Genomic DNA, 40,486 nt, shown 5'->3' on the forward strand with positions numbered 1-40,486 from the left:
CTACGCAATGTACTCAACGGCTTAGCGGGTGCGCGCCACTTGACCTTTCAGATTGCGGCAGGGAACCTGGCGGCCAGCAACAAGCAAGCCAGCCACGACGAGCTCGGAGAGCTGCTCTACTCACTGGATACCATGCGCTTTAGTTTGGCCAGTATCGTCACTGATCTGGATAGCCGAGTGTCGATCGTGACCCCGGCCGTTAGGCAGATTGCTGCTGAAAACGAAGAGCTTTCATCACGTACCGAGCAGCAAGCATCATCGCTTCAGCAAACCGCTGCCAGCATGGAAGAGATGACCTCTACCGTGCAGCAGAATACTGAAAACGCGCGCCAGGCAACTGAGCTTGCCATGCAAAATGCCGACAGTACACGCGATACCGGCAAACAGATGGAAGCCCTGGTTGAGCGTATGCAGCGCATTGCTCAAAGCGCAGAAAAAATGACCGAAATGATCAGCGTGATTGATGGCATTGCGTTTCAGACCAACATACTGGCGCTCAATGCCTCCGTCGAGGCTGCCCGCGCGGGCGATCATGGCCGTGGCTTTGCCGTTGTCGCCAGCGAAGTGCGTAATCTAGCGGGGCGGAGCGCGACGGCCTCCCAGGAAATTCGCAAAATGATCGACAGTACTACTCAAGAGGTCAGCGGCGGGCGGAGTGCTGTAGAGCAGGCAGAGCGCGCCATTGAAAATGTGATGCAGCAGGTAAACCGTGTCAGCGTGTTAATGGAATCCATTAGTGCAGCCTCTAATGAGCAGAGCAGCGGTATCGGACAAATTAATTCAGCCGTCGCTGAAATGGACCATGTGACACAGCAAAATGCATCAAAAGTGCAGTCAATCGCGGCGTCAGCTGACAATTTGGCGCTAGAGGCCTTTGAGCTGGCCAACGTGGTCGATGCGTTCCGCTTAAAAGGCTTTCAAGAAGAGAGTGCCAAGGCTGCCCGCGATAAGCTTTCGTTTACGCATAAGGCTCAGCAGAAAACAACCAGGCAACTGCCTGCCGCCAGTAATGCCGCACTTGGTAAACTCGTCGCCCAGCCTCAGCACGACCAGTGGGAAGAGTTTTAAGCGTCTAACGCCTCAACACTCCCATACGTGATAGATGCCACCCTCCAGGGTGGCATTTTAGAAACGCGTCAGCGGATTAATCTCGTCGGGCACTACGTCTGGCGCTGTGGGCAGCGCTCATGCCACAATCATGGGCGCTGGATTCACCTGCCCACCGCCGAGTTGGCAGCGGGCCAAAAAAAAGATGTAGAGGACACTATGCCTGAGTATCGCTCCCGTACGACCACTGCTGGCCGCAATATGGCTGGCGCCCGCGCTTTATGGCGTGCCACGGGTATGAAAGATGACGATTTTCACAAACCTATTATCGCGGTCGCCAACTCGTTTACCCAATTTGTCCCCGGTCACGTCCACCTGAAAGATATGGGCCAACTGGTTGCGCGTGAAATTGAGAAAGCCGGTGGCGTAGCCAAGGAGTTCAACACTATTGCCGTCGATGACGGCATCGCGATGGGCCACGACGGCATGCTGTACTCGCTGCCCAGCCGCGACATTATCGCCGACAGCGTTGAGTACATGTGTAACGCGCACTGTGCCGATGCGTTGGTCTGTATCTCCAACTGCGACAAGATCACCCCTGGCATGTTGATGGCTGCCATGCGCCTGAATATTCCGGTCGTCTTTGTCTCAGGCGGGCCCATGGAAGCCGGCAAAACCAAGCTGTTAAATCATGGCCTGGATTTGGTAGACGCCATGGTAATGGCGGCTGACGACAGCGTGGATGATGAAACGCTGGCCGAAGTTGAGCGTAGCGCTTGCCCCACTTGCGGCAGCTGCTCAGGCATGTTTACCGCCAACTCAATGAACTGCCTGACCGAAGCGCTCGGCCTGGCGCTGCCGGGTAACGGCACTGTGCTGGCAACGCACTCGGACCGTCGTCGTCTGTTTGAAAACGCCGGCCACAAGATTGTTGAGCTGGCCAAGCGTTACTACGAAGGTGACGAGGCGCACCTGCTGCCTCGCGCGATTGGCTCGAAAGCCGCTTTTCGTAACGCGATGACCCTCGATATCGCCATGGGCGGATCCACCAATACCATTTTGCACCTGCTGGCGGCCGCGCAAGAAGCGGAAGTCGACTTCACCATGTCGGATATCGATCAGCTTTCCCGCGAAGTGCCGCAGCTGTGTAAAGTGGCGCCCAATACCCAAAAGTACCACATTGAAGATGTGCATCGGGCGGGCGGCATCATGGCGATCCTGGGTGAGCTTGATCGCGCGGGCGTGCTGGATACCTCGGTGCCCACGGTTTACGGTGATAGTCTCAAGACCGCGCTGGACGAGTGGGACATCATGCGCTCACCCAGCCCGGAAGTGGTTGAGTTCTTTAAAGCAGGCCCTGGTGGCGTGCCCACCCAGACGGCCTTCTCGCAAAGCACGCGCTGGCCAAGCCTGGACGGTGACCGAGCGACTGGTTGTATTCGTAACCTGGAGCACGCGTTCTCAACCCAGGGCGGCCTGGCCGTGCTTTACGGCAACATCGCGCTGGACGGCTGTGTGGTTAAAACTGCCGGTGTTGATGATTCGATTCTACTGTTTGAAGGCACGGCTCACGTCGTGGAGTCCCAAGACCAGGCGGTCGCCAACGTACTGGATGGCAAGGTAAAAGAGGGTGATGTCGTGGTGATTCGCTACGAAGGCCCTAAAGGCGGTCCCGGCATGCAGGAAATGCTGTATCCAACCTCATACCTTAAATCCAAAGGGCTGGGCAAAGCCTGCGCGCTACTGACCGATGGTCGCTTCTCGGGGGGGACCTCGGGTTTGTCCATTGGCCACGTATCGCCGGAAGCGGCAGCGGGGGGCGCAATCGGCCTGGTGGAGCAGGGCGATACCATCATCATTGATATCCCCAACCGCACGATTAACGTCAAGCTTTCCGATGCTGAGCTTACCGCTCGTCGCGAAGCGATGGATGCCAAAGGAAAAGAGGCCTGGAAACCGGTCGAGCAGCGCCCCCGCAAAGTGACGCCTGCGCTAAAGGCCTATGCACTGTTAGCGACGTCCGCTGACAAAGGAGCGGTGCGCGATCTTTCCAAGCTCGATTAAACGTTCGCAAGGAGCATTATGAAAGCAACGATCAATGTGGGCCTGGTAGGTTATGGGTTCGCGAGTAAAACGTTTCATGTACCGCTCATTCAGGCCACGGAAGGCCTGGATTTGGTCGCGGTGTCCTCAAGCGACGCCGCTAAGGTGCAGGCGGATTTGCCTGATGTAGAGGTCGAGAACGAGGCACGGGCATTATGCCAGCGTTACGATATTGACCTTATTGTGATTCCTACCCCCAACGATACCCACTTTCAGCTTGCCAAAATGGCACTTTCTGCGGGCAAGCACGTGGTGGTGGATAAACCGTTTACCGTGACGCTGTCAGAAGCCAAGCAGTTAAAATCGCTGGCCGTGGTGAAAGAGCGTTTGATCTCGGTGTTTCATAATCGCCGTTGGGATAGCGATTTTTTAACGGTTAAGGCTTTGCTTGAGACAGGCACGCTAGGACGTGTGACCGGTTTCGAATCGCGCTTTGATAGGTTCAAACCAGAAGTACGCGACCGCTGGCGCGAGAAAGCCACGGCGGGTGGCGGTCTCTGGTTTGACCTGGGGCCACATCTGCTGGATCAGGCATGTGAGTTGTTTGGGATGCCCAACGCCATTTTGCTGGAGCTGGGCACACGCCGCGATGGCGCGCAAGCCGATGACGATTTTCTCGCGCTGCTGGCCTACGATGACCGGCGTGTTCAGTTAAGCGCCAGTGCGCTAGTGGCCGAAGCGACACCGCGTTTTCGGATACATGGCACGCAAGGCAGCTATATAAAATACGGTCTGGACCCTCAAGAAGATCGCCTGAAGGCAGGGGAAGTGCCTGCCGTTAATTGGGGAGAAGATACCCCAGGCACGTTGACGCTGCGCGAAGGGCAGGGTGAAAAGGCATCACTGACAAGCCATGAGCATCCTACTCAGCCGGGTAACTACCTGGCCTATTACCAGGGAATCGTCGAGGCTCTCCAAGGCCGTGCTGCGCTACCGGTAGATATCGAAGCCGCGTTACGCTCGATGACGCTTTTGGAAGCGGGGCAGGATAGCTACCGCCAACGCCGCTGGATAGCGCTTAAACCCCACTTTTAACCCAACACGAAAGTCGGCACCCGCTTCACGCGGGTGCCTTATTTGCTCGTTCCTCGCAAAACGTTACCACGCGCTACGATTCTTGCTGGATCCGAAAATAGCGCAAATTCGTAGCGCGTGGTAAGCGCCAGCGCACCCGCGGAAGCAGTGCGAAGCGCTGCCAGGTGGTGCGTTACAAAGCATGGATACAGGCACGGCGACAACGCCAAGGCGGCTTGCGCCGCCACTCGCGGGTGCCTTATTTGCTCGTTCCTCGCAAAACGTTACCACGCGCTACGATTCTCGTTGGATCCGAAAATAGCGCAAATTCGTAGCGCGTGGTAAGCGCAGCGCACCCGCGGGAGCAACGCGAAGCGTTGCCGGGGTTGGGTGGCGGGGTGCAATAGCATAGGCATAAGCACGGTGGCACAGCCAAGGCGGCTTGCGCCGCCACCCGCGGGTGCCTTATTTGCTCGTTCCTCGCAAAACGTTACCACGCGCTACGATTCTCGCAAGGTCCGAAAATAGCGCAAATTCGTAGCGCGTGGTAAGCGCAGCGCACCCGCGGGAGCAGCGCGCAGCGCTGCCAGGTGATGAGGTACAAAAGCATAAGCACGGAGGCACAGCCAAGGCGGCTTGCGCCGCCACTCGCGGGTGCCTTATTTACTCGTTCCTCGCAAAACGTTACCACGCGCTACGATTCTTGCTGGATCCGAAAATAGCGCAAATTTGTAGCGCGTGGTAAGCGCAGCGCACCCGCGGGAGCAACGCGAAGCGTTGCCGGGGTTGGGTGGCGGGGCGCAATAGCATAGACATAAGCACGGTGGCACAGCCAAGGCGGCTTGCGCCGCCACCCGCGGGTGCCTTATTTGTTCGTTCCTCGCAAAACGTTATCACGCGCTACGGTTTTTGCTGGATTCGAAAATCGGGGCCCGCGCTGAAAGGCGGGGCCGACATTACCTCACAGCAAATCAGCAGCGTCTTGGCGCTTCTCGTCACGTAATTTATCGCGGGCGATATACAGGGCTGCTATGGCACGGGCTTCATGAAAATCGTCGCGTAGCAAAAGGGCCGGCAGCTCTTCGATGGGGTGGGTCTCGACAATAAGCGGCTCTGGCTCATCGCCCGGCAGCCGTTTGGCATACAGGTCAGTCGCGATTAATACCTGCATGCGATGGCGCATATAGTTGGGGGCCAGTGAAAGCTCAACTAAAGGCTCGATGCAGTGAGCACCAAAGCCGCACTCTTCCATCAATTCACGGTTAGCCGCGGTAATAACATCCTCGCCCGAGTCCACCAATCCTTTGGGAAGCGTTAATACGTAATCTTCAAAACCTGCCGCGTACTCGCGTATCAGCAACACATGGTCAGGGTCAGGCATGGCCACAATCATTACCGCACCACGGTCGGCGCCGGTTAAACGCTCAAACTGGCGCTCCTCGCCGTTCGAGAAGCGTAAATCCAGTGACTCAATATGAAACAAGCGGCTTTTGGCTACGCTCTCACGGGCCAGTATCTGCGGCTTGCGCAGGTAGCCGGCGGGAGAATCAGATGCTGACATAAGGGCCTCCATGGCTGCTAAATAAGGGTTAGGCTACAATAGCACGCTTACTCTTTTAGACTGGAGCGGCAATGATTGATTGGCGCGAAATTGATACCGTGCTGCTGGATATGGACGGTACGCTGCTGGACCTACACTTTGACAGCCACTTCTGGTTGGAGCATCTCCCGCGCCGTTATAGAGAGCTTCATCAGCTTGATGAAGCATCTCAAAATGCACTCCAGCAGCGCATTATGGGCGAACAGGGCACGCTAAACTGGTACAGCCTGGCGTACTGGAGCCGAGAACTGAATGTCGACGTCGTTGCGCTCAAACGGGAAGTGCAGCATTTAATTGGTCTACGTAGCGATGCACTCGACTTTTTAACGTGGCTAAAGCAGTCCCATCCCCGAGTGATATTGGCCACCAACGCTGATAGAGCCAGCCTATCGCTTAAATTGCCGTTAACAGGGTTGGAAAACTACTTGGATGCCATCATCTCCTCTGAAGATGTAGGGGCAGCGAAAGAGGAGCAGGCATTTTGGTTTGCACTGCAAGACATCGAACCTTTTGACCCGGCCCGTACCCTGTTTATAGACGATAACTCCCGCGTGCTGGAAAGCGCCCGCGAATTTGGTATCCGGCATTTGTTGGGTATTAAACAGCCAGACAGCCAGCGCCCTGAAAAAGAGCTGCAGGAATTTATCGCTTTGGATCGATTTGCCCAACTGCTGCCAGAAAACCTACCAGGGCAGCAAGGAGAGCGTTAATGAGCGACGCCGTTCGCTTGGATAAGTGGTTATGGGCAGCGCGGTTTTTTAAAACCCGCGCGCTCGCTAAAAAAGCCATTGAAGGTGGCAAGGTGCATTACGACGGTGCGCGTGCCAAAACCAGTAAAAATGTCGAGTTGGGAGCGCTTATTCGCGTGCCTCAGGGGTGGGACATTTACGAGGTCGAGGTAACAGAGCTTTCTGACCAGCGTCGTGGTGCGCCTGAAGCACGAAAACTCTATGCAGAGACCGCCGAGAGTACCGAGCGGCGCGCCCGTGAGACCGAAGCCCGCAGGCTTACTAATCAAGCCATGCAGCACCCCCTCAAACGGCCTGATAAAAAGCAGCGCCGCGATATACAGCGCTTTCAGCGTCAGCCCGGCGAGTAGCCGACGTTTCCTGCCTTGGGCTGTCTTCACGGCCAAGGCAGGCTAGCCCGCCAAGCGCCCATTTTAAGTACCCTTTTACTGCAGGACCTTGTTATGTCTGATCAAATTCAGCGGTTTATGTTTGACCAAACCAACGTACGTGGCGAAATCGTAACGCTAGCCACTGCCTACCACGAAGTGCTCACGCGCCACGCGTATCCGCCCGCCGTTAATGAGCTGTTGGGTGAGCTGTTGGCCGCTGTCGCGCTACTAACCGATACCATTAAGTTGGACGGCACCTTAAGCATTGAAGTGCGTGGCCAGGGCGTGCTGTCGCTATTAATGGCGGAGTCCAACCCAGGCGGTGAGCTACGTGCGATTGCTCGTGTGGCGGAGGATAGCCACTTGCCCAGCGAGCGGGCAGACTTTCGTGAATTGGTCGGAGAAGGGCAAATTGTCATTACGCTCGACCCGCGTGAAGGCAACCGCTACCAGGGCATTGTCGCGTTGGATCACGAAACGCTCAGTGGCTGTCTGGAAGCCTATTTTGGAAAATCCGAACAGCTGCCTACTCGCTTGTGGTTAGCGGCAGACGGCGAGCGTGCCGGTGGCTTGCTGCTGCAGCGCCTGCCTGATGCCTCGCAAAATCAGGATGTCGATGCGTGGGAGCGCAGCGTCGCGTTGGCCGATACGATCAAACCTGAGGAGCTTTTGGGGTTAGAGCAGCGCGAAGTGCTTTATCGCCTTTATCATGAAGAGACGGTTCGGGTCTTTGATCCTAAAGCCCTGCGTTTTGGCTGTACCTGTTCGCGGGAGCGAATGGCGGGAGGATTGATCACGTTAGGGGCTGCTGAACTGCGCGATATTGTGCGTGAAAAAGGCGCTATTGATACGCAATGCCACTTCTGTCACACGAAATATCACTACACTGCGGCTGATGTTGAGACATTATTGGAGAACCCGGATGCGCCATCACCGGTTATTCACTGATTATGTAGTCGTTTATCAAGGTGCTGATTAACAGGTTTCTCTCGTAAGGGGCAGCAGTTACAGCGCTTGTAGCGATTCCAGCCTAAAAACATTTGAAAACTTACTGCGCTGCAACAAGGAGTGTTGTGTATTTGTAGTAGTTTAACTACAAAATGTTTGGTCAAAGCCCCCGTTTCCCGGGGGCTTTCTTTTTGTAATAATGCGCCTGACTTCAGCACCCCCAGCACAATGTATGTTGTTGGGGCGACCTTTTTTGGCGGCGTTAACAGCGCCCGGTAACGAGAAAATGGCCGCAAGGCCCAGGAATCAAAATGACCACGACTCAAGCCGCTCCCCAAGTCCATGTGAATCTTAGCAGCGCCGAATTAATCGAGCGCGCCGTGGCCCGTGGTGAAGGCCGCTTGTCGGCGGATGGCGCCTTGGCCGTCAATACTGGCGTACGGACGGGGCGTTCGCCAGCTGACCGCTTCATTGTCGATGAGCCGTCGACGCGTGACAGTATTGATTGGGGCAGCGTCAACCGCCCGTTTGATGCCGTTAAATTCGATGCCCTATGGGCGCGGGTTGAAGAGTATCTAAGCCGTCGTGAGTATTTTGTATCTGAGCTGCATGTGGGTAGTGATTCCACCCACTATCTGCCGGTTCGCGCAACCACTGAAACGGCTTGGCAGAATCTTTTCGGTCGCACCATGTTTGTACGTCCGAGCGCTTACAACCCAGCGGGTAAAGATGAGTGGGTCATTCTCAACGCGGCAAATTTTGAGTGCGAGCCGGACCGTGATGGCACCAACTCTGACGGCTGCGTCATTATCAATTTCGCCGAGAAAAAAGTGCTGATCGCCGGTATGCGCTACGCAGGCGAAATGAAAAAAGCCATGTTCTCGGTACAGAACTTCCTGCTGCCAGCGTCGGACGTGCTGCCTATGCACTGCTCGGCCAACGTGGGTGAAGATGGCGAAACCTGCCTGTTCTTCGGTCTTTCCGGTACGGGTAAAACCACGCTTTCCGCTGATCCGGCACGTTACCTGATTGGTGATGACGAGCACGCCTGGGGCGACGGTATCGTCTTCAACATGGAAGGTGGTTGCTACGCCAAATGTATCGACCTTTCCGAGAAAAACGAGCCGGTTATTTGGAACGCGATTAAGTTCGGCACCGTGCTTGAAAACGTGGTGCTTAATGACCGTCATGAGCCGGACTACGCCGATGACAGCCTAACCCAGAACTCGCGTGCCGCGTATCCGCTTGAGCATATTGAAAAGCGCGTGCCGGAAAACCTGGCGGGCGAGCCCAATGCCATCGTCTTTTTGACCTGCGATATGTCAGGCGTATTGCCGCCGGTGTCGGTGCTTTCAAAAGAGGCCGCGGCGTACCACTTCCTTTCCGGTTACACCGCTAAGGTTGGCTCTACCGAAATGGGCTCTTCAGAAGGCTTGGCCGCTACGTTCTCTACCTGCTTTGGTGCCCCGTTCTTCCCGCGCCCGGCGCGTGAGTACGCGGATCTTCTGATCAAACGTGTTGATAAGAAAGACGCTCAGGTTTACCTGGTCAATACCGGCTGGACGGGCGGCGCGTTTGGGGAAGGCGGTTCACGCTTCTCTATCCCGACGACGCGTGCCATCATCAGTGCGATTCAGTCAGGTGTGTTGCGCGATGTAGAAACGCGCCATATCGAAGGCTTGAACCTTGACGTGCCGGTCGCCGTGCCCGGCGTTGATTCCAGCCTGCTTGACCCACGCGATACTTGGCAAGACCGTGCTGCCTACGACCAGCACCTGCAAGAGCTGGCGACTAAGTTCGTGGATAACTTCAAGAAGTTTGAAGGGGTGAGCGAAGCGATCCTCAAGGCAGGCCCGCAGTTGGGTTGATATTGAGTAGTGGCGAGCAAAGCACGCCAAGCCAGAAGGCCGCCCACGGGTGGCCTTCTGCTATTTGCATGGTTGAAGGTTCAGTTGAGGCCTGCGCGTCGCGTGCAGATAAAGCGGTAGTAGGCTGATTGTGATACCTTGTCAGCACTAAAAAATGCTGCATGAGTTAGTTGCAATTTATGGATGTCAATCAGCGAATTATTTCCCGCTTAGCCGACGAGCTAGGCGTGCGTACCCAGCAAGTAGCGGCTACGGTAGAGCTGTTGGATGGCGGTGCCACCGTGCCGTTTATTGCCCGTTACCGTAAAGAAATTACCGGGGCATTAGATGATACCCAACTGCGTCAGTTGGATGAGCGGTTGCGCTATCTGCGCGAGCTTGAAGAGCGCCGTGCCGCTGTCCTGGAAGCCATTGATGAGCAGGGCAAGTTGGATGCATCGCTCAAGGCGAGCATAGACGCGGCAGAAACCAAGCAACGCCTTGAAGATCTCTATTTACCCTTTAAGAAAAAACGCCGCACAAAGGCACAAATCGCGCGTGAAGCGGGGCTTGAGCCGTTGGCGGATGCGCTGCTGGCGAATCCCGCGCTTGACCCTGAAGCGGAAGCAGCCGGCTACCTGCGACCGGCAGAGGGTGATATTCCCGCCGTTGAAGATGCCAAAGCGGCGCTGGACGGCGCTAAACAAATCCTGATGGAGCGCTTTGCCGAAGACCCCGAGCTAATCGGTCGGTTGCGCGAGCGCCTCTGGCAAGAGGGTGAGCTGAGTGCCCGTGTGCTGGAGGGCAAGCAGCAAGAAGGCGCTAAGTTTGCGGATTACTTTGAGCACGATGAAAAGCTTGCCAAAGTGCCTTCACACCGTGCGCTTGCCATGTTCCGTGGCCGCAATGAAGGCGTGCTGAGCCTCGCTATTCGCTTGCCTGGTGAAGATGATGCGCCTATTCATCCCGCCCAGGTGGCCATTGCCAAACAGGTGGGCATTAGCGATGAGGGCCGCGCTGCTGATAAATGGTTGGGCGAGGTGGTCCGTTGGACATGGCGAGTGAAACTCTACACAGCGCTGGAAACCGAGCTGCTGGGGCGTTTGCGCGAGCAGGCTGAGCAAACTGCCATCGAAGTATTTGCCGCCAATCTGAAAGACCTGCTGTTGGCCGCACCCGCTGGGCAAAAAATCACCCTGGCGCTTGATCCAGGTTTGCGTACCGGTTGCAAGGTGGCGGTCATTGACGCAACCGGGCAGTTTATCGACCAGGCGACTATTTACCCGCATGCGCCACAAAACCGCTGGGATGAGTCGCTCAACGTGCTGGCTAAGCTCGTTAAGCAGCATGGCGTTCAACTGGTTGCTGTTGGGAACGGCACCGCCAGCCGTGAAACCGACAAGCTGGCAGGGGAGCTACTGAAAGCACTGGCGCCTGAGTATCGGGTCAGCAAAGTGATGGTATCGGAAGCCGGGGCGTCTGTTTACTCCGCTTCGGAATATGCTTCTCGTGAGCTGCCGGATCTTGATGTAACAATACGCGGCGCGGTGTCGATTGCTCGCCGTTTGCAAGACCCGCTGGCTGAGCTGGTTAAAATTGAGCCCAAGTCGATTGGCGTAGGCCAGTATCAGCATGACGTTTCTCAGGTACAGCTATCGCGTAGCCTAGAGGCTGTCATTGAAGATTGTGTTAATGCCGTGGGGGTTGACCTTAACACGGCGTCAAGCGCGTTGCTCTCACGAGTGGCAGGCCTAAGTGCTGCGATAGCTGAGAATATCGTGGCCCAGCGTAACAGCCTTGGTGCGTTTAAAAGCCGTAAAGCACTGCTGGACGTTAGCCGCCTGGGCCCCAAAACCTTTGAGCAGTGCGCAGGTTTTTTGCGCATCAGCAATGCGGATAACCCGTTGGATGCAAGTGCCGTTCACCCGGAAGCCTATACCCTGGTCGAGCGCATCGCTAAACAGAGTGGCCGTGATGTTAAAGGCTTGATTGGCGATAGCGCTGCGCTGAAAGCGTTAAAGCCCGCTGATTTTGCCGATGAGCGCTTTGGTGTGCCCACGGTCAGCGACATTCTGAGCGAGCTTGATAAGCCGGGTCGTGACCCACGGCCTGAATTTAAAGCTGCAGAATTCCGCGAGGGCGTGGAAACGCTCAAGGATTTGAAGCTGGGTATGGTACTGGAGGGCACCGTGACGAACGTAACGCCCTTTGGTGCGTTTGTAGATATTGGCGTCCATCAGGATGGTCTGGTACATATCTCTGCACTGTCTGATCGCTTTATTGACGACCCACGTAGCGTAGTTAAAGCGGGTGATATTGTGTCGGTGAAAGTGATGAGCGTGGATATTGCACGTAAGCGGGTGGGGCTTTCCATGCGCCTGAATGATGAGCCGGAACGCGAGCAAGAGCGCGCGTCATCAGCCGTTAATAAAGGGTCGCAAAAGCCACCACGTAGCCAACGACCTGCCAGTAAGAGCACGGAAACTTCGGCGCCAATGGGGGCGCTGGGGGCGGCATTGCTGAAAGCCAAGCAGGGCAAGTAGACGCATACGTTGAACGCTTATGTAACTTGAAGGCTTGCGTGGCTTGAAAATACGTGTCTTGAAAATACATGTCTTGAAAATACGTGGCTTGAAAATATAAGGGCTGCCGCCATATCCTGCCTTTTATGATTGATGGATATGCTGGCGATGCCACCTGATTTCACCAGGGCTCGCCCAAAACGAGCCTTACTGACAAGGAGTGTTCACCTTGCCTGAACCACTCACTGTGCCATCTTCGCTGACCTCCCAGGTTGAGCGACTGTTGCCCAGCGCGCGCTTGGGCCGCATGGGACGCTTACGCCGCGGGCTGGAAAAAGAAGGACTGCGGGTTGATGCAAACGGCCATATTGCGCAAACCCCGCACCCAAGTGCTTTGGGTTCCAAGCTAACGCACCCGCATATCACCACTGATTATTCAGAAGCGTTGATTGAATACATTACCCCGGTGTATTCGCAGCCGCGTGAAGCCTTGGCCTTTTTATCGGATCTGCACACCTTTACCTATCAGCACCTTGACCAGGAGTGGGTCTGGCCGGGGAGTATGCCGTCACGGCTTTCAGGTAATGCCAGCGTGCCCATTGCGGATTACGGCTCTTCCAACGTCGGCACCATGAAGCACGTCTACCGTAAAGGGCTGGACGTACGTTATGGGCGGATCATGCAGGCAATTGCTGGCGTACACTACAACGTCTCGTTACCTGATGATATGTGGCACGCGCTGCGCGAGCTGGAAGGTGCGAATAATATCCCGTTTAACGACTATCGTTCGACGCGCTATTTTGGCCTTATCCGTAATTTTCGACGTCATAGCTGGCTGCTGCTTTATCTGTTTGGCGCTTCGCCTGCGGTAGATAAAAGCTTTTTGCCTAACGGCAACGTGCCTGAAAAGTTGAAGCCACTCAACGACGATACGTTTTATGCACCGTTCGCTACAACGCTGCGTATGTCGGATCTAGGCTATCAAAATAAGGTCCAGGCTCAGCTTAAAATCTGCTTTAACTCGCTATCCAACTATGTGAACACGTTGCGCCATGCGATCTCAACGCCATGGCCGGATTATGAAAAACTCGGCGTTAATGTAGAGGGTAACTGGCAGCAGTTGAATGCCAATATTCTCCAGATAGAGAACGAGTACTACAGCGATATTCGTCCCAAGCGCGTCGCCAAGCATAACGAAACGCCTAGCCAGGCGCTTGAAGCGCGCGGTGTTGAGTATATTGAAGTGCGCTGTTTGGACCTGAACCCCTTTGACCCGCTGGGTGTCACCGAGACACAGATGCGCTTTGTCGACACCTTCCTGATGTGGTGTTTACTCAGCGATAGCCCGTGGATTTCTGATGATGAGTGCGACCGCCTGGACGACAACCGTCGTTGGGTGGTGGAGCGCGGCCGTGACCCAGAGTTAACGCTGATTCGTAATGGCCAGACCACCTCGGTTAGTGAGTGGGGCGAGCAGATTTTTGCAGAATTGAACGAAGTCGCCCGCCTGCTGGATGCTGTGGAAGACGATGCGCCTCACGCGGCAGCACTCAATGAGCTGGCCCCGCGTTTGCGAGATCCTTCGCTGACGCCCTCGGCTCAGCTGTTGGCGCTTATGAAAGAGGGCAATGGTTCGTTAAGTGATACGCTGCTTGGGCTGGCCAAGGAGCAGAGCGAAAAGCTTAAAAATACACCCATGCTACGCTCACGCGAAGCCTTGCTTGACCAGTTGATTGAGACCTCGCATCAGCAGCAGAAAGATATAGAAGCGGCAGACCAGGAGAGTTTTGCTGACTTCCTCGATACGTACTTTACCAAGGCGCGTGAATCGCGCGCGTTGTCTGCGTTACTACTTGAGGAGAGGCAATGAAGCCCACAGCACTTCGCCCCGTGGCCCTTGCAGGCTTGGCATTTTGTGTCTTGATGATGGCCGTCGCGCTTGGCCTCGAGCATATTATGGGTCTTGAACCCTGCCCGCTGTGCATTTTTCAGCGCGTAGCGGTCATTGCTGCAGGCGTGATCTTTGCGGTTGCGGCTATCCACAACCCAAACGGCCGTGTGGGGAAAGGCATTTACGGTGTGTTGGGGGTGATAGCGGTAGCCACCGGCGCGTTTATTGCCGGTCGCCATGTGTGGCTGCAAACCCTCCCGGCCGACGAGGTACCGTCCTGTGGCCCAGGTCTTGGCTACATGATGGATATTCTGCCCATGCAGGATGTCGTTGCCATGGTGTTGACAGGCTCTGGCGAGTGCGCCGAGATTGACGTTACCTTTATGGGGGCTTCTCTGCCTGCCTGGACATTCCTCGGCTTTGTTATCCTGGCGCTTGTACCTCTGCGGATATTGTGGCTAGCTATCAAGCGATAGATGGCTGTTTGTGTGGCCAGCGTTTTGGCTGGCCGTTAGCATCAAGGAAACGGCCCCTAACAGAATTGACAGAGAAAGGTGGAAACGCGAGCCTTACTCTGTTGTAGGTGGCTATTAGCAAGGAGAAACCCATGCTCGAAGATTGCAAAAATGCCCAAGAGCGCTGGGGAGGCGTTCATGGCTTGATCGACCGCTGGCTGGAGCAGCGCCGCGCGCTTTTGGCGAGCTTTATCGAGCTAAAGGAAGCCTGCGACACTGAACTAGAAGCCGTTAGCAAAGAGCGCATTGATACCTTTAGCCAAATGCTCATGGATTACATTAGCGCGGGGCATTTTGAGATTTACCCCCAGCTCGCGGAAGAAGCGAAAGCCTTTGATGATGAGAGTGCGCTGCACATCGCATCGCGGCTTCTGGAACGCCTTGAGATGTCTACGCAAATGGTGCTTGAGTTTGACCAGGATTACGAGTCACCTGTGCGTTGCCAGCAGCATTTGGTGCGCCTGCCCGCCTGGATTGACCGCTTGGCAAAAGGTCTCACTGAGCGTTTTGCGCTAGAAGATCAGCTCATTGCTCGCTTGCACGCCGCCAATACCCCCAGCTAAGCCTTTCCTCTTCATTGCTTGTTGTTGTGCGCCAGATAAAAGCACCCTTGAAGGTGCTTTTTGTCGCATTTTATTCTGGCTAATCTTCCCAAGCGCCCTGGTTTAATGGGGCGATACTTGCTGCTTGGTTGAGGCTTCCTAATACTGTTTCTTTTTATGAAGGAGACGTTTACATAAGTTGATTTGGTAATAAATAAGCTATAGTTTGCCTGAAGTGTGGTTTAACTATTAATAAGATGAGGAAGAGTAGTATGCGACGTTTTTCCAAGCCTTGTTTAGCAGGTTTTTGCCTATCGGCGATCAGTATTGCTCTCGCGCCCACAGTGGCCGCATGTACCTCCCTTCTTTATAGCGACGCAAATGATAAATTTTATGCGGGCCGCACCATGGAACTGCCCATGGAGCTACCTTATAAAGTGTCCTACTTTCCAGCCGGCACTAGCTTTGGCTCGCAGGCTGATAAACATCACGTGCTGGACTTTACCGGCCAAAACGCCTTTGTTGCCGTTACGGTGCCGGACCCCGTATCAAAAGATTTAAAAGTAGCTGAAGGCGTTAACGACAAAGGGTTGACGTTTGGCTTGCTGGCGTATGCCAGCACCGAAGGCCCCGCCGATATGGTTAACAATACGCAGGCGGTGCTGGCAGCTATCGACCTCGGCGCTTGGGCGCTTTCTCAGTTTTCTACCGTTGACGAAGTAAAGCAGGCGTTAGAAGAACAACCTGTTATGGTGACGTCGCTACTGCCGATGGGCGTGCTGGATACGCCGTTTCACTACACGTTGCACGATGCCACGGGCAAATCCATCGTGATTGAGTTTGCCAATCACGAGCAGAATGTTATCGACAACCCGCTAGGAGTCATGACCAACGGGCCAGAATTTTCCTGGCACATGACCAACCTGAATAACTACACGTTCTTAAGTAACATTGACCAGTCAAAGCTGGAATTGAGTGGGGTAAAACTTGCTCAGCCTGACTCAGGAATTGCGACGGCCGGGCTGCCTGCGTCGAATACTTCAGTTGGGCGCTTTGTGCGTGCTATTTACTACTCCCAGTTTGCTGAAAAAGCGGAAAATGCAGACAGCGCCATCACGACGCTTGCCCATGTCATGAATAACTTTGACCGGCCGCGCGGTATTACCATCGACAACCGATTCCGCGACTCGATTGAAAATATTGCTGCCCCCGGCGTTAACAATGACCGTGTCTACACCTCGGAATATACCTCCTGGACGTCACTGATTGACCTCCAGCAGCGGACGCTTCACCTGCGCTCTTACGATAGCCTTAACTACATCCATTTCGATCTGGATGAGCTAACGGATATTGATGAGATCCGTCATGTTGAACTCAAGGACGTGGTTCATGGCCCGCAAGATGCCACGCTGGCCTTGAGTCAATAAGCTAGCGTTTATAAGAGAAAGGGGGCCGCTCAAACGGCCCCCTGTGTTCGCGCTACGGCTTGTGGCGGTGTAGTTTGCCACCCAGCACCAGCATGCAGGGCGTCAGCAGGAGGGTGAGGGCGGTCGCGAAGGTAAGCCCGCCGGCAATGGCGCTCGACATCTGTGTCCACCACTGCGCTGAAGGGGCGTTGAACCCAAGTGACGGTGCGAACAGGTTGACGTTCATGCCCAGTACCATCGGCATCAAACCCAGCACTGTGGTGATTGCCGTTAACAGCACCGGGCGAAGCCGCAAACAGCCTGCTTCCAATGCGGCCTCGGCCGGTGCCATCCCTTCAAGACGTAGCTCATTATAGGTATCGATTAGTACGATATTGTTATTCACCACGATACCGGCCAGCGCAATGACCCCCATACCGACCATCACAATGCCAAAGGCCTGACCCGTGATCAGCAGTCCTATCAATATTCCGGCTGTCGAGAAGACGATGGCCGAAAGCACTAGCATCGCTTGGTAGAAGCTGTTGAATTGAGTCACCAGGATCAGCGACATTAGCCCAATAGCGACAAAGAACGCACTGATCAAGAACTGCATCGCCTCCAGTTGGTCCTCCTGTTCACCGGCCACATTCACCATCAAATCATCGGGCAGCTTGTCTTGCGCTGCCTGAAGCAGTGCCCTTAAACGTTCATCTGCCAGATACCCCGGCGCCAAATCAGCTTCGACGGTAATGGCTCGGCGCCCATTAATACGATTAAGCGTGCCTACTTTGGGTGCCGGAGTAATCTCCACGAAGTGAGAAATAGGCACCTGCCCGCGCGGTGTGTTTATCGTCATGCGGCCGAGTTGGTCGAGTGAGCGCCAACCTTCCGGTAACCGAATTCGAATATCGACCTCATCACTAACGTCAGGCGGCCGGTAGCTGGCCACCTGTAAGCCGTTGGTAAGCAGTTGCACCGCACTGCCAATGGTCGTGATATCAGTGCCCATGCGCGCGGCCGCTTCCCGGTCAACGTTGATCCGCCACTCCACGCCTGGCAGGCTACGGTTATCCTGAATGGCAACGAACCCCCCTAGCTCATGCATGATGGCTTGTAACTGGTCCACCCCCGCATCGGCAACGGCTGGGTTCATGGCGCTGACTTCCAGAACGATAGGCTTTCCGCCTCCAGGCCCCATCTCCTGCTCCTGAAACTCCAGGCGAATACCGGGAATGTCGCTGGCGCGTTCGGCCATATCGGCCAAAATTTCTCGGGAAGGGCGGCGCTCATACCAATCAATAAACTGAAACTGGAGTACGCCGATAACATCGTTCCCCAGTTGCTCGTTAGGAACGGCAAACGAACGCGCGTAGAGCGCCTGTACTTCGCTCATCCCTGATAGCCGTGCCTCCACGCGCTGAACAATGGCATCCGCCTCCAGGGCAGAGAAGTCGCCACGGGCGCGTACCAACACCTGGGCGCTGTCCGGCTCAACGTTGGGGAAGAAGTCGACCCCGTGATTGAGGCGCCCGTAGGCTGTGTAAATTAATGCCAGCAGCAGCACGGCAATGATAAGTACCCAGCCAGGGCGGGCCAGTAGGCGAGAAAGTAAGCGCCGGTAGGCGCGGCCCAGCCGAGTACTTTGGTCGGGGCGAGTTCCGCCCTGCGCTGGCTCGGTGGCCGTACGGGTAAACAGTCGCCCAAGCGTGGGTAAGAAAATCAGCGCCATGGCCAGCGACGCCAGTAAACAGAGAATAACGGTTGCAGGCAGATACTTCATAAACTGACCGACCATGCCGGGCCAAAACAGCAGGGGGATAAACACCGCGAGTGTCGTGGCGGTAGAGGCGATCACCGGCCAGCTCATACGTGAGGCAGCATTCAGCCATGCCTGGTGGGGCGATTGCCCCTCGCGCAGGTGACGATCCGCCAGCTCGCTCACCACAATCGCCCCATCTACCAGCATGCCCGCGACCAGAATCAAGGCGAAGAGCACCACAATGTTGAGCGTGAATCCAAACGCCCAGACCAGCAGAATACCGGTTAAAAAGGCGCCAGGAATAGTCAGGCCCACCAGAAGCGCCATGCGCAAGCCCATCACGGCGACCACCACGATGAGCACCAGTACTACCGCAGTCAGCACGTTATTGAGAAGCTCTGAAAGCATATCCTCAACCGTGACCGATTGGTCGAGAATGGTGGTGATATTTAACTGCTCAGGCAACAAATCACTTGCCTGGTCGAGTGTTTCGCGCACCGCAGCAATGGTGGCAATAATGTTGGCACCAGCGCGTTTGGATATTTCCAGTACTACGGCGGGCTGGTCATCAATACGGGCAAAGCCTGCGGGGTCTTTAAAGGTGGGGTGAATCCAGGCGACGTCGCCAAAGGTAACAACGCGGTCCTCATCCACCTTCACCGGCATGTTCATAACATCTTCAAGCGACTCGATAACGCCGGGCACCTTCAACGCCATACGGCCTGCGCCAGTATCCAGGCTGCCCGCTGCTACCAGTCGGTTGTTATTGGAGACGATGTTAAACAGCTCGTTGAAATCGATGCCGTAACTCTCCAGCACCAGTGGGTCGACCACGATCTCCAGCAAGTCCTCCTGCTCACCACCAATATCCACTTCCAGCACATCGGCGATGCTTTCAATCTCCTCCTTTAAGCGGCGCGCCACGGTAATCCGTTCCCGGGTATCCAACTGCCCGGAAAGGCCAATACTAAGTACCGGAAATTCCGACACATTGACTTCCATGACCCGTGGTTCATCCGCTTCGGAAGGTAAGTCGCTGCGGGCGATATCAACGCGGTCACGAACGTCGGAAAGCGCCGTGTCAGGGTCAAAGCCTGGGTCAAACTCCAATGAAATAGAGGCGTGGCCTTCGTTGGATTGGGCCGTGAACTTACGCAGTCCTGCAATGCCGCGCAGTTCCTGCTCCATAGGACGAATCAGCAGGCGCTCACCATCCTCCGGGCTCACACCCTCCAGCGTCAGCGAAACGTAAATCAGCGGAATCGTAACGTCGGGGTTGGCTTCCTTGGGAATGACCTGCCAGGCAACCACGCCTGCCAGCAGTAGGCTAACCAGCAGAAACAGCGTGGTGCGCGTATGGTGAAGCGCGGCATCAATCAACTGGCGCATTAGCGGGCCTCGGATGCAGCGTCAACAGAAACAGGCTCGACAACCTCGCCGGCATTCACCAGGCCAGCGCCTAGCGTGATTAAGCGCACCTGATCGGGCAGCCCACTGACATAGGCACTTTCAATCGTCGCGCTAACCAGCTCCACCGGCGTCTCAATCACTTCGTTATCGGCATTGATATGCTTGATAGTCAGCTGGTTTTCATGCCCAAGAGACAGCAGAGCAGGTGAGAGGCTGTGTACAGAGCGGGGCGGCAGGGTAATCGTAAGCTCCGCGCTACCGCCGGACATGGGCAGCTGCAAAGGGTTATCCAGCGTCGCTTCGACATAGAACGTACGCGTCGCTTCATTGGCCCGGCGGCTAATAAAGCTCAGCTCGCCCTCAAGATGAGCACCATTGAGCAAGCGAGCCGTAACGGGCAGGCCAACGGCCAGGTCACCCACTTGTTGCTGAGACACCCAGGCGGTGCCGGTTAAACGGCGATCATCTACCAGTCGCCCCCACTCTTCGCCGGGTTGAACGAGATCACCCAATTCAACCTCAATACGGTCCAGCGTGCCGCTAAATGGGGCTTGAGGGCGTGAGTCGGCAAGCTGTTTTTCAAGCTGAGCGACTTGCGCAGCACTCGCGCTTAACGAGGCTTGTAAACGTAGCAGTTCGGGCTGGGAAATAAGCTGACGATCACGCAAATTCTGGGCGCCGGAGTATTCGGCTTGAGCGAGCGAAAGTTCATCGCGGGCTTGCTGTAAGCGTTCTGGCAGGGCGTCGTTATCCAGCACCAGTAGCGTCTCCCCGGCCTCAACAGGGCTCCCTTGGGCAACAGGTTTTTCAACGACAAACCCACCGACGTTGGCGCGCAGGGTGACCTCACGCTCGGCGGTTAGCTGGCCTTGAACCATTTGCTGAGGGATGTAGGGCACGCTGTCGAGTGTCATCACTTCAACGCGCGGACCGCTTACGGAGCTACTTTGTGCCTCGGGAGGCGCGGATTGAAAGCGCTGGAAATCGCCCAGCACTAACCAAATGACCAGACCCAATACCAGTAAACTGGCCAGCATATAAGAAGAGGGAAGTTTGCGCATAAAGGGGGATCTATCCCTGGCAACTGTGTGCAACGACACACGAACAAGAAAAAAGGTGCAGCGATACAATAGCGCAACCAACGGCTTGCAGCGAGTGATTGGCAGGCCCGATGAAGGCAAAGTCACCGTATGGATGATTGAGTTTTTGCATGACTGCGCATAACATCTTGGCATCTTGAGTTCTGTCGACCCATTTGAAGGCGAACCAACCAAGGAGCAATGATGAAAGATCCAGTACGTATTGCGATTACCGGCGGTGCCGGCCAGATCAGTTACTCTCTTATTTTCCGCATCGCCGCTGGCGATATGCTGGGGCCGGATCAGCCTGTCATTCTTCAGCTGCTCGAAATTCCGCAAGCAATGGACGCGCTGAACGGCGTAGTAATGGAAGTCAACGACTGCGCCTTCCCGCTGGTACAAGACATTGTTGCCACTGACGATGCCAACGTTGCATTTAAAGATGCCGACTTCGCTTTGTTAGTCGGTGCGCGCCCGCGTGGCCCGGGTATGGAGCGTAAAGATCTGCTGGAAGCCAACGCCGCGATCTTCTCTGTACAAGGTAAAGCGCTGAACGATCACGCTAGCCGTGACGTTAAAGTGCTGGTGGTGGGTAACCCGGCCAACACCAACGCGCTGATTGCTTCGTGCAACGCGCCGGACCTGGACAAAGGTCAGTTCACTGCCATGACGCGTCTGGACCATAACCGCGCCCTGACGCAGCTGGCCCAGAAAACCGGCAAGCACGTGACCGACGTTGAAAACATGATCATCTGGGGCAACCACAGCGCTACCCAGTACCCCGATATCGCTCAGTGCAAGGTTGACGGTAAAGCGGCGTTTGATCTGGTTGAACGTGACTGGTACGAAAACGACTTTATCCCGACGGTACAGCAGCGCGGCGCGGCCATCATCAAAGCACGAGGCGCGTCTTCTGCGGCCTCCGCGGCTTCTTCAGCCATCGACCATATGCACGACTGGGCGCTGGGCTCCAAAGGTATCGTCAGCATGGCGATTCCGTCTGACGGCAGCTACGGCATCGCCGAAGGTATCATCTACTCCTACCCGGTACGTTGCCAGGGTGGCAAATATGAAATCGTTCAAGGCTTTGAGCTTGACGAATTCAGCCAAGAGAAGATGAAAGCAACCGAGAAAGAACTGCGTGAAGAGCGCGCAGCCGTTGAGCACCTGCTCGGCTAAACGCGCTTCTGATTCTGTTAGTAACAACAACCCCGCAAGCCCAGGCTTGCGGGGTTGTTGTTTTATAAGTAACGCTTATTATTTCTATAATATGGACAAGATACGATGATTTTAAAGTAAAGAGAAAGGTGCTTCGGATGAGCTTAATTACTCAAAAGCAGGCTGCAAGGACAAATAAGAAGGGCCAGTCGCCTGAGCAAGCGCTTCATCGGGAATGGGAGCGTATTATCAAGCTGAAAGCGGGTAACGAACGGCTTGAGGATGATTTGAAAACCTTTGAAAAAGAATGCCTAGAGGTTATCGGGCCAGTAGAAGAGCAGGCGGCAGAGGCAATACTGGACCAAACCCGGCATTTAGGTACCTTTTTGTCGCGTAAATCATTAGCCCAGTGGCAACGCGCCGAGTTGATGGGCTGGATTGAAGAAAATCTAAACGATCTTCTGGCAAATCCTTTCTGTGATAGGCAAGTGCTTGAGGAGGTGCTTCAGCATATCGTTGATATGGATAACAGTAGGCTATCGCCGGAGCAGAGGCACGCGTATCAAAATAATAATGAAGATGGCATGAATGATGGTGCTCAGTATGCGCAAGAGGACTCAGAAGATATTGACAGTGAGAGCTTTGAGGCTTTGGAAGAGGAGCTTTTTGAAGAGTTCTTTCATCAGCAGCAAGAGCAGCAGCAAGAAAGAGAGCGGGAGCAAGAAGGTCAACAATCCTTGCAAGCGATGCTGGGAAAGTCATCTGTCAATATGATCTTTCGACGCTTAGCTCGCCTGCTGCATCCTGACCGAGAGTTGGATGCTGATCTTAAGCAGCTACGTGGCGAGCAGATGGGGCGAGCGACTCATGCAAGAGACAGCAACGATCTATTCACGCTGTTTTCAATGTATGAGGAGCATGTCGGCGAGTCACCCTTGGCTGACTTGGGGGATGATAAAAAGGTGCTAAAATTGCTGAAATCTTACTCGCGGACATTGCGGGAGCAGCGTGACGATATTATTAATGTTACTCCTATACGTGCGGGTTTTTATCAGCATTTTTATGATGCCAAACCAGAGATTAGAAAGCGTAAACTACAGGAGTATTGCAAGAAGGCAAGAGATCAGGCGAAGCGAGAAAAAGAGATTACTCACTCCATTCGCAGTATTGCGACACTCAAGCCTCATCTGGAAGAACGCTATGACATGGGGATGTCTCAGTTTGCTGTCGAAAGCTTGCTAGCATCCTATTAGCGCGTTTTTTGATCTCGCGACGGTGTGCAACCATTTGAGGGGATTCTTGTAGCGCGGGTAAGCGCAGCGCACCCGCAGCGGCGGCCCGGCGCGGGAGCAGCGCGCAGCGTTGCCGGGGTTAATTATGTGCCTTTAGGCGTCGTACCGCCGCCATCTGAGGGGATTCTTGTAGCGCGTGGTAAGCGAAGCGCACCCGCGGGAGCAGCGCGCATCGGTGCCGGGGTTGATTCTGTGCCTTTAGGCGTCGTACCGCCGCCATTCGCGGGTGCCTTGCCGTTCGTTCCTCACGGCGCGTTACCGCGCGCTACGATATGTGCAGCCATCTGAGGGGATTCTTGTAGCGCGTGGTAAGCGAAGCGCACCCGCAGCGGCGGCCCGGCGCGGGAGCAGCGCGCAGCGGTGCCGGGGTTAATTATGTGCCTTTAGGCGTCGTACCGCCGCCATTCGCGGGTGCCTTGCCGCTCGTTCCTCACGGCGCGTTACCGCGCGCTACGATGTGTGCAGCCATCTGAGGGGATTCTTGTAGCGCGTGGTAAGCGAAGCGCACCCGCGGGAGCAGCGCGCAGCGGTGCCGGGGTTGATTCTGTGCCTTTAGGCGTCGTACCGCCGCCATTCGTGGGTGCCTTGCCGTTCGTTCCTCACGGCGCGTTACCACGCGCTACGACGTGTGCAACCATCTGTTAGGTGATTCTCGTAGCGCGTGGTAAGCGCAGCGCACCCGCGGGAGCAGCGCGCAGCGTTGCCGGGGTTGAATGCGGTGGCACATCCGGGCGTCGTACCGCCGCCATTCGCGGGTGCCTTGCCGTTCGTTCCTCACGGCGCGTTACCACGCGCTACGATGTGTGTAGTCATCTGGGGGATCCTTGTAGCGCGTGGTAAGCGCAGCGCACCCGCGGGAGCAGCGCGTAGCGGTGCCGGGGTTGGTTATGTGCCTTTAGGCGTCGTACCGCCGCCATTCGCGGGTGCCTTGCCGTTCGTTCCTCACGGCGCGTTACCACGCGCTACGATGTGTGCAGCCATCTGAGGGGATTCTTGTAGCGCGTGGTAAGCGCAGCGCACCCGCGGGAGCAGCGCGCAGCGTTGCCGGGGTTGAAATGCGGTGGCACAGCCGGGGCGTCGTACCGCCGCCATTCGCGGGTGCCTTGCCGTTCGTTCCTCACGGCGCGTTACCGCGCGCTACGATATGTGCAGCCATCTGGGGGATTCTTGTAGCGCGTGGTAAGCGAAGCGCACCCGCAGCGGCGGCCCGGCGCGGAAGCAGCGCGCAGCGGTGCCGGGGTTGAAATGCGGTGGCACAGCTGGGCGTCGTACCGCCGCCATTCGCGGGTGCCTTGCCGTTCGTTCCTCACGGCGCGTTACCGCGCGCTACGATATGTGCAGCCATCTGAGGGGATTCTCGTAGCGCGTATATGGACTCCTCCTCGCTTGCAAGCACAAAAGGTCATGGCGGCTATGTCGACTGCGAGCGTATATTCGGTCTCGTTAAGGATGCCTGACACACGGACATCGGACCTTAATGGGCTATTCGCACGTCGGGTACCCTCAGCGTAAACGAGCTTTGATGCTCTACGCGCTACACGGTATGGCCCGACGTCGGTTCGACCTGTTCGCCATCTCTCTTGTGGTATTGCAATCGGGGTGGTGGGAACACCGGGTTAAAGGTTAAATATTCATGGTGCTTTCATGTGACTAAGCGGCCGCTGCCAGTTCTGGATCATACGGCACCTGGTGACGCGTGATGGCCCACGCCATGCGAGCCGTCTTGTTGGCGAGCGCCACAATCGCGACGTTGCGATGCTTTCGCATGGCAAGCCGTTTGATCCATTGACTCAGACCGTCTTCCTGCGTTACCGCATAACGGAGAACGGATCGTGCGCCATGCACCAGCAGCTTGCGCAGGTACCCGTTGCCTCGCTTGCTGATCCCCAGCAGGCGCTCTCGTCCGCCCGTGCTGTGCTGACGCGGGGTAAGCCCCAATGACGCAGCAAAGTCGCGTCCACGTTGATAGATAGTGCCGTCACCCAGCACACCGGCCAGAGCGCTGGCGGTAATGGGACCAATGCCGCGCAGCGTCATCAGACGCCTGGCAACGGGGTCGGTGTTGGCATGTTTTTCAATGGCCGTGGTTAACTGTTCTACACGATCATCAAGGTAGCGTAAGTCGTTCGCCAACTCCGCCAGCAAGTGACGAAAGTGGTCACTGAGCCCGTTAGAGGCATCTTCCAGCCAAAGTGGTAGCGCCCGCCGCAATTGCTGGATACCCGTGGGAGCAATCAAGCCATACTCCCCGACCAGACCACGGATCTGGTTGGCCTTGGCCGTCCGCTGACTGATGAGTTCTTCCCGGATTCGGTGGGTAGCCTGAGCATCCTGTTGCTCAACCGATTTTATCGCCACGAAGCGCATCGTGGGTCGGCCGAGGGCTTCGCAAATCGCTTCAGCATCGGCCCGGTCATTTTTATTCGTCTTGACGTACGGTTTTACGAACTGGGCAGCCACCAGCTTGACCTGGTAGCCACGTGCCTGGAGCTGACGTGCCCAGTAATGCGCTGTGGCGCATGCTTCCATGCCAATGATCGCGCCCTGGGGAACACGGCGACAAACCGCATCGAGCCACTTGGCACGGGTGTATTTGCCTCGCCACTGAGGTTGCTCATGTCGGTCAACGCCATGAACGTGAAAAACAGACTTTGCGATATCAACACCTACTCGACTAATGTTCATAGGGGCTTCTCCTGACTCTCAACGCTGATAGTTGTCCAACCCACCTATCAGTATGGCGCACAGACGCCGGAGTAGGGTGAGGAGGAGTCCATCCCATTGGGTAAGCGCAGCGCACCCGCGGGAGCAGCGCGCAGCGCGCAGCGGTGCCGGGGTTGATTATGTGCCTTTAGGCGTCGTACCGTCGCCATCCGTGCGCAGCCACCTGACGGTGATTCACGTTAAAGCGCTAATCACGAAGGCTCATGATTCGCCATTGGCGCTGTTCGGCTACCTGGCGAAGGGTGTCGTCCGGGTCAACGGCTACCGGATGATCAATCTCTTCAAGCAGTGGCAGGTCATTATGTGAGTCGCTGTAGAACCAGGCGCCGTCCAGCGTAAAGTCCTTGTCTTCTAACCATTCATGCAAACGGGTAATTTTGCCTTCCCGATAACTGGGGGTGCCGGAGACGCGCCCGGTATAGCGACCATTCTCCATTTCCGGATTCACCGCGATCAAATAATCAACGCCCAAGCGCTCAGCAATGGGGGCGGTAATAAAATGGTTGGTCGCGGTCACAATAAGCAGCGTGTCGCCCCGGGTGCGGTGTCGCGCCAATAACTCTTCGGCCTTGGAAAGAATATGCGGTTCTATCTTGCTGGCCATAAATTGCTGATGCCAAGCCGCTAACTGTTCAGGTGTGTTATCCGCTAACGGCTTAAGTGCCACTTCCAGAAACGCCGCCATATCCAGCGTGCCTGCCTTGTAATCGGCCATAAAACGCTCGTTGGCTTCGCGATAGGCGACGGGGTCTACGGCGCCTTGCTCGAGCAAAAACTCACCCCATGCATGATCGCTGTCGATGGATATCAGCGTATTATCCAGATCGAAAATAGCCAGGCTCACGGCGCTCCCCTTATGGTCGATTATCGTTTGAAAGTTATAGGTATGAACGGCAAAACAAAGGGGCGGATTATCGCAGAGTCCTTGGTTCTTTCCCACCCGAGCCGCGCACGTGTTCACGACTTGGCGTTATATTGTATTGATACGCTTGTCGCCCTTGTGGAAAAATGGGGATAACTGAAAATTTAATAAGGTGATGTCCGTGATCGACGCTGACGGCTTTCGCCCCAATGTTGGCATTATCATTGCCAACAGCCAGGGGCAGCTGCTTTGGGCGCGTCGTGTAGGACAGAATGCGTGGCAGTTTCCCCAGGGAGGCATTAACGCAAGCGAAACACCGCAACAGGCTCTTTTTCGTGAGCTTTTTGAGGAAATCGGCCTAACCGCCGATGATGTTGATATTATCGCCTGTACCCGGGGATGGCTGCGCTACCGTCTACCACGACGCATGATTCGTACCCATTCACGGCCAGTGTGTATTGGCCAAAAACAGAAATGGTATTTGCTTAGAATTCGCTGTCAGGAAAATCGAATTTGTATGACGGCAACGCCCAAACCTGAATTCGATGGTTGGCGGTGGGTGAGCTATTGGTACCCACTCGGGCAAGTGGTACCGTTCAAACGAGAGGTGTATCGGCGCGCGCTAAGAGAGCTTTCTCCCCGCGTTCAGCGCTTGGCACAAGATGATGAAAAATAACGTGCTCCACGGCTCTGGATGAGCGGTGAAAGTCTGTCGAAAAGATCCTCAGCGAGGCAAACAATGTGAAAAGTAAAACGTCCATGCTTGAGGTATTGCGTCGTGTTATTCAGGAAGTAAACGGTGCACGCAACCTGGACGCCGCGCTGTCGACGATGGTGCGTCGTATCCGCAAGGCCATGCAGACCGATGTGTGCTCATTCTACCTTTATGATAAAGAGCTTGAGTCGCTCGTTTTAATGGAAACGATTGGTCTGCGTACTCAAGCGGTAGGGCGCGTTGTGCTGCCGTTAGGGGAGGGGCTGGTGGGCCAAGTGGCCAAGCGCAGCGAGCCATTGAACCTGGAAGATGCACGGCTTCACCCGCATTTTCGCTATTTTGAATCGACCGGTGAGGAGCGCTACTCCAGTTTTCTAGGCGTGCCGATTATTCACCAGCGCCATATGCTGGGTGTGCTGGTTGTTCAGCAGGCTGAAAAACGCCGCTATGATGATCAAGATGAAGCCTTCCTGGTCACCATGGCCGCTCAGTTGGCAGGCGTGCTGGCTCATGCGCTGGCAACGGGTAACCTTGCGCGGCCTGCCTTACCGGGCGGGCAGACCATGTTTAAAGGGGTCGCAGCGTCGCCCGGTGTTGCCATGGGCGAGGTGGTCGTTATTACGCCACCGGCTGACCTTAATAGCGTGCCAGACCTAATCCCCAATAATGAAGCGTATGAAATTGCGCGTTTAAAAGAGGCGATCGGTAAAACTCGCGATGAAATTCGTGCAGCGGCCGAGCGTCTAGTCAACCGAATCTCCTCCCAGGAGCTGGCGCTTTTTGATGTTTACCAGCAGATGTTGGGTGAAGCAGCCCTTTCTGAAGAGGTTGAAAAGCGTATTCGTGAAGGGCAGTGGGCGCCGGGTGCGCTTGCCGATGTAGTGCGACGCCACGTTCAATATCTGGAGCGGGTAGATGACGATTATCTCCGCGAGCGCGCTGCGGATATTCGTGATTTAGGCCGCCGGGTATTGGCCCATTTGCAAGAGGGGGCGCCTTCAACGCCTGAAACCTACCCCGATAATGCCATTTTAGTGGGCGATGAAATTAGTGTCGCCATGTTGGGTGAAGTGCCGCGAGAGAAGCTCAAAGGGTTGGTTTCTGTGCGAGGTTCAGGTACATCGCACGTTGCCATTGTCGCCCGTGCTATGGGGATCCCCACGGTGCTGGGCATGATGGATTTACCCTTGCCACGCTTAAGTGGCGCACCGGTCGTGTTGGACGGTCACCGTGGACGGCTGTTTGTTCGTCCGTCGGCTGAGTTGACGTCGCGTTATGAAAGCTTAATTGCGGATGAACAAGCGTTAAGCGAGCTTCTGGAGCATGAGCAGGACCTGCCCAGTACGACCCCGGATGGTCATGAAATGCCGCTGATGGTCAATACGGGGCTGGCCGTAGACGCCACCACACTGCTCAAAAGCCGTATTGCGGGTGTGGGGCTTTATCGTACGGAAGTGCCGTTTATGATTACGGAGCGCTTCCCTGGCGAACAAGAGCAGATGCGCATGTATCGCGAGCAGCTGGAAGGGTTTGCGCCCTTGCCCGTGGTGATGCGGACGCTGGACATTGGGGGCGATAAAGACCTGCCTTACTTCCCCATTGAAGAGGCCAATCCTTTTCTAGGCTGGCGCGGGATGCGGGTAACGCTGGATCATCCTGAAGTGCTCATGGTGCAGCTGCGTGCCATGCTGAAGGCTTCTCATGGTTTAAACAACCTCTCTGTGCTTTTCCCGATGATTACCAATGTCGAGGAAGTGGATGAGGCGCTGCGACTATTGGATCGCGCGGTTATCGAACTGGGGGAAGAGGACATCATCATAAAGCGTCCCAAAGTGGGCGTGATGATTGAGGTGCCAGCGACTATTTATCAAATGGATGCGCTGGCAAAGCGGGTCGACTTTTTCTCTGTGGGCAGTAACGATCTCACCCAGTATTTGCTGGCGGTTGACCGTAACAATGCACGGGTTTCCAGCCTTTATGATGCAATGCATCCGGCACTTTTAGGCGCCCTGCAGGAGCTTTCCCAGGATGCCAAGCGGCTTAATAAACCCATTTCGTTATGCGGCGAATTGGCCGGTGACCCCGCGGGTGCGCTGTTATTAATGGCCATGGGGTTTAACACGCTTTCAATGAACGCCCCCAGTTTACCCAAAGTGCGTGCGGCCATTCGGCGCGTGACACTTCATGATGCCAAAGCGCTGCTGGCTGAGATCATGGGCCTGGACACGCCTTTCCAGGTACACGAGCATCTCAATAAGCGCATGGACGAGTGGCAGCTTTCGCACCTGTTACCTCCACGCGATTAACGCTGCTGCCTCACGATATGGCCAGGGTCGTTTCGCCTTTGAAACGACCCATGGGCCCAAAGCGTTGCTCGGTGATGTTTATATGGCCTTGGTGATCAAGCGTTAACCAGCTTGTGGCGCGAGTGCCGTAAGTCTCGCCCAGAATAAACGCGGCAGAAAGCCTTCGCTCTAGCGCAAGCTCAACCCCTGTCTTGGGTAGCTGGGCGTCCGGCGCTCGTTGAGTGTTATGCAGCGCTTGGCCCAACGGAGAGCGCCAATTATCCAGCGAGCTTTGCGCTAGTGCTTCTCGCACGCTTTGCACTTTTGGCCAGGGAGTGTTCAATTCCGCATTGGAAAGGCCATGCACGCCGGGCGGCACATCGCTGAGCGTAATGCCGTGCTGACCATGATGGAGATACCAAAGCCGGTCTGTGGTGGCGACTAACAAATTAAACCCTGCGTAGCGTTGAGCTTTATGGTGAGCAAGGTCGGTTAGCCACTGCTCAATATTGCTGCACTGGAGCGCATTGGCGACAAGTTCGCCCCGGCTGGGTGCGTCGGGAGGTGTCATCATCGCAAGGTCGCGTACATTGGTAAGCGCCGCGACTCTACCGCCTCGTGTGGCAGCAAGCCATGAGCCGCCTGCTTCAAGGTCGCGCCCGCCTAAAAGGGAGGGGGCGTCATCCCAATAGTCTAAAGGCGCCGTCGGCCGGACATGAAGCTCATCACGATTACCTGCCAAGCGTAAGGGCAGCGCTGTGCCAGGTTGCCAGGCGAATGCCATCAAGCACATAGTGAGTCCTCGGCATTGGTCATTATCGACACGCTCAGCATGACAGCTTAAGGGCATAGTCGTACACTTGTGCGAGTAACGTAACACTCATCATCTCATCGGGGTGAATTGTCTCTAGCCAATCAGGAAGGCGCGAACGCATGCAACGCAATCGCGAAGAGCATTTCTGGAACATCATCGTTTGGCCTACTCTCTGGCCAATGTTACTTATTCAGGCCGCGCTAGTCGTGCTGTGCATGCTGGTTGGGCTCGCCGTTTGGTGGATGTCGCCTACACAGGCGCCATGGAGTACCACTTTGTGGGTGGCGCTTGCACTGCTATTGGGCAGCTCCATGAATGTATCCGCCTTTCTGATGCTGGTTAAAGTACGTACAAAGCAGAAAGAAGCCTATTTTATACAGGAGCTGGACGAGCTTGAACGGCATAGTGAGTCGCTGCGGTTTAGTGTCTTGAAAATGTTGCCTGACAAAAAGCACACCGTACCTGAACTCAACAGGGCACCTGTTCGACCGCTGAGACGCTTGGCCCAAATGAATGAAATGTTTTCAGGGCTTGGGCGCTATATTGAAAGCGCTCAGCGATCACACCACCCCACCGAGCAAGTAAAAGAAGATCAGGCACTGTTGGATGATATTCATCATCAACAGCAGCAGCTAAAGCAGCTTGTTGCCGGGCGTAACCGGGCGCGAGAAGAGTCACGTTTAAAATCAGGTTATTTAACACTGCTTCAGCGTGAAACTGATGACCTGGATGAGCAGTTAGGACGCATCCTGGAAAGTGACGAGTGTTCGCAGTGTCGTCGTCAGGTCGTGGATATCCGTGAGCACTTGGCTGATGTGCGCACGCTGCTGACCAATCTGGTTTATCAACGTGTTAATGAGAACGACGTGACATCTGCCAATACAGTATCAAGCCACGTTTTACGCGTTCTTGTGGTTGATGATGGTCCGGTTAACCTGATGCTGGCGCGGCAAATGCTGGAAGTTCACGAGTTAGAGGTCGAGGGCGTAAGCAGTGGCGAGCAAGCGCTTGAGCGCCAACAATCTACCTCGTTTGATTTAGTCTTTATGGATATTTTTATGCCTACTCTTGATGGCTTGGAAACCACCCGGCGCTGGCGGGCTTATGAACAGGCAAGCGGAAAGCGCCCTAGCATCCTGATTGCGCTAACGGCCAATGCGGACAACGCAGGCATTGCCGAATGCAAAAAAGCAGGCATGAATGACTTGCTCACCAAGCCATATCAACCTGAAAAATTACTGGGAATGATTTCCAAATGGCTGCCCGATAGCCCACACAAGGCGCCTGGCCAATGAGTGTGATGACTATCTTGTTGGGTTACTTAGCCTTGGGCGCGGCGGCAGGTACGATGGCGGGGCTTTTTGGTGTCGGTGGTGGGCTTATCATCGTTCCGGTACTGGTTTTTGCATTTGGCCTGCAAAACATACCGCCAGAGATCACCATGCATCTTGCCGTAGGCACGTCGTTGGCCACTATTGTCATCACCGGGGCCTCTTCTGCGCTGGGGCATTTTCGTCAAGGAAGTATTTATCGCCCTTGGTTTCTAGCGTTGCTTCCGGGTTTGATGGTGGGCGCCATTGGCGGCGTGTTTATTGCGGGGAGTCTCTCGGGTGGCGTATTGGGCACACTCTTTGGCATCTTTGTTCTGCTGTTAGCAACCAAGATGGTTTTTGGTCTATCGCCCAAGCCTGGCTCTATTGCCCCAGGCAAATTTGCGATGGTCGTGGCCGGCGGTATAGTAGGCGCCATATCCGCTTTATTTGGCATCGGCGGCGGCGCAATGACGGTACCATGGTTGTCTCGGTGTGGGGCAACCATGACACAAGCCGTAGGTACCTCTGCTGCATGCGGGCTGCCTATCGCATTAGTGGGCGCCATTACCTTTATGGTAATGGGGTGGGGGCATCCGCTGTTGCCTAACTGGGCTACCGGGTTTGTGATGTGGCCTGCTTTTTTTGGCATTGTCGTCACTAGTGTACCGTTTGCGCGTGTTGGCGTCCGCCTGGCCCATGTGTTACCTGCGCATGTATTAAGGTTGTGCTTTGCGCTGCTGTTGGCTGTGGTCGGTCTACGCTTCGTTTTGGCTTAATTAGTGCAGTAATGGCCTTAGTGACTTTCTTCCTCCTCCGTAATTAGAGTATTTCAATGATGAATTACCCAGCAATTGACCCTGTGGTGTTCTCCCTTGGGCCGCTTCAAGTGCATTGGTACGGTCTTATGTATGTCGTGGGGTTTATCGCCGCGTGGTGGTTGGGCTGTCGGCGAGCTTCTCGGATAGGGCTTACTAAAGACGATATTGGTGACCTGATATTCTATTGTGCGATAGGTGTGGTCGCTGGTGGGCGGCTGGGGTATGCACTTTTTTACGGTTTAGGACAGTGGTCGGCTGACCCGCTATGGATCTTCCGTGTGTGGGATGGCGGCATGAGCTTTCATGGCGGATTGCTCGGTGTGCTGCTGGCAGCCTGGTGGTTTGCACGCCGCAAGCAGCTTGCCTTTTTTACCCTGACGGATTTTATTGCCCCACTGGTACCCATTGGCTTGGGCGCTGGTCGAGTAGGCAACTTTATTAACCATGAGCTTCCTGGGCGAGTAACATCGTTGCCGTGGGGGATGCCGTTCCCCGGGATGGGGCCAGAGCCACGCCATCCCTCAGCGCTTTACGAAGGCCTACTTGAGGGGTTGGTGCTGTTTGTGATTTTGTGGTGGGTATCTGCCAAACCCCGCGCGCGAGGGTTCATTTCAGGGCTGTTTTTAATCGGTTACGGCGCATTCCGCTTCCTGGTTGAATTTGTCCGCATGCCCGACGCGCATATTGGCTACCTGGCATTCGGATGGGTCACCATGGGAATGTTGCTGACGGTGCCCATGATCGCGCTAGGATTAGTCCTTATGGCATGGTCACGCTCGCAACCGGTGGATGCCAAGGTTTAAATGTTGTTGGTGAAGTAAGTGCCAGTAACGACGCGTTACACCCGAATAATCAAAAGGTTGGATGGATTTGTAGCGCGTGGTAAGCGCAGCGCACCCGCAGCGGCGGCCCGGCGCGGAAGCACCGCGCAGCGGTGCCAAGTGCAGAGAGATGGCAAGATGCAGAGAGGTGCCAAGGCGAATGAGGTGCCCATGGGCGTCGTTCCGCCGCCTCCCGCGGGTGCCTTGCCGTTCGTTCCTCACGGCGCGTTACCACGCGCTACACCCGAATAATCAAAAGGTTAGCTAATTTGTAGCGCGTGGTAAGCGCAGCGCACCCGCGAGAGCACCGCGCAGCGGTGCCAAGTGCAGAAAGGTGTCAAGGCGAACGAGGTGCCAACGGGCGTCGTTCCGCCGCCTCCCGCGGGTGCCTTGCCGTTCGTCCCTCACGACGCGTTACCACGCGCTACAGTCGCATAATCAAAGCGTTAGATGAATTTGTAGCGCGTGGTAAGCGCAGCGCACCCGCAGCGGCGGCCCGGCGCGGAAGCAGCGCGCAGCGGTGCCAAGATGTAGAAAGGTGCCAAGGCGAACGAGGTGCCCATGGGCGTCGTTCCGCCGCCTCCCGCGGGTGCCTTGCCGTTCGTCCCTCACGACGCGTTACCACGCGCTACAGTTGCATAATCAAATCGTTAGATAAATTTGTAGCGCGTGGTAAGCGCAGCGCACCCGCGAGAGCACCGCGTAGCGGTGCCAAGTGCAGAAAGGTGCCAAGATGCAGAGAGGTACCCATGGGCGTCGTTCCGCCGCCTCCCGCGGGTGCCTTGCCGTTCGTTCCTCACGGCGCGTTACCACGCGCTACATTTGAATAATCAAAACGTTAGCTAATTTGTAGCGCGTGGTAAGCGCAGCGCACCCGCGAGAGCACCGCGCAGCGGTGCCAAGTGCAGCGGTGCCAAGATGCAGAGAGGTACCCATGGGCGTCGTTCCGCCGCCTCCCGCGGGTGCCTTGCCGTTCGTCCCTCACGACGCGTTACCACGCGCTACAGTTGCATAATCAAAGCGTTAGATGAATTTGTAGCGCGTATATGGACTCCTCCTCGCTTGCAAGCACAAAAGGTCATGGCGGCTATGTCGACTGCGAGCGTATATTCGGTCTCGTTAAGGATGCCTGACACACGGACATCGGACCTTAATGGGCTATTCGCACGTCGGGTACCCTCAGCGTAAACGAGCTTTGATGCTCTACGCGCTACACGGTATGGCCCGACGTCGGTTCGACCTGTTCGCCATCTCTCTTGTGGTATTGCAATCGGGGTGGTGGGAACACCGGGTTAAAGGTTAAATATTCATGGTGCTTTCATGTGACTAAGCGGCCGCTGCCAGTTCTGGATCATACGGCACCTGGTGACGCGTGATGGCCCACGCCATGCGAGCCGTCTTGTTGGCGAGCGCCACAATCGCGACGTTGCGATGCTTTCGCATGGCAAGCCGTTTGATCCATTGACTCAGACCGTCTTCCTGCGTTACCGCATAACGGAGAACGGATCGTGCGCCATGCACCAGCAGCTTGCGCAGGTACCCGTTGCCTCGCTTGCTGATCCCCAGCAGGCGCTCTCGTCCGCCCGTGCTGTGCTGACGCGGGGTAAGCCCCAATGACGCAGCAAAGTCGCGTCCACGTTGATAGATAGTGCCGTCACCCAGCACACCGGCCAGAGCGCTGGCGGTAATGGGACCAATGCCGCGCAGCGTCATCAGACGCCTGGCAACGGGGTCGGTGTTGGCATGTTTTTCAATGGCCGTGGTTAACTGTTCTACACGATCATCAAGGTAGCGTAAGTCGTTCGCCAACTCCGCCAGCAAGTGACGAAAGTGGTCACTGAGCCCGTTAGAGGCATCTTCCAGCCAAAGTGGTAGCGCCCGCCGCAATTGCTGGATACCCGTGGGAGCAATCAAGCCATACTCCCCGACCAGACCACGGATCTGGTTGGCCTTGGCCGTCCGCTGACTGATGAGTTCTTCCCGGATTCGGTGGGTAGCCTGAGCATCCTGTTGCTCAACCGATTTTATCGCCACGAAGCGCATCGTGGGTCGGCCGAGGGCTTCGCAAATCGCTTCAGCATCGGCCCGGTCATTTTTATTCGTCTTGACGTACGGTTTTACGAACTGGGCAGCCACCAGCTTGACCTGGTAGCCACGTGCCTGGAGCTGACGTGCCCAGTAATGCGCTGTGGCGCATGCTTCCATGCCAATGATCGCGCCCTGGGGAACACGGCGACAAACCGCATCGAGCCACTTGGCACGGGTGTATTTGCCTCGCCACTGAGGTTGCTCATGTCGGTCAACGCCATGAACGTGAAAAACAGACTTTGCGATATCAACACCTACTCGACTAATGTTCATAGGGGCTTCTCCTGACTCTCAACGCTGATAGTTGTCCAACCCACCTATCAGTATGGCGCACAGACGCCGGAGTAGGGTGAGGAGGAGTCCATCCCATTGTGTAAGCGCAGCGCACCCGCGAGAGCACCGCGCAGCGGTGCCAAGTGCAGAGAGGTGCCAAGTGCAGAGGGGTGACAAGGCGAACGAGGTGCCAACGGGCGTCGTTCCGCCGCCTCCCGCGGGTGCCTTGCCGTTCGTTCCTCACGACGCGTTACCACGCGCTACAGTTGCATAATCAAAGCGTTAGATGAATTTGTAGCGCGTGGTAAGCGCAGCGCACCCGCGAGAGCACCGCGCAGCGGTGCCAAGATGCAGCGAGGGCCAAGTGCAGAGAGGTGCCAAGTGCAGAGAGGTACCAACGGGCGTCGTTCCGCCGCCTCCCGCGGGTGCCTTGCCGTTCGTTCCTCACGACGCATTACCACGCGCTACACCTAAATAATCAAAGCGTTAGGTGAGTTTGTAGCGCGTGGTAAGCGCAGCGCACCCGCAGCGGCGGCCCGGCGCGAGAGCACCGCGCAGCGGTGCCAAGTGCAGAGAGGTGACAAGGCGAACGAGGTGCCCAACGGGCGCCGTACCGCCGCCTCCCGCGGGTGCCTTGCCGTTCGTTCCTCACGACGCGTTACCACGCGCTACATTTGCATAATCAAAGCGTTAGATGAATTTGTAGCGCGTGGTAAGCGCAGCGCACCCGCAGCGGCGGCCCGGCGCGGAAGCACCGCGCAGCGGTGCCAAGGTGAGCGAGGTACCAATGGGCGCTGTTCCTTACGCCTTGCGAATGCTTCATCAGCCATTAATCCCTCGCGCTAGACCCTCGCAGCCAAGCGGCCTAGAATACGCCTCTATATAGCCTGCAATTTTGGAAACTCTGTGACTGTTACCACGCCTACATCAAATATGACGATGAATGCCGGCGCGCAACCTGCGCTTGAACAGCCGTATTTGGATCTAATGCGCACTGTGTTGGAGCATGGCGTAGACCGCAACGACCGTACCGGGGTGGGCACACGCTCGGTGTTTGGTCATCAAATGCGGTTTGATTTATCACGCGGCTTTCCACTGATAACGACGAAAAAACTGCATTTGCGCTCTATTATCCACGAGCTCTTGTGGTTTCTGAAAGGCGATACCAATATTGCCTATTTACAGCAAAACGGTGTACGCATCTGGGACGAATGGGCGGATGAACACGGCAATCTTGGCCCTGTTTATGGCTATCAATGGCGCAGCTGGCCCGACCCTAAAGGAGGCAGCGTCGACCAAATTGCCAACGTATTGAAGCAAATTCGTACCACACCACAGTCGCGCCGGTTGATAGTCTCCGCCTGGAATCCTGCTCAGGTTGATGAAATGAAACTGCCGCCTTGCCACTGTCTGTTTCAGTTCTATGTAGCAAACGGGCGCCTTTCGTGCCAACTTTACCAGCGCAGTGCCGATATTTTTCTTGGTGTACCGTTCAATATTGCAAGCTATGCGCTACTGTTGGCGATGGTGGCGCAGGTAACGGGGCTTGAGCCGGGAGAGTTTATTCATACGCTGGGGGATGCACATCTCTATAGCAACCATTTTGAGCAAGCGAAAGAGCAGCTCACGCGTGAGCCGAAAGTACCGCCTCGGCTGGTGCTGAATCCTGAGGTGAATGATCTATTTGCATTTACTTTTGATGATATTCACATCGAAGCGTATGACGCCCACCCTCATATAAAAGCCAAGGTAGCGGTATGAGCCTTACCAGCAATGAATTTGAACCCTTAGTCCCTGTTGCCATGATTGTAGCAATGTCCAAAAACCGTGTTATTGGTGTGGATGGTAAGCTGCCTTGGCATCTTCCGGAAGATCTTAAATTCTTCAAACGTATGACTCAGGCGAAACCGTTGGTAATGGGGCGCAAAACGTATACCTCCATTGGTAAGCCGCTGCCGAATCGGCTTAATATAGTCGTAACGCATAATAAAGAGTTCGCAGCCGATGGTGTCCGCGTCTGCCACGACTTGCCCGCCGCGTTGGCTCTGGCAGACCAGCAGGCAACGATTGATGCGGCTGAAGAAATTATGGTGATGGGGGGCGGAGAGATTTACCGCCAGGCGCTACCATTCGCACAGCGGCTTTACATCACAGAAGTGGATATTGAAGTGGAAGGTGATGCTGCGTTCCCCGAGTTGGCAGCAGATGAGTGGCGGGAAGTGCAGCGTGTGGCTGGAATGCCTGCTGATGGCAAGCCAGCGTACGATTTTGTAGTTTATGAGCGCACTGCTGACTAAAAAAGGTCAAAGGAGAAGGTATGGCCGCCAGCGTAATGCAGTTATTAGACAGTTTGGAGTCGCGCCTTGAGCAGACCCAAGTAGAGTTGCAAGCCCAGCGGCGGGAGAACGCGCAGTTAAAAGAGCAGCTCGCAGCGCAAGCAGTTACGCTGCAACAAACGCTCGACGACACTAGCGTGCCGAGTCAACAAGCAAGTACGGATGGCGTGCATGAAGGCGCAGAACAAGTGACGCTGGTTCAGCCTGCGGTTGGGCCAAATCCCGAAGCCGATGACGCTGAAGCCCTGGCTACTCATGAAGCGCAGCCACCGTCGCCTCATGCCCTTCTAAAAGAGTGGTATCAGCGTTACCCGAATACCTTTTTCAAAGGCCATACGAAGCCCTTAAAAGTCGGTATTCATCAAGATCTGGCAGCGCGTGAGCCCTGGTCAGGAAAACTGATTCGCCGCGCCTTGGCTAATTACGTGAATTTGCCACGTTATTTAAAATCGGTACGGGAAGGGGGGGAGCGTATTGACCTGGATGGCCAGTTGGCCGGAAAGGTAGATAAAGAAGCAGCTTTGCACGCTGCGGAGAAACGGAAGGCTAAACAAAAAAGAGTAGAGACAACAGAGCGTGTACAACACACGCCACAAAAAAAGCCTTTAGAAAAAAAGAGTGCCCACCTATCAACACCGACGATAACGACGCAAACCATCCAGGCCAAGGGTGAAGAGGCGGATAAAGTTAGGCAAGAGAAGCCGTTGAGCATGGAAGATAAATTAAAAGACCTGCAACAAAGGTTCAAAGCGCGCTGAGACCTGATTACGCTGGTGGGGTTCCTTGAAATTGCTTATTTCATAAAAAAACACTGTTTTTTTTATTGCGTTAACTGAAATCCCGGTATAGAGTTTGACGTGCGAGCATTGGACTATAACAAGGTTTGTTCGAGGACGTGCCACATACCACTGGGAAAAACCAGAGGATGAGAAAACGAGTACGGCCCGCAAGCCAACTGCTGAAGGCCCATATAAGCCCGGCAGCTACGATCGAAACAGTAAGCTAGTTAAGGAACCTATATCATGAAAAAGACACTTTTAGCGACTGCTATCATCGGTGCCCTGAGCGCCACGGCTGCCGCTCAAGCAGCTACTGTATATGACCAGGACGGCACCAAGCTGGACATCTATGGCCGTATCGGTCTGGGTGTTGAAGGCGGCGGTGTTAAGTACAACGACGAAGGCCAGCGTATCAACCGCAGCGGTGACTTCGTAAACGTTGGTTCGCGTCTTGGTCTGCGCATGAGCCAGGCGATCACTAGCGACATGACTGCATTTGGTCGTCTTGAGTGGCGCTTCAAAGCTAACAGCAAAGAAGACGCTGGCAACGGTTTTGACGAACTGCGTCAGAGCTACTTGGGTATTCAGAGCCAGCAGTACGGTACCTTCCAAGCTGGTAACTTCGATAGCTTCTACCTGCAGTTCGTTTCCAGCCCGTTCGATGTTTACATCAACAATGGCCTGCACTTCGCTGGTAGCGGCAAGCAGTCGCGCGGCGACTCTATTGGTTACTACACGCCTGAACTGTCTGGTTTCACTGCCTTCCTGCAGCTGAAAAACTACAGCGAGCGTGGTTTGGTTGAAGGCGTAGAAACTACTGAGCAAGGTAACGTTTTAGCGCCGCAAGGTGGTGTTCGTTATGAGCAAGGCCCTGTTACTGTAGGTCTGGGTTTTGTTGAAGACGTACGTCGTGGCGGTGGTAACGGAAAAATGATGTACGGCCTGATCGGTCAGTACGAGTTCACCGACCAGTTCTCTGCACGCTTAGGCTATGAGAACCGTCAGAATAATGGCGACCAAGGCTACAAAGATAGCATGGGCGTGAATGACGAAAATGGCTACAACACGGTTGGTCTGGGTGCTACTTATGCCACCGGTCCTTGGGCATTCACGGGTGACTTCTACAACATCAACCGTGACGGCCAGGACAGCAGCAAAGCATGGTCTCTGGGTGGTTACTACAAAGTTTCCAGTGCTATGGACGTATTCCTGGAAGTTAACGATAACGATGCCAAAGCTGGCAACGACAGCACACGTCAGCAGTTTGATAACCTGACTGACGATGCATACTGGCTGACAGGCGTTCGTTACTTCTTCTAAGCCCGGTTTTTAATAACCTTGCTTTAAGAGTAATCTGCCTAGCAGACCTAATAGAACCGGCCTCTTTGGAGGCCGGTTTTTT

30 protein-coding genes are annotated in these 40,486 nt (G+C 55.4%); 23 read left to right on the forward strand and 7 right to left on the reverse strand.

The features are described 5' to 3' along the window. The 3 genes from ACT3R4_RS15365 to ACT3R4_RS15375 all read left to right on the forward strand — a co-directional run. On the forward strand, positions 1-1,068 hold a 1,068-nt coding region (locus tag ACT3R4_RS15365; RefSeq protein WP_496201230.1), incomplete at its 5' end, for a methyl-accepting chemotaxis protein. Positions 1,069-1,266: 198 nt separating this feature from the next. Then, positions 1,267-3,111 carry a dihydroxy-acid dehydratase gene (ilvD, locus tag ACT3R4_RS15370; RefSeq protein ID WP_441679790.1) on the forward strand — a complete coding sequence of 615 codons (1,845 nt, stop codon included), beginning with the start codon at positions 1,267-1,269 and terminating at the stop codon, positions 3,109-3,111. A gap of 18 nt (positions 3,112-3,129) precedes the next feature. Beyond that, entirely contained in the window at positions 3,130-4,185 is a 1,056-nt protein-coding gene (locus tag ACT3R4_RS15375) for an oxidoreductase (RefSeq protein WP_193057436.1), read from the forward strand. Positions 4,186-5,125: 940 nt separating this feature from the next. Here the strand turns inward: ACT3R4_RS15375 and nudE are convergent. After that, on the reverse strand, positions 5,126-5,725 hold the full coding sequence (nudE, locus tag ACT3R4_RS15380; RefSeq protein WP_193057366.1) for an ADP compounds hydrolase NudE: 600 nt from the start codon (positions 5,723-5,725) through the stop codon (positions 5,126-5,128). Positions 5,726-5,796: 71 nt separating this feature from the next. On the opposite strand from nudE, the gene yrfG reads away from it, so the two are divergent. From yrfG to ACT3R4_RS15425, 9 genes are all read left to right on the forward strand, one after another. Then, entirely contained in the window at positions 5,797-6,474 is a 678-nt protein-coding gene (yrfG, locus tag ACT3R4_RS15385) for a GMP/IMP nucleotidase (RefSeq protein WP_193057367.1), read from the forward strand. After that, a complete protein-coding gene (hslR, locus tag ACT3R4_RS15390; RefSeq protein WP_193057368.1) occupies positions 6,474-6,863 on the forward strand; it encodes a ribosome-associated heat shock protein Hsp15 in 390 nt (129 codons plus the stop codon). The genes yrfG and hslR overlap by 1 nt, the downstream gene beginning before the upstream one ends. Before the next feature lie 93 nt (positions 6,864-6,956). Beyond that, the gene (hslO, locus tag ACT3R4_RS15395; RefSeq protein WP_193057369.1) at positions 6,957-7,832 is read left to right on the forward strand and encodes an Hsp33 family molecular chaperone HslO; all 876 of its coding nucleotides are present in this window, start codon (positions 6,957-6,959) and stop codon (positions 7,830-7,832) included. 311 nt (positions 7,833-8,143) lie between these two features. Next, the gene (locus ACT3R4_RS15400; protein ID WP_193055053.1) at positions 8,144-9,700 is read left to right on the forward strand and encodes a phosphoenolpyruvate carboxykinase; all 1,557 of its coding nucleotides are present in this window, start codon (positions 8,144-8,146) and stop codon (positions 9,698-9,700) included. Positions 9,701-9,879: 179 nt separating this feature from the next. Beyond that, on the forward strand, positions 9,880-12,222 hold the full coding sequence (locus ACT3R4_RS15405; RefSeq protein ID WP_441679787.1) for a Tex family protein: 2,343 nt from the start codon (positions 9,880-9,882) through the stop codon (positions 12,220-12,222). Positions 12,223-12,430: 208 nt separating this feature from the next. Next, on the forward strand, positions 12,431-14,071 hold the full coding sequence (gene gshA, locus ACT3R4_RS15410) for a glutamate--cysteine ligase (RefSeq protein WP_441679785.1): 1,641 nt from the start codon (positions 12,431-12,433) through the stop codon (positions 14,069-14,071). Next, on the forward strand, positions 14,068-14,568 hold the full coding sequence (locus ACT3R4_RS15415) for a disulfide bond formation protein B (protein WP_441679784.1): 501 nt from the start codon (positions 14,068-14,070) through the stop codon (positions 14,566-14,568). The genes gshA and ACT3R4_RS15415 overlap by 4 nt, the downstream gene beginning before the upstream one ends. Before the next feature lie 131 nt (positions 14,569-14,699). Next, positions 14,700-15,170, forward strand: a complete 471-nt coding sequence (gene rsd / locus ACT3R4_RS15420; RefSeq protein WP_193057372.1) for a sigma D regulator — start codon at positions 14,700-14,702, stop codon at positions 15,168-15,170. 251 nt (positions 15,171-15,421) lie between these two features. Then, complete coding sequence (locus ACT3R4_RS15425) at positions 15,422-16,576, forward strand: linear amide C-N hydrolase (protein WP_193057373.1); 1,155 nt, start codon at positions 15,422-15,424, stop codon at positions 16,574-16,576. A gap of 52 nt (positions 16,577-16,628) precedes the next feature. On the opposite strand, the gene ACT3R4_RS15430 is transcribed toward ACT3R4_RS15425, so the two are convergent. Together ACT3R4_RS15430 and ACT3R4_RS15435 are read right to left on the reverse strand one after the other, a co-directional pair. Further along, the gene (locus ACT3R4_RS15430; RefSeq protein WP_441679781.1) at positions 16,629-19,706 is read right to left on the reverse strand and encodes an efflux RND transporter permease subunit; all 3,078 of its coding nucleotides are present in this window, start codon (positions 19,704-19,706) and stop codon (positions 16,629-16,631) included. Then, a complete protein-coding gene (locus ACT3R4_RS15435; RefSeq protein ID WP_441679779.1) occupies positions 19,706-20,788 on the reverse strand; it encodes an efflux RND transporter periplasmic adaptor subunit in 1,083 nt (360 codons plus the stop codon). The genes ACT3R4_RS15430 and ACT3R4_RS15435 overlap by 1 nt, the downstream gene beginning before the upstream one ends. A 222-nt stretch (positions 20,789-21,010) precedes the next feature. Here ACT3R4_RS15435 and ACT3R4_RS15440 point away from each other — a divergent pair, with 222 nt between their 5' ends. After that, positions 21,011-21,985 (forward strand): malate dehydrogenase, encoded by a 975-nt coding sequence (locus ACT3R4_RS15440; RefSeq protein WP_216657922.1) that lies wholly within the window; start codon positions 21,011-21,013, stop codon positions 21,983-21,985. Positions 21,986-22,122: 137 nt separating this feature from the next. Beyond that, complete coding sequence (locus ACT3R4_RS15445) at positions 22,123-23,217, forward strand: hypothetical protein (protein WP_172116179.1); 1,095 nt, start codon at positions 22,123-22,125, stop codon at positions 23,215-23,217. A gap of 1,689 nt (positions 23,218-24,906) precedes the next feature. Here the strand turns inward: ACT3R4_RS15445 and ACT3R4_RS15450 are convergent. Further along, complete coding sequence (locus tag ACT3R4_RS15450; RefSeq protein WP_496201231.1) at positions 24,907-25,941, reverse strand: IS110 family transposase; 1,035 nt, start codon at positions 25,939-25,941, stop codon at positions 24,907-24,909. Positions 25,942-26,167: 226 nt separating this feature from the next. Then, the gene (locus ACT3R4_RS15455; protein WP_441680220.1) at positions 26,168-26,824 is read right to left on the reverse strand and encodes a histidinol-phosphatase; all 657 of its coding nucleotides are present in this window, start codon (positions 26,822-26,824) and stop codon (positions 26,168-26,170) included. 199 nt (positions 26,825-27,023) lie between these two features. Between ACT3R4_RS15455 and ACT3R4_RS15460 the strand changes: the two genes are divergently transcribed. Both ACT3R4_RS15460 and ptsP read left to right on the forward strand, forming a co-directional pair. Beyond that, positions 27,024-27,518 (forward strand): RNA pyrophosphohydrolase, encoded by a 495-nt coding sequence (locus ACT3R4_RS15460; protein WP_172116181.1) that lies wholly within the window; start codon positions 27,024-27,026, stop codon positions 27,516-27,518. A gap of 83 nt (positions 27,519-27,601) precedes the next feature. Beyond that, complete coding sequence (gene ptsP, locus ACT3R4_RS15465; protein ID WP_441680226.1) at positions 27,602-29,863, forward strand: phosphoenolpyruvate--protein phosphotransferase; 2,262 nt, start codon at positions 27,602-27,604, stop codon at positions 29,861-29,863. Positions 29,864-29,873: 10 nt separating this feature from the next. Here ptsP and ACT3R4_RS15470 read toward each other — a convergent pair whose 3' ends face one another. Beyond that, positions 29,874-30,635 (reverse strand): NRDE family protein, encoded by a 762-nt coding sequence (locus ACT3R4_RS15470; protein WP_441680228.1) that lies wholly within the window; start codon positions 30,633-30,635, stop codon positions 29,874-29,876. Between the two features lie 140 nt (positions 30,636-30,775). On the opposite strand from ACT3R4_RS15470, the gene ACT3R4_RS15475 reads away from it, so the two are divergent. The 3 genes from ACT3R4_RS15475 to lgt are packed head-to-tail and all read left to right on the forward strand — an operon-like array spanning position 30,776 to position 33,590. Then, on the forward strand, positions 30,776-31,951 hold the full coding sequence (locus ACT3R4_RS15475) for a response regulator (RefSeq protein ID WP_441680222.1): 1,176 nt from the start codon (positions 30,776-30,778) through the stop codon (positions 31,949-31,951). Then, positions 31,948-32,745 (forward strand): sulfite exporter TauE/SafE family protein, encoded by a 798-nt coding sequence (locus tag ACT3R4_RS15480; protein WP_441680223.1) that lies wholly within the window; start codon positions 31,948-31,950, stop codon positions 32,743-32,745. Before ACT3R4_RS15475 ends, ACT3R4_RS15480 begins: the two co-directional genes overlap by 4 nt. A gap of 56 nt (positions 32,746-32,801) precedes the next feature. After that, on the forward strand, positions 32,802-33,590 hold the full coding sequence (gene lgt, locus ACT3R4_RS15485; protein ID WP_441680225.1) for a prolipoprotein diacylglyceryl transferase: 789 nt from the start codon (positions 32,802-32,804) through the stop codon (positions 33,588-33,590). A gap of 1,344 nt (positions 33,591-34,934) precedes the next feature. On the opposite strand, the gene ACT3R4_RS15490 is transcribed toward lgt, so the two are convergent. After that, complete coding sequence (locus ACT3R4_RS15490) at positions 34,935-35,969, reverse strand: IS110 family transposase (protein WP_496201231.1); 1,035 nt, start codon at positions 35,967-35,969, stop codon at positions 34,935-34,937. 933 nt (positions 35,970-36,902) lie between these two features. Between ACT3R4_RS15490 and ACT3R4_RS15495 the strand changes: the two genes are divergently transcribed. From ACT3R4_RS15495 to ACT3R4_RS15510, 4 genes are all read left to right on the forward strand, one after another. Next, entirely contained in the window at positions 36,903-37,730 is an 828-nt protein-coding gene (locus tag ACT3R4_RS15495; RefSeq protein ID WP_441680251.1) for a thymidylate synthase, read from the forward strand. Further along, positions 37,727-38,266 (forward strand): dihydrofolate reductase, encoded by a 540-nt coding sequence (locus ACT3R4_RS15500; RefSeq protein ID WP_441680250.1) that lies wholly within the window; start codon positions 37,727-37,729, stop codon positions 38,264-38,266. Before ACT3R4_RS15495 ends, ACT3R4_RS15500 begins: the two co-directional genes overlap by 4 nt. A 53-nt stretch (positions 38,267-38,319) precedes the next feature. After that, a complete protein-coding gene (locus ACT3R4_RS15505) occupies positions 38,320-39,063 on the forward strand; it encodes a ProQ/FINO family protein (RefSeq protein ID WP_442353503.1) in 744 nt (247 codons plus the stop codon). 264 nt (positions 39,064-39,327) lie between these two features. After that, positions 39,328-40,404: a porin gene (locus ACT3R4_RS15510; RefSeq protein ID WP_441680247.1), complete on the forward strand. Its 1,077-nt coding sequence runs from the start codon at positions 39,328-39,330 to the stop codon at positions 40,402-40,404. The last annotated feature ends 82 nt before the right edge of the window (positions 40,405-40,486 follow it).

Origin of the sequence: Halomonas sp. AOP7-E1-9, assembly GCF_052376035.1 — a bacterium.
GTDB classification, from domain to species: Bacteria; Pseudomonadota; Gammaproteobacteria; order Pseudomonadales; family Halomonadaceae; genus Vreelandella; species Vreelandella citrativorans.

Excerpts from the sequence above, each read along its gene's own strand:
- ACT3R4_RS15425 (WP_193057373.1), top strand. The coding sequence starts at position 15,422 with ATGCGACGTTTTTCCAAGCCTTGTTTAGCAGGTTTTTGCCTATCGGCG.
- hslR (WP_193057368.1), top strand. The coding sequence starts at position 6,474 with ATGAGCGACGCCGTTCGCTTGGATAAGTGGTTATGGGCAGCGCGGTTT.
- ACT3R4_RS15480 (WP_441680223.1), top strand. The coding sequence starts at position 31,948 with ATGAGTGTGATGACTATCTTGTTGGGTTACTTAGCCTTGGGCGCGGCG.
- ACT3R4_RS15510 (WP_441680247.1), top strand. The coding sequence starts at position 39,328 with ATGAAAAAGACACTTTTAGCGACTGCTATCATCGGTGCCCTGAGCGCC.
- ACT3R4_RS15495 (WP_441680251.1), top strand. The coding sequence starts at position 36,903 with ATGACGATGAATGCCGGCGCGCAACCTGCGCTTGAACAGCCGTATTTG.
- ACT3R4_RS15375 (WP_193057436.1), top strand. The coding sequence starts at position 3,130 with ATGAAAGCAACGATCAATGTGGGCCTGGTAGGTTATGGGTTCGCGAGT.
- ACT3R4_RS15475 (WP_441680222.1), top strand. The coding sequence starts at position 30,776 with ATGCAACGCAATCGCGAAGAGCATTTCTGGAACATCATCGTTTGGCCT.
- nudE (WP_193057366.1), bottom strand. The coding sequence starts at position 5,725 with ATGTCAGCATCTGATTCTCCCGCCGGCTACCTGCGCAAGCCGCAGATA.
- ACT3R4_RS15450 (WP_496201231.1), bottom strand. The coding sequence starts at position 25,941 with ATGAACATTAGTCGAGTAGGTGTTGATATCGCAAAGTCTGTTTTTCAC.
- rsd (WP_193057372.1), top strand. The coding sequence starts at position 14,700 with ATGCTCGAAGATTGCAAAAATGCCCAAGAGCGCTGGGGAGGCGTTCAT.
- ACT3R4_RS15445 (WP_172116179.1), top strand. The coding sequence starts at position 22,123 with ATGAGCTTAATTACTCAAAAGCAGGCTGCAAGGACAAATAAGAAGGGC.
- ACT3R4_RS15415 (WP_441679784.1), top strand. The coding sequence starts at position 14,068 with ATGAAGCCCACAGCACTTCGCCCCGTGGCCCTTGCAGGCTTGGCATTT.
- lgt (WP_441680225.1), top strand. The coding sequence starts at position 32,802 with ATGATGAATTACCCAGCAATTGACCCTGTGGTGTTCTCCCTTGGGCCG.
- yrfG (WP_193057367.1), top strand. The coding sequence starts at position 5,797 with ATGATTGATTGGCGCGAAATTGATACCGTGCTGCTGGATATGGACGGT.
- ACT3R4_RS15405 (WP_441679787.1), top strand. The coding sequence starts at position 9,880 with ATGGATGTCAATCAGCGAATTATTTCCCGCTTAGCCGACGAGCTAGGC.
- hslO (WP_193057369.1), top strand. The coding sequence starts at position 6,957 with ATGTCTGATCAAATTCAGCGGTTTATGTTTGACCAAACCAACGTACGT.
- ptsP (WP_441680226.1), top strand. The coding sequence starts at position 27,602 with ATGCTTGAGGTATTGCGTCGTGTTATTCAGGAAGTAAACGGTGCACGC.
- ACT3R4_RS15470 (WP_441680228.1), bottom strand. The coding sequence starts at position 30,635 with ATGTGCTTGATGGCATTCGCCTGGCAACCTGGCACAGCGCTGCCCTTA.
- ACT3R4_RS15440 (WP_216657922.1), top strand. The coding sequence starts at position 21,011 with ATGAAAGATCCAGTACGTATTGCGATTACCGGCGGTGCCGGCCAGATC.
- ACT3R4_RS15435 (WP_441679779.1), bottom strand. The coding sequence starts at position 20,788 with ATGCGCAAACTTCCCTCTTCTTATATGCTGGCCAGTTTACTGGTATTG.
- ACT3R4_RS15430 (WP_441679781.1), bottom strand. The coding sequence starts at position 19,706 with ATGCGCCAGTTGATTGATGCCGCGCTTCACCATACGCGCACCACGCTG.
- ilvD (WP_441679790.1), top strand. The coding sequence starts at position 1,267 with ATGCCTGAGTATCGCTCCCGTACGACCACTGCTGGCCGCAATATGGCT.
- ACT3R4_RS15490 (WP_496201231.1), bottom strand. The coding sequence starts at position 35,969 with ATGAACATTAGTCGAGTAGGTGTTGATATCGCAAAGTCTGTTTTTCAC.
- ACT3R4_RS15400 (WP_193055053.1), top strand. The coding sequence starts at position 8,144 with ATGACCACGACTCAAGCCGCTCCCCAAGTCCATGTGAATCTTAGCAGC.
- ACT3R4_RS15500 (WP_441680250.1), top strand. The coding sequence starts at position 37,727 with ATGAGCCTTACCAGCAATGAATTTGAACCCTTAGTCCCTGTTGCCATG.